The following is a 50451-nucleotide window of genomic DNA, read 5'->3' as shown; positions in this document are numbered from 1 at the left end:
TTTTCAGGAATAGAAAAAACTGCAGACCAAGGAGTAGTTCACTCACTTTGTCTACAGTCTGAGGTTGTGCTCCGCGCACAACCTTTTTGCCTTTTTGCAGTTCTGTTTCTGAGCTTCAACGAAAATCCCTGCGAAGATCCGTGCGGCCATCGCAAGAGCCGGCTCATGGAAGTCAAACTTTTCATGGTGATGCGGATAGGCAGGACGTCCGTCCACGACCTTGGCGCCGAAAAAGAACTGTCCCAAACCTGTCAGCTTGTGATGAAGTCGCCGCCATCGATGTGGATCGTCTGTCCGGTCATGTAGCTGCCGTCCTTGGAAGCGAGCAGCACATAGGCCGGTGCGAGTTCCGCGGGCTGGCCGCGGCGCTTCATCGGAGTGGTGGAACCGTGCTCCTCAACCTTGCCCGCATCGAAAGTCGCCGGGATGAGCGGGGTCCAGATCGGTCCCGGGGCCACCGCGTTTACACGGATGCCCTTACCGGCAATATTCTGGGCAAACGAGCGGGTAAACGCCGTGATGGCGCCTTTGGTGGAAGAATAGTCAAGCAGTCCGGGCGAACCGTTGTAGGCGGTGACCGAAGACGTGTTGATGATGCAGTCGCCGTCTTTCAGGTAGGCCATCGACTCACGGGTCAGGTAGAACAGTCCATAGAAGTTGGTTTCAAAGGTTTTCTTCAGCTGATCGGAAGTGATCGCTTCGATGTCCTTCTGCGGATACTGCACACCCGCGTTGTTGACGAGAATGTTCAACCCGCCCAGCTCGTCCGCAACTTGCTTCAGGAGACTGCGGCAGCTGTCTTCGTCACGGATATCGGTCTTGATCTTCATCGCGCGGCCGCCGTATTTTTCAATGTCGCGGACGGTCTGTGCCGCGTCCTCGTCCTCTGCATCGTCCAGATAAGCGATGGCGACATCTGCGCCTTCCTTGGCAAATGCGACTGCCACCGCACGGCCAATGCCGGAGTCGCCGCCCGTGATGAGAGCAACCTTGCCCTCCAGCTTTCCGGATCCTTTGTACTCCGGATCGTCATAGATCGGCTCAGGTTTCATCTCCGATTCAACGCCGGGCTGGCTTTGCTGTGACTGCGGAGTTACCTGCTGATCCGCTTTTTCGTATTCCTTTCCGTTGCTTTGATTGTTTGTCATGCTGATCGCCTCCTTGATAGATCATCGGGTTCAGATTCCGTCCATGTCGAAACGGATGCCGTTTCGGCTGCACCATTCGTTCAAAAGCTTCTGCCGGGACATTTCCCGGTAATTTTTCCAATCATGGAGCAGCTCTTCGTTTTTCAGGATCTCTTCAAATTCTTCGACCGGGCGGCTATAGGCGAAGATTTCGCCAATCTTCTCCTGCAGGCCCGGCCTGTCCTGCAGTGTATGGGTGAATGACACCCTCATCTGATGTTCGGCTGTGTCATCAAAACGGGGAAGCTCGATATAACGCGGCTGGTCATGATCGGCCTCATGCTGGATGACCTGTCCGGTTTCCCGGTCATACCAGGAAGGCTTGTCATCATGGGCCGCCTCATACAGGTCGCGGTATGCGATGCGATTGTGCTCCATCCGCCGATCCCTTCCTTTCCTGACTTCTCTTTTCGTATACCCTGCCACCGCCCTGAAATAAACCGCTGTGGCGCTATGGGTACAAAGAAGGGGGAAAGGGTGGTACAATGGGGAGATGGAATATGCAGATGAACGAAAAGGAATGATAAACATGGTTAGACGCAATGATCCGTGCCCATGCGGCAGCGGAAAGAAATATAAAAAATGCCATGGCCGTACAGATGGCGGTACCCACTTTCTCGCGGAACAGGAGCTGAAGCAGATCATGGCGGACTATATCGGCAGCACACCCGCTCCCGGTCCTGACCGTAACGAATTATCACTGCTTGTGAAGACATGGATGTCCCGGCTTGGTGGCCTGATGAAGGCTGGAGCGATCGAAGGTGCCGCATACGAACATTACGCGTTCAATCTTCACCGCGACTTGTGGCAGCGGCACTTGGAACGCTCTGCACAAGGTGCCCGTGAGGAAGTGAAGCGGGTGCTGGAGTCATGGAACCAGCCATTCGTCATGTTTGCGGAACTGGCCGGAAAAAATGAAGGACACCTGATTCTGAAGGATGTTTTTGGGGAGCACCAGTGGGCAATGAAGGAAAACGACCGGGTTGCCGCTCCTGAAGGAACCCTTCTGTTCGGCATGGTGCTATCGGATCCGCGTGTACGGGAAGATGCCATCCAGCCGGTTTCCACGCTTTATTCGGTTCCTTCCCAAAATGCTGCTGTTGCGGAAAAGATCCGCGAGTTCGCAGCATCTGTTGGAGAAAAAGCAGATGAAGCATTCCTTGAGTCTAACTTGCTTGAAATCTTTGCCATCCTACACACCTCTGCGGAAGACACTGAAGAACTGCAGGAGAACAGAGAGCCAGGCGAGCGGGCAAATGAGTCCGGAATGGCAGCGAGGGAAGCTGCTGCCGCTACAGAGGTTCAGGAAGAAGAGGAACCACTGCAAACCGCTGAAGCCGTAAACACCGATGATTTGACCGACGGCCAGCGCAATGCGATTGCCATGCTGATGGCGGAACTGGAATCCGACGGACTTGATCGCGATGGCAAAGAAAGTCTTGGGAATTCGGTCATCCGCTATTTCCGTGAGGAGAATCCGATCGTCAGGAAGCCAGGCGGCATTGTGGCCGGTCTGTATCTGGCCGCTCAGGAAGCGAATCTTCTTCCTGGCGAGCCATTCACCTCAAAAGAAGTGGCCAAGCGTTTTGGAGTATCCGAAGGCACTGCCCAAAAATACGCCACAGCCTTTTCCGTACGGCTGAAATAATCGATCCGAAAAAACGGACCTGTCGATTTCGACAGGTCCTTCTCTTTGTGTCGCGCATCAAAGAAGATTGCCTTCTGCAGGGAATTGTCATGAATATAACTTGGAATCAGGGTAAGTCTGTTATAATAGGGTCCCCACCGAGGAAGATAATGGATGAAAGGGTGTACGGCAACACGATGGCATCGAAATACATCAAGAGGAAAGTCACGAAGATCGGGAACAGCCACGGGGTGACGCTGCCCTCTAAAGTCATGGAACATCTCGATATCGGACCGGGTGACGAGGTGCGTTTCACTATCAGTAAAGAGGGGCGTATCATGCTTGACAAGCATAGGGAAACATCAGGACCCAATGACGGAAATGACGGTTTTCGGCTCCTTATGGACAATTACGAGGAGTCTTTCCGCATCATGAGGAAACGTCAGGACCCATAATGAGTAATCTGTAACCTAAAAACCGACCTTCCATATAAGAGAAGGCCGGTTTTGTTTTGCTTGGTTGAGAAATGGTTATTTTCCGCCGAGGAGGTCGAACAATCCACCTGCGACACTTCCTTCTCCTTTCGACTCGCCGGGTGTATATGGAGCCGCTGCAAATACGCGGCTCGCCAGACGCGAGAATGGAAGGGACTGGATCCAGACTTTGCCCGGTCCGCGGAGGGTGGCGAAGAACAGCCCTTCTCCGCCGAACAGAGCCGTTTTAACGCCTTTCACTGTCTCTATATTGTAGTCGACTCCCTGTGTCATCGCCACGAGGCAGCCGGTATCCACCCGGAGGACTTCACCCGGCGCAAGTGTTTTTTCATGGATGGTTCCGCCCGCATGGATAAATGCCATGCCGTCACCTTCGAGCTTTTGCATGATGAACCCTTCTCCGCCGAAGAATCCGGCGCCAAGCCGGCGCTGGAATTCCACTCCGACGGAGACGCCTTTGGCAGCTGCCAGAAAGGCATCCTTCTGACAGATGATTTTTCCGCCTTCCTGACTCAGATCGACCGGGATGATCTTGCCGGGATAAGGGGAGGCGAATGAAACATGTTTCTTGCCCGAGCCTGTGTTCGTGAATGTCGTCATGAACAGGCTTTCGCCGGTAAGCAGCCGCTTGCCGGCACCTTTAAGCTTTCCGAACAGCCCGCCGCCTCCGCCCGAACCGTCTCCGAAAATGGTCTCCATGTCAATGCCGTCTTCCATCATCATCAGGCTTCCTGCTTCTGCGATGACTGTCTCGTCAGGATCCAATTCCACTTCAACGAACTGCATGTCATCTCCGTGCAGAACATAATCGATTTCATGATTGTTCATCTCTTCATCCCCGCCTCCGGTTTGATAGTTAAGCATACGGCACGGACTGGCCAATGGTTTCACTTAAAATCAATGGATTTGAGAAGTTGCCAGAGTGCAGACATGACGGTGCGGGCTTCCGGTTCGTTCGGCCGGCCATCAAACAGTTTGCGGAATGGAACGGCAACGGTTTTCAGGAGAGAGGCGCGGGGTTTTTCCTTCTCCAGCTCCGCAGAGAGGAAACCGGCAAATTCACGGCCGTAATCCCGGGTTTCGGCCGGCAATGTGTCTGCAAGCCGCAGCACCTCCTTCGCGACCTGTCCCGATACCGGGATGGGAGGTGAGTCGGCCCTTAGGTCGAACTGCCCGGCCTCCAGCAAGTGCTCCTCATTCCCTGCCATGTCCCGGAGCAGGGCTTCCGTCCGCCTGATGACAAAGCGGATTCGCTTGGACAGTTCCTCGGGGGAAGTGATATCCGGGGCAAACTGCAGGTATTGGCCGAGCATGCCGAATTCCATGAGGGCGGCATCGGCGGCATAAGGGCGGAACTGTTCTCCGTACACTTCTATGAGCCTCCGCTCGAGCCAGGCGAGCTCGGAAAGATGCACCGACTTCATATAGCCCCTGAGCTCCGGATCGCCGGAGTGAAGGATCGCCTCGTATAGGCGGATGAGTTTCTGTTCACGGTTCATCCGGAGGCGGACGAGGATCTGTTCGATCAGGAGTTCCGGACCGTCTGGCCCGTCGGCAGCGAGTTCCTCGCGAATGACGGATGCACTTCCTGTGGATTCTTCGATGATGGATATGAGGCATTCATTTTTGGAGGTAAAGTAGTTATAGAACGTTCCTTTCGAGATTCCGGCTTCATCCAGGATGTTCTGAATGGATGTGTTGGCAAAACCGTTCTCAAGGAACAGCCGTTTGGCGGCATTCAGGACGTGCTGTTTCCGTTCGTTCAAAGCGGTCACCTTTCTGAATATCAGTGTCATTTGTAAACGTTTTTATACTGGTGGTTCAAGTTGTATTATAGTTGATATCATGCGGTTGCTCAATTTATTACGTTTCATTGAGAGTTATAAGTTGAAATGATTAGACTGCCGGTATAAAATAGTTTCCATGCGATTTTTATTCGAAACACGGAATAACCGGTCGCTCTGAACGGAGGAATGACAATTGAATGAGCAACAACTCCACGCCAACCCCCCGTACGCGATGATCGCGGTCCTCTTTTTCGGGGCGTTTGTTGCGTTTCTGAACAATACACTGCTGAACGTGGCACTTCCGGTCATCATGGTGGAATTCCAGGTGAATCCTGCCCAGGTACAGTGGCTGACGACCGGCTATATGCTTGTTAGCGGGATTCTCATTCCGGCGAGTGCGTTCTTTATCCAGCGATTTACAAACCGGAGCCTGTTCCTGACGGCGATGACCCTGTTTACAATCGGGACGCTCACAGCTGCACTGGCCCCAAGCTTCCTCATACTTGTCGCAGCGCGAATGATCCAGGCTGCCGGCTCTGCAATGATGATGCCGCTCCTGATGAATATCATGCTCGTCGCCTTCCCGATCGAAAAGCGCGGCACCGCGATGGGGTATCTGGGACTGGTAATGATCACAGCGCCTGCCATCGGACCGACGTTGTCCGGATGGATTGTCGAGCAATATTCGTGGCGTGTCCTCTTCTGGATGGTCCTCCCGTTTGCTGTGCTGGTCATCCTGGTCGCCTTCTTTAAGCTCCGCAACATCATGGATACCCGCGATGTCCGACTGGATATCCTGTCGCTCATTCTCTCGAGCTTCGGTTTCGGAGGTCTGCTGTATGGATTCAGCATGGCCGGTGACAAGGGATGGATGGACCCTCAGGTTTATCTGACCATCATCGTCGGGGCCGTATCGCTGACGGCGTTTATACGCAGGCAACTGAGCATGCCGGTTCCGATGCTGGAATTCAGGATCTACAAGTTTCCGATGTTCGCGCTTTCGTCCGCCATCGCGGTCGTGCTGGCCATCGCGATGTTTTCCGGAATGCTGCTCACGCCGATCTACGTCCAGAACGTGCGCGGCATCTCGCCGTTCCATTCCGGACTTCTGATGTTGCCGGGAGCTGTCATCATGGGGATCATGTCCCCGATCACCGGCCGTCTGTTTGACAAATACGGTCCGAGACTGCTGGCGATCTCCGGGCTTCTGATTACCACAGTCACCACGTTCATGCTGAGCCGGCTGGAACTCGATTCAGGCTATTTTTACATCATGGCTGTTTACACGATCAGGATGTTCGGGATGTCGATGGTCAACATGCCGATCATGACAAACGGGCTGAACCAGCTGCCGATGCAGATGAACCCCCATGGCACCGCCATGAACAACACGCTCCAGCAGGTCTCGGGGGCAATCGGTTCCGCGTTTCTTATGACAGTCATGAACAAGCGGGCAGAGGCCGAAGCAGCCACGCTTGCCGAAGACGCCATGAAACAGGCGGCAGGGAACATGTCGCCGGCCGAGGTGGCGGCCATGAAGGCACAAGTGGCCCAGGAAGCGCTTCTCCATGGCGTGAATTTCTCCTACTTTGTCTGTGCCGTCATCGTTGTCATCGCGCTTGTCCTGACGTTCTTCGTCAAGCGGGTGGTTCCGCCGAAGGAAAAGAAAGAGGCCATGAAGGCTGCCGGAGGGAACCCGGTCAAGGCCGGAAAGCCGGAACATACTCCCCAGCCCGAATGAATAAGATAAATCCGCAGGCAATTGCCTGCGGGTTTTTTGTTTTTTGGGGGGACAGGCCGGTGAACGATCAGCGGACCGTCAAGAAGAGTTCAAAAATCGGGAAGGAATCCCGCCGGATTTGTCGAAAAGAGACAATGAAAGCGGTTTCAATAAAGAGCGTGGAAAGGGGAGCTGGGCATGAAGCTGAACAATTACATCAACGGTTCTTGGCAGGACGCGGGCGGAGCCGATTACACGGCGGTTGTGAACCCTGCAAATGGGGAGACGCTGTGCGAGGTCAGGCTTTCAGGAATGCAGGATGTGGATGAGGCGGTAAAGGCCGCAAAGCGGGCACAGAAAGAGTGGGCACTCGTCCCCGCGCCAAAACGGGCGGATTATCTATATGAAATCGGGCGGCTGATGAAAGAGAGGAAGGAGCATCTCGCTCAGGTGCTCACAAAAGAAATGGGCAAAGTGATCGAAGAAGGGCGTGGTGAAGTGCAGGAAGGGATCGACATGGCGTTTTACATGGCCGGAGAGGGCCGGCGCCTGTTCGGGGAGACGGTCCCATCCGAACTGAAGGACAAGTTTGCCATGAGCGTACGTGCTCCGATCGGTGTCGTCGGACTGATCACACCCTGGAATTTCCCGGTCGCCATCGCAACATGGAAGTCTTTCCCAGCAATTGTCGCGGGCAACACATTCATCTGGAAGCCGGCAACCGAGACACCGATGATGGCCTATGAAATGGCGAAGATCTTCGACGAGGTCGGACTGCCGCCTGGTGTGGCGAATGTCGTGTTCGGAAGCGGCGGAGAAGTCGGCACAGCCATGATCGAGCATCCGGACATCCGCGTCATCTCGTTTACGGGATCGACGGAGACCGGCCGCCATGTGGCGGAACTCGGCGGCCGTCACCTGAAGAAAGTGTCGCTTGAGATGGGCGGAAAAAACGCAGTCATTGTCATGAATGATGCCGACCTTGATCTTGCCGCGGAAGGCATTTTGTGGAGCGCTTTTGGCACGGCGGGGCAGCGCTGCACGGCATGCAGCCGGGTCATCGTACACAGGGATGTGAAAAAAGAGCTTGAAGAGCGTCTGCTCGAGCAGATGAAAGGTCTTACCATCGGCGACGGGCTCGATGAGTCGGTGAAGGTCGGCCCGGTCATCAATGCTTCCGCTCTCGAAAAGATCCACGGCTATGTGGAAATCGGCAAAAAAGAAGGGGCGAAGCTGCTTGCCGGCGGCAACGTCCTGGAAGGCGACAGCCTGAAAGGCGGCTATTACTATGAGCCGACGCTCTTCACCGACGTGAAGTGGGACAGCCGGATCGCCCAGGAGGAAATCTTCGGGCCCGTCATCTCACTTATTGAGGTGGACAGCCTCGATGAAGCGATTGAAGTGAACAACAGTGTCGCCTATGGGCTGTCGAGTTCGATCTTCACACGGGATGTGAACCAGGCATTCCGTGCACAGCGGGATCTGGATACGGGAATCGTCTATGTGAACGCAGGCACCACCGGGGCGGAAATCCACCTGCCGTTCGGCGGCACGAAAGGGACCGGCAACGGCCACCGCGACTCGGGAGTTGCCGCTTTGGACGTCTTCACCGAATGGAAGAGCATCTACGTGGACTACAGCGGAAAGCTGCAGCGGGCACAGATCGATACGGAATAAACAGCGAAAGGGGAGATCGGCATGAAAGTAGTCGTCCTGGGAGCAGGTCTGATGGGGAAAGAAGCGGCAAGGGACCTCGCAAAAAGTGATAATGTGGAAAAAGTCTGGCTGGCCGACCTGAATGTCCGCCAGGCGGAAGAGTTTGCTTCGGCGCTGTTGTCGGACAAACTGGACATCCTCAGGCTGGATGCGACGGATGACGTCCAGCTCAGGGAAGTCATGTCTCTCGGCGATGTCGTCATTAACGCGCTGTTCTATACATTCAATGAAAAGGTCGCCCGCACTGCCGTCGAGGCCGGTGTACACTGCGTCGATCTCGGAGGCCACATCGGCGGCGCGACCGATGCCGTCCTCGGCCTGTCTGATGCAGCAGAGAAAAAGGGTGTCACGCTCATTCCTGACCTCGGCGTAGCACCGGGCATGATCAACATCCTGTCCGGCTACGGAGCGGGCAAGCTGGATCGGGCAGAGTCGATCCGTCTGTATGTCGGGGGCATTCCGGTAGAACCGGAACCGCCGCTGAATTACAATCTTGTCTTTTCACTTGAAGGCGTCTTCGACCATTACACGGACCCGTCTCTCGTCATCCGCAAAGGCAAAGTCATGGAAGTGCCTTCCTTGAGCGAAATCGAGACGATCCGCTTCGATGGTTACGGTGAGCTTGAGGCGTTCCACACGTCCGGCGGCACATCGACGCTGTCGAAGTCATTCCCCGATCTGGAAACGCTGGAATACAAGACCATCCGATATAAGGGACATGCGGAAAAGTTCCAGCTGCTCGTCGATCTTGGGCTCCTTGACCGCGACTCCGACGTGACGGTCGGCGGGCAGGCGGTGAAAGTCCGTGATGTGATGAGGGAACAGCTGACACCCAAGCTCCGACTGGGCGACAAGAAAGATGCGGTGCTCCTCCGGGTCATCGTGGAAGGGACCAAAGGCGGGGAAAAGGCGTATTACGAGTACGACATGATTACCGAGAAGGATCCGGAGACGAACGTCACCGCAATGGCCCGCGCAACGGCCAATACAATATCCATCGTCGCCCAGATGATCGGCGGCGGGACAATCACAAAGCGCGGCGTCCATCCGCCGGAAACGATTGTGCCGGGTGATGCTTATATCGCTGAAATGAAAAAGCGCGGCGTAAAAATTATCGAGACATCTTCCGAAACGGCGGCGACGGTTTAAGCAGGACGGGAAGGAGTGAGGACGATGGATTTCGGGTTCACGGATGAGCAGGATCTGCTGCGGAAGACCGCCAGGAAGTTCACAGACGATGAAATCATTCCGAACATCGCCAGGTGGGATGCTGAGGGCGGGTTTGATCCGGCTATATGGAAGCGTCTTGCTGAGCTAGGGTTCATGGGTGTCTGCATCCCGGAAAAATACGGCGGCAGCGGGATGGACTACAATGCTCTCGCGATTCTTTGTGAGGAACTGGAGCGTGGGGACACGGCCTTCCGCACCGCTGTGTCCGTCCACACCGGCCTGAATTCGATGTCGCTTTTGCAATGGGGGACAGGGGAGCAGAAGCAGAAATACCTTGTTCCGCAGGCGAAGGGCGAGAAGATCGGTGCATTCGGCCTGACTGAGCCCGGCGCCGGTTCGGACGTCGCGGCGATGGCGTCGACTGCCGTTCGGCAAGGCGACCATTATGTGCTGAACGGGCAGAAGACATGGATCTCGCTATGCGACCAGGCAGACCATTTCCTCGTTTTTGCCTATACCGACAAGGCGAAAAAGCACCACGGCATCAGTGCCTTCATTGTTGAGCGGACGATGCAAGGTTTTTCATCGAAAGCGATCAAAAATAAATACGGCATCCGCGCGGGGAACACGGGTGAACTGTTTCTTGAGAATGTGCGTGTGCCGGCGGAGAACCGGCTCGGTGAAGAGGGAGAAGGCTTCAAGATCGCCATGGCTTCACTCGACAATGGGCGCTTTACCGTCGCGGCGGGTGCCGTGGGACTAATAAAAGCCTGTCTTGAGGCGAGCATGAAGTACTGCCATGAGCGGGAAACGTTCGGCCAGCCGATCGGAAAGCATCAGCTGGTCCAGCAGATGATCGCCAACATGGAAGCGGGCTACCAGATGAGCCGGCTGCTCGTGTACCGCGCAGGAGAGCTGAAAAACCAAGGTGTGCGGAATACGCGCGAGACATCACTTGCCAAGTGGCAGGCATGCGATTTTGCCAATAAAGCGGCAGACGACGCCTTCCAGATCCACGGTGCGTACGGCTATTCGGACGACTACCCGGTCGCCCGTTATCTCCGGAACTCCAAGGCGCCCGTCATCTATGAGGGTACCCGCGAAATCCACACGATCATGCAGGCGGAATACGTTCTCGGTTACCGCCAGGACAAACCGCTTAACAACATGCTGCCGGCGTGGGAACCGGGAGAATGACAGAAAAGCCCCGCCGGGACCGGCGGGGCTTTTCTTTGTGCATGGCAAAGGTGTATACAAATGGAGAAAAGGAATTGAGTGGGCCACGGGTCCTTATACGGAAATGAAGAGTTTGCGTACGACTCCGTGGGGTCAAGGAGTTGACGGAAACATAAATGACGCCTTGCCGGACCGGCCGGCAGGCGTCAAAACATTAGAAGAAATAAAGCCCGATGGAGATGACAATCCCGGACAGGACGAGAACAAACACACAATAGCCCATGATGTCCTTTGCCTTAAGGCCGGCAATGGCAAGTGCAGGGAGTGCCCAGAACGGCTGGATCAGGTTCGTCCATGCATCTCCCCAGGCGATGCTCATGGCCGTCTTGGCATAGTCCGCGCCAAGCGTCTGCGCGGCATCGAGCATGATCGGCGCCTGCACAGCCCATTGTCCGCCGCCAGATGGTACGAAGAAGTTGACGATGCCGGCAGCATAAAACGTGAAGAGATGGAATGTGTGCTCATTCGAGATGGACACAAAGGCATCCGAGATGACGCCGGCAAGGCCGGAATCCGTCATCATACCCATAATTCCCGCGTAGAACGGAAACTGGATAATGATGCCGCCTGCAGTCTTGACCGCATTTGCGACCGCGGCGAGGAACCGGCGCGGTGTTCCGTGAAGGATGATTCCAAGGATCAGGAAGATGAGATTGACGATATTCAGGTTCAGGTCGAATCCGTTGCGGACAAAATGATGGATCAGATAAATGAGTCCGAGCGCGCCGATCAGCATCGACAAGATCGCACTGTCCTCCAACCGGGATGCAGGTGTCTTATCGGACGGCTCTTCAACCTCCAGCGGCTCTTCCAGACTGGCGGGATCAACGGTCACCGTATCTTCTGGTTTCGGCATCATCCAGCGGTTCAGGAGCGGAATGGTGATCAGCAGGACGAGGACGATGAACAGGTTATAAGTCGTGAAAATCGTGTCCGACGTCGGAATGACTCCCATGATCGGTTCAAAAGGGTGGTCAGGTGTAGCAACAGAAAGGGGAATCGACCCGCCAAGGCCCCCGTGCCAAACGACGAAGCCGGCATAGGCACTCGCGACAAGCAGCCGGTAGTCGACATTCGTCACTTTCTTCGCGATTTCCTTTGCGAACAGGGCGCCTATGACGAGGCCGAAGCCCCAGTTGATCCAGCTGGCAATGATCGAGACGACCGATACCAGTATGATGGCGGAACCCGGCGACTTGGCTGTGCCTGCAAGCGTACTGAGGATACGCTTGAACAGTGGACTGTTGGCCAGTACATGGCCCGCGACCAGGACGATCACCATCTGCATGGTGAAGGCAAGCAGTCCCCAAAAACCGTTGCCCCAGTGATCCACCATCTCGATCGGTCCTGTATCTGTCAGGCCGAGTCCGAGCAGAAACACGACCAGCGTCAGGACTGCGACGAAGATGTACGGATCCGGCAGGAAGCGCTCCATCAGCGTGTTTGAGAATCTCGTTAATGTTTTCAATGTTTTTCCCCCTTGTCGAAAGTTGTAGAACATCCCCATTCCAATGTAGACGAAGGTGAATGATATTGCCAGATTATTTTTATAGTATGTGGTACCAACTCAGTCCATGAGAATTGGTTGTAACCCTTTCCGGCAGTCCACAGACTAATCAGAAAAGGGAGGGGTCCAGATGCAGAAAGGAAAGAAGGCGGTGTGGGCAGGACTTGCTGTACTGCTGGTCATCGCCGGAATTGCGGGAATCCGCGCGGCGGACCGGCAGGGGGCGGCTGTACGGGCGGATGCAAGTGTGGTCAGCGGCGAGGCATGGCGCGCATCATTTACTTCAGAACTTGCAAGGGATGCAGCAGAAAGCGGTGCCCTGCAGATCGTGGATGAAGATGGAAATCCTGCAGATGCGGAAATGAAGCTTTCCGGAAGCCGTCTGGAAGTGGGAGGACTGAAACCTGGCCGCTATTTCCTTCATGTTTCCGGAAAAGCATTCAAATCGCAGGGCGGGGAAGAAACCATTCCGTTCACTGTTAGGGATGGCATTTCGCATGTCAGGTCTCTCGAGGAACTTGAGGAACATTTCCGGCTGATCGCCGAGCAACAGCAAAGGGAGATGGAACTCTTTAAAGGGGAGACCGCGGTCGAGGAGTCGGCATCATCGGAGGACAGTGCGGCAGGTCCTGCCGGTGGCGCCGGACATTCCGTAACCAATAATCAGGTGAAAGGGATTGACGAAGGTGACATTGTCAAGACGGACGGGGACTATCTGTATGTAACATCGGAAGGCACTCTGGTGAAAATTTACGATATCAGGAATGAAGGAAAACCTGAACATATCGCAACCGTTGAAGGGGAAGACGGTTTCCAGCCGCTTGAACTGTATCTGTCCGGGGATAACCTGGCTGTGATCGGGCATGTATACCCGGGGACTGCAGGAATAAAGGGCGGTCCGGCGGATATCATGCCGGCTGAAAGCAGCGCAGTCGGAGTCCGGCTCTACGATATCGGAAATCCGGCAGATCCCAGGCTCGTCCGGGAAGCAGGGAATGAAGGATGGCATGTATCATCAAGGTTGAGCGGAAACATCCTCTATCTGATTTCCTCGATGACGCCGATTTACCGGATCATGGAGAAAAGCGGGGATGTCCGGCCGTATCAGTATGACAGTGCCCGCTCGGATGTGGCGCGTCCGATGGATACTGGCTCGATCACAATCCTGCCGGGACCGGCAGGTGATGCCTATACGATCATCTCTGCCATCGACCTTGGGGGCGGAGCGAATACTTCCATCAAGACGGAAGGCTTTGTCGGAAGCGGGGGCGGAGTGTATATGTCACAGGAGAATCTGTATCTTGCTTCTTCGGAATACCAGGCGGAGCTTTTTGCAGAAGATGTATTGCCTGCCCCCGGAACAAATGGCTCATATACGAAAATCTTCAAGTATGCGCTGGACGGTACAGACGTTACATTCTCCGCATCCGGGGAAGTGCCGGGCACGCCACTCAATCAGTTTTCGATGGATGAATACGAGGGGCACTTCCGTATCGCCGTCACCGACGGCGATATGTGGGATGATCAGCGACCATCCGAGTCGGCAGTCTATATACTGGATGCGGAGCTGGAAAAAACCGGTTCGGTGACTGGACTGGCAAAAGGGGAAAGAATCTATTCCGCACGGTTCATGGGGGACCGCGCATATGTGGTGACATTCCGTGAAACCGATCCCCTTTTCGCAATCGACCTGTCGGACCCCGCTGCGCCGGCAGTCATGGGAGAACTCAAGATACCGGGCTTCAGCAACTATCTCCACCCGCTCGGCGACCGGCATCTGATCGGCTTCGGCCAGGAGACGGTGACCGTGAAGGGGGAGGGGCCGGAGCCGCAGGTGCTTACAGCGGGCATGAAAATCTCACTGTTCGATGTGTCCGACATGACCTCGCCGAAAGAGGTCGCGGTGGAAGTGATCGGAGGCAGAGGGACATATTCGGAGTTGCAATATGACCATAAGGCGCTGTTTGAACACAGGGAACTCGGCCTCTACGGATTTCCTGTTGATCTCTATGAAGGCTCTTCTGAGAGTGATGAAGTGCACTTCAGCGGCAGTGGCGCGATGATTTATGAAATTACCCCTGAAGACGGCATCCGCCTGGTGGGCGATCTTGTTTCCGATGAAGGGGTTGCCCAAGGATATCCGGATTACGATAATAGGATCCTCAGAATTATCTATTCGGGCAACACGGTCTACACCGTATCGCCGGGAGAAGTCGCGGCATATACGATTGACGGATTCCGGGAACTCGGCACTTCTGCCAAGTAAGTCTCCCGTTGAGTTTTCCGCCTGTTTCCGCTACGATGAAATTCAATGAATCGGACGGACGGCGGTGAGCGGATGAACGATGCAAGGGAAGAGATGGGGATCGATGCCTGCCTGCTGGCGGGCAGGCTGATGATGGAGGCGGGGGCCGAAACCTATCGTGTTGACGACACGATGACGAGGATGGCCGCTTCGCTGGATATGGACGGCGCAGACTCATTCACCACATCGACCGGAATCATTTTCTCTCCGGGCGGCCAGCGTAGAGTGAAGCTGACCAGTATCCGCAAGCGGGCAACCGACCTAGAGAAAATTGCCCGTGTCAACGCAATTTCCAGGTCACTGTCATCCGGAGACGTGACACTGGAAGAAGCATATGGGGAGCTGAAGGGCGTCGAGCGCGGCAACTTCATGTTCCCGTTCGGGCTCCAGGTGCTTGCAGCAGCCATAGCAAGTGCAAGCTTCTTTGTCCTGTTCGGCGGGGACTGGAAGAACATGCTATTCGCCTTTTTCGCGGGCGGCATCGGCTTTGTCGTATCGGAGAAGTTCCACGAGAGCACCAGAGTGAAGTTCTTTTCTGAATTCACCGGTTCCGCGGTGATCGGACTGCTCTCGCTTGTCGTGGTTCAGACCGGTCTTGGCAGTCAGCTCGACATCATCATCATCGCTTCCGTGATGCCTCTTGTGCCCGGCCTTCTGATCACCAACGCCATACGGGACCTGATGGCCGGCCATTTCATGGCGGGAATCTCCAAAGGGGCGGAAGCTTTTCTTACCGCCTTCGCAATCGGGTCAGGAATTGCATTGATCCTTTCGTTCCAGGGGGTGGGGATGTGACGTATGTGATTCATGGTTTCTTCAGCTTTCTTGCCTCCACGATGTTCGGCATTATCTTCAACTCACCGAGAAACCGGCTGCTGCACTGCGGCTTTGTCGGTGCGGTCGGATGGCTTGGATATCTTGCATCGCGTGACCTGCTTCTGGATGGGGACGCGGTGAAAGCGTCCTTTCTGGGTGCGTTTACCGTTGCGGTGGTCGCCCACCTGTTCTCAAAGTGGTATCGGACTCCGATGATCATCTTTAGCGTAGCCGGAATCATTCCCCTCGTACCGGGCGGGACCGCATACAATACGATGCGCAATGTCATGGAAAAGAATTATGATGCAGCAACTGTCCACGCAATGGAAGTGCTCATGATTTCCGGATCGATTGCAATGGGTCTCGTGTTCGCGGAAGTGATCATCCAGCTGATCTTCAAGAAGCGCAATAAGGCATAAGATGAAGACCGCCCCCGGCTGACAGGCCGGGGGCGGTCTTTAATATGTCTGTCACTGTTGAGACTGAAGGCGTTCGGTCAGCTGACCGGCAGTCATCGGCCGGCCGGTGTAGTAACCCTGGACCGCATCGCAGCCGCTTTCTTCAAGTGCCTTCCAGACTGCTTCGTCCTCTACCCCTTCCGCGACGACGGTCAGGTCGAGGGAATGCCCGAAGCGGACAATTCCATCGACAATCTTGCCGACTTTGCTGTTGGTCGGGAAGGAGGCGATAAACTCCTGGCCGATTTTGATTTTGGAGAGGGGGACGGTCTGCATGTACCTGAACGAGGCCGATCCGGTTCCGAAATCATCAAGGGCGAGTGAAACGCCTTCCTCATGCAGGGCTTTCAGCTGATGCATGATCGCTTCTTCGGCCTCGGCCTCGAAGGCGAAGCGCTCGGTAATCTCCAGCTCAAGCAGGGAGGCCGGGCAGCCGGTCCTCGTCAAAATATCGCGGACTTTCGCAGTCATTTCGCCGTTGCGGAACTCCCGCACAGATGAGTTGCAGCTTACCCGGATGCCAATCTCTTGCTCCTGCCAGGAGACGGCCTGCCTGCAGGCAGCTTCAATCATGACTTCCCCCACTGCACCGATCATGCCGCAATCTTCTGCTACAGGAATGAGCTCCGCGGGGCTGACTGTGCCGAGATCCCGGTCTTCCCATCGGACCAAAGCTTCGGCAGCGATGATTTTTCCGGTCTTCATATCGACTTGAGGCTGGAAAACGGGTTGGATGGCTCCTGACTCGAGGGCCTGGGGCAGCTTCTGTTCGATCCGGAGTTTTCGGGCAACCGCCCGCTGCTCGGACTTGGGAAGGGAAGCGATGTGGTTTCCGCCTTCCATCCGGACACGGTGCCGGGCCATGGAAGATGCGCTCAGCAGATGCTTGAACGATTGCTGATCGTCAGGGTATTTTGCGATGCCGCCGCTGACACGGATTTGGAGGCCGGTAAGCTCCGAACGGATCGGATGCTCGTCCAGAAAGCTGAGGAACCCTTCGGCAAACCAGCTGCCCAGCGGGGTGAGGACGGCGAACTCATTCATGCCGATCCGTGCGAACAGGCTGTTGCGGAAGTAGATTTTCATGCTCCGGACAAATTCCTGGAGAATCCGCTTTTCAGCGTCCTGGTCCCCGGGTTCAATGAGGGTATGGAAATTTTCGATGGAGAGGTAGACAAAGGTGAAATGGCGGTCTTCCGCTATGAGGCGCTCCGCCTCGTCCGACAGTTTATGGCGGTTCATCAGACCGGTATCCGGATCCACGTAGGCAATTTCTTCAAGCTTTCTCTGCAGTTCACGCTCTTCTGTACGGTCAGTTTCAAGCATGAGCGTATAGAGGAGGCTTCCATTTGAAATGACGGGCACTGCGGTCAGCATGACATGATACGGCTTGCCGTCCTTCGTGACCTGGTCAACATCGCCCTGCCATGGCCTGCCCGCCCGGATGCGCCGCCAGATTTTCAGGGAATGCGCCTTGCCGTCCCGTGTCTCCGGAAACATCACGCGGAACGGTTTGCCGAGTACGCGCTTCGGTGTCCAGCCGCTTTTTTCAAGAAATCTGGTGTTGGCTTCCAGAATGAGTCCTTCCGCATCGATCTTATAGATCATAAATTTCTTGTCCAGCCCGGCAAGAAGACTTTCATAGGCTGTTTCATGCTGTAACGTGGCTGCGCTCTTTTCGAGCCCTAGATTGTCCTTCAACGCACTCAGACCTCCTGGAGAAGCAGGTTATATTTATCCTAATATACAGGATACTGCAGGAAGAGGCATCCTTTTTCCGGCATTTTCCTGCAAAAGTAACGGGTATTCGAGGGTGGAATGCGACCTGAGAGGGAAGAGGATAAAAAAAGACGGCCATACAATCGGAAATTGTGTAAGATAGACAAGGCAGAAAACGAAACTTGGCAGAAAGGAGGGGGCCGGATGGCACGGATGAAAGGGATTGGCATGATTATCATCGGTGCAATGCTCTGGGGGGCTACGGGTCCGATGATGGAGTGGCTGCTCGCGGAAAAACCGATAGAGGTCGCGCCATTTATCGTATTGCGCCTGGTGATTGCCGGAGCGGTGCTCCTCCTGGTCCTGCGTTCACAGGGGAAGCGGGTTGGTCTGATCTGGAGGCAGAAGGCATGGGCACGCCAGCTGGTCCTATTCGGGATTGTCGGAATGCTGGGCGTCCAGTTCACATTCCTGAAAACCATTGAAGAAAGCAATGCCGTCATTGCAACGCTTTTGCAGTTTCTAGCGCCGATTTTTGTCATTGGCTTCGTCACGTTTAGCCATAAAAAGTGGCCGCCGGTCTATCAGCTCCTGGGCATCGCGGTGACACTTGCCGGACTTGTGCTGCTTCTGACAAACGGTTCCCTGTCCTCATTAGAAGTATCTTCATCAGCGTTGGCCTGGGGCGTTACACTCGGGTTCACGTTCGCATTTTATACGCTTTATCCTGCACGGCTCATGCATGAGTACGGAGTGATCCAAACCGTCGCCTGGGCGATGGTGATCGGCGGGGCGGCATTGTTCATCACACAGCCGCTTGCCGTATTCCGGATGATTCCGGTGCTGTTCGATCCGACGGCGCTGTTCATGCTGCTCTTGATCATCGTGTTTGCTACGGCGGGATTTATTCTGCTGCTTGGAAGCACACAGTATATCTCGCCGGTTGAGACAAGCGTCCTCTCCAGCTTCGAGCCCCTGACGGCGATGGTCGTGTCTATTTTCTGGTTTGGCCAGTTGCTCGGGCAGTGGCAGTTTGCGGGCACTGCCATCATGCTGATCGGTGTTGTCTGGCTGTCGGTTGCCGGCAGCAAGGCGTCCAAGGTCGAAGCCGAGCCGCCGAAGACGATGTAATTTCCCGGACAAAAATTGACCCTCCCTCTGCGACGGTGCAGGGGGAGGGTTTTTCAGATTTCAATAAGATCGATAGGGCCTTCCGTCTTTACTTCCGTGCCTTCGGGTACCGTAATCAGATAGATCGGCAGCCTATGGTAGCTGGAGTAGCCGTCGTTTTTGGAAAAGGGCGGCAGATCCGGTTCGCTGATCTGATTGATCGTCAATTCAAGAAACGGGGAGCCAAGTGTAAGGATCTGCCCGTCCGGGGAAATGTCCGCCTCGGGGAGGGGAAGGGCTTCCGTTAAGTCATACCCGTTCGCAATCAATTTGGGTCGGAAGATGGTGAGGGCTGCTTCGTCCCCATTGCCGGTCCGAATGACTGCCTGGACGAAGGACATCTCATCAGCCTCTTCCGCTGCACGGATTGTCAGTGTGTCACCCACAATTCCGAATGTTATCCGGGAGAATATTTGGTCCTCGGGCACGGCATCGGGGTTTTCCTCGATGATGACCTTGCTGTATATGTCATCCAGCTCGTTGGCGGCATCTTCACCGACATATGGAAAGCTGTCCGCTGACGGACGGACAAACTGCGCTGCAATCGCCAGAACGGCAAGCAGGCCAATGAGTCCGGCGAACAGCCTGAGTACCGTCCGTCCCTCCGTGACAGGATATCTCCACCGGAACGCCAAAATCAGGAACAGGAGGAGAAGCATCACGGGCAAGACGGCAAGTGCGGTCATGCTCTCACCTCCTGCCGGCTTCCGGCAACAATTGCTGCCAGAAAGAAGAAAGCGGAAAGCAGGAAACATCTCAGGAGAATCATGGATGCCGGTCCATCCCCGGAAAATCGTGCGATGGCGGCAACTAATTCATTTACTGCCGTTACTCTTAGGAAAACGAGGACCAATGCCAATAGGGCAAATGCGGCAATCCGTGAAACGCTGAATAATGTTCCTGCAAAATAGCTGGCCGCCGCAAGCAAAAGACAGTAACCGGTGAGCACTGCAAACAACGAAACATAGTGGCTGGTACTGCCTCCGGCAGGCAGTATGAGCGGATGGTCCGGGATGACAGCAAAAAGGATTGACGTCATATTGGCAAGTGTAGCGACGAGAGACCCTGCAAGTACGAGCGCTGTAAGATAGAGCGCATTTCCGGTATGCCGGGTCGTCCGGCTGCCGGGGAAGGTGAGATCTGTTTTCAGCGAGTCACGGCCGCTCAGGTAAAGAGGTGAGATGATCGCCCAAAGAAGTGTCAGTCCGATGACCGGGTTGGCCGAGTAATCGACCACGTTAATGGTGATCTGCCCGTCACTGGTCCCAAAGCCGCTTCCTCCGAAAAAGGACAGGGTAATGCCGATGACCTGCAGAGCCAGGAGAGACCCGAGAATGCCGGATCGGCCGTACAGATTGCGCAAAAACTGATTTCTGACGGCGTTACCTGCCGTCGGTTGCGTCAGCGTAGACACGGTCGATTCCTCCTTTTTTCCGGGTCATGGCAACATAGGCGTCCCCGAGAGATACGGAAGTGCTTTTAAGCCCAAGTCCTTCATTCATAAATAAAGTGGTTCCCGGCCGGACCATAATGATCGCCTCCGCCATGCCCGGCAGTGTCTCGTGAAGCTCCAGCACCTGCACCTCTGACGCGGCCCGCCGCACTTCGGACTCAGGCCCGCTGATCCGGACAAAACCTTCTTTGAATTCGTCGGCATTGCCGTGGTGAAGAAGGCGGCCGTGGTGAAGGATGACAACTTCCTCGAAAAGCTCTTCCATTCCTTCCAGCTGATGTCCCGAAAGGAGAATCATCCTTGGGTGGGCGATGTATTCTTTCAAAAGCACCTTGAGAAGGTCGCTTCTCACACCTGCATCCATCCCGTTAAGCGGTTCGTCGAACATCGTGAGCGGTGTCCTCGCAGCAATCCCGGCCACCATGTTGAACGTGTTTTTCATTCCTTTGGAAAGCTGGATGTGGAACGCATGGTCCGGAATGCCAAAATGATCAAGCAGGCTCTTTGCGAGCTTTTTATCGAAGGCAGGGTACGCACGCTCCAGTTCGGCAAGGATAGCGCGAAGCCGGAGTGCCGGAGGAAAAGCCATCCCTTCATGGACAAGAATCGTATTGGCTGAGACCAGGAGCGAGTTGAACGGGTTCTCGCCAAGCATGCTTACGTCTCCGGCGGATGGCTTTAAGTGGCCGGCCGCAATCTGCAGTGCGCTGGATTTTCCAGCTCCATTCCGTCCGAGGATGCCGATGATTTTGTCGCCGGCCAGGTTCAGCGTCAGTTCCCTTAGCGCCTCTGTTCTGCCGTATTTTTTGGTCACGTTCCGGAAATCCACTTCCATCATTTGTCTCCCCCCATTTCATCCCTGAGCATGCTGATCAGCTCCACTTCAGAAAGGCCCAGCAGTCGGGCCTCTGTGACGGCATCCCGTATCTTTTCCTGCAGGACCCCGTTGCGGCGGCGTGTAAATATAATCCGCCGGGCATCCGGGGATACGAACATGCCGAGCCCGCGTTTTTTATAAAGAATACCTTGGTCTGCCAACAGTGACAGGCCCTTTGCGGCGGTGGCCGGATTGATTCGGTACTGTTCGGCAAGCTGGTACTGGGAATAAACTTTCTCATTTTCTTCGAAGAAGCCGGTCAGGATGCCGTCTTCGATCCAGTCCGCAATCTGCAGGTAGATTGGGATGCCGCTTTCCGGATTGATCGGCATGAGCTCACCTCCAGGTGTCTAGGTGCATTACTGTTGTAATGCACTATACTATGCAATATTCATGAGGTCAATACCAATCGACTGAAAATTCTACCTCTGCCTATCCGGTCGGGAAGGAATATGGCATAATAGAAACAAGTTGATTCGATACGCGAAGGATATTTGGGGTGAAGCTTTGAAAACAGTATTCTCTTACGCAAAGACGTATAAATGGCCGATTGCCATTGCACTTCTGCTCATGCTGGTGGAACTGGCGGTCGAGCTGATCCAACCGCTTGTCATCGGGAAAATCATTGATGACGGCATCATCCCCGGGGACACCGGAACGGTCTGGATGTGGGGAGCGGTCATGATGGGGCTTGCGTTTGCCGCGTTCCTGTCGGGTGTCACGAACTCGTTTTTTGCAGCACATGCTGCCCACAGTTTCGCGTTTGATCTGCGGGCAGCCATGTTCCGGAAAATCCAGTCGTTCACGATGTCGACGTTCCTGCGCTTCCCTCAGTCCGGTCTCCTGACCCGGATGACCAGCGACATCACGATGACGTCGAACGTTCTTTATATGAGTCTCCGGATCATGCTGCGTGCTCCGCTCGCTGCGGCCGGCAGTCTGATCATGGCGTTCATCGTTAACCCGAAGCTTGCGGTGTTCCTGATGATCGGCGTGCCGTTCCTCGTCATATTCCTCGTCTTCATGGTGAGGAAGGGTGTCTCGATGTTCGGACGTGTGCAGCGACGCCTCGACCGGGTGAACCGTGTCGTGCAAGAGAACCTGCAGGCCGTGCGCCTGGTGAAGGCATATCTGCGAGGGGCTTATGAATCATCCCGTTTCACGAAGGTGGCAGGCGCACTCCGTTCAGATACGGTCACGGCCGTCCGACTGATGGAACTGATCCTGCCGGTGCTTTTGTTCGTCATGAACGTCAGCCTGCTTGCCGTTCTCTGGTTTGGTGCGCAGGAAGTCAGGGGAGGCGGTGCGGAAGTCGGTGAAGTGGTCGCGATCGTCAACTACGCGCTCAGGATGACCGGGTCGTTCTCGATGTTCTCATTCATCATCGTGGCTTATTCGAGGGCCAAGGCTTCAGCCGAGCGGATGGAAGAAGTGCTTCTTGCAGATGGCGGCACCGAAGAGGCGGAGCGGGGAGGCGGCAGGCAGCCTGCGGGAGACCTGCGCTTCGAGAATGTTTCGTTTACGTATGACGGAGCGAACAAGGGAGTCCTTCATGACATCAGTTTCCAAGTGGAGCCCGGTGAGAAACTTGCCATCATGGGTGCGACGGGTTCAGGCAAGTCAACTCTCCTGAACCTGATTCCAAGGTTTTTCGAGCCGACATCCGGCAGAGTGCTGCTGGACGGAAGGGACATTCAGGAATGGCCGCTGAAAGACCTACGGGATGCCATCGGCTATGTGCCGCAGCAGTCGATGCTCTTTACCGGATCCATCCATGAGAATCTGGGCTGGGGCGACTCGGAGGCCGGGCTGGATGAATTGGAAGAGGCCGCACGAAAGGCCCAGATCCATGATTCCGTCGAGCGTTTCCCTGACAAATATGGAACGCGGGTCGGCCAGAAGGGGGTCAACCTGTCGGGCGGACAGAAGCAGCGCCTGTCCATCGCACGTGCTCTCGTTCGCCATCCGTCCATCCTGATTCTGGACGACAGCACGTCAGCACTTGACATCAAAACCGAAAACGCCCTCTGGGAGGCGCTTGAAGGGGAACGAGCGACGATGCTCGTCGTCACGCAGAAAGTCGGGACCGCTGCGGGGGCGGACCGGATCCTCCTGCTGGATGAGGGCCGGGTGTCGGGTTACGGAACACACGAGGAACTGCTGCAGCAGTCCGAGCTGTACCGGCAGATCGTTGAATCGCAGAGTACGCATGCCGGGGAGGTGAACGGGGATGTTTGATTTCATCAGAAAGCCTTTCGGCTATGAGCCGATTCTCTCGAAAGAAGACCTGAAGAAGCCGAAGGAGAAAAAGGGGGAGCGGCCGAACAATTGGAAGGATGTGCTTCTGCGCATATGGCGGCTTGTCGATGAACAGCGCGCTCTTCTCATTGCGGTGCTTGTCCTTGTAGCTCTCAGCTCCGGACTGTCGATCCTCGGTCCGTATCTTGTCGGCCATATTGTCGACGAATACATCGTCGCCGGCCGATTCGGCGGATTCGGCCGGATGGTGATCCTTCTGATTGCGTTCTATGCCGGTCTGTCCGTTGCCATGTACCTGCAAAGCTTTTGGATGATCGGCATTTCCCAGCGCGCGGTGTATAAGATGCGCACAGGCCTGTTCAGTCACTTCCAGCAGCTTCCGGTAAAGTTTTTCGACCGCAGGCAGCACGGAGAACTGATGAGCCGGATGACGAACGATATTGAAAACGTCAGCCAGACATTGAACAACTCGTTTATCCAGGTGTTCTCGAGCGTACTGACGCTTGTGGGTACAGTCGCCGTCATGCTTTCACTGAGTCCTTTGCTTACCATACTCACGATGACGATCATCCCGCTCATGTTTGCCGCGGTCCGCTGGATCACGAAGCGGACAGGGCGGCTGTACAAGGCTCAGCAACGCGCGGTCGGAGAGCTGAACGGCATGATCGAGGAATCGATTTCCGGGCAGCGCATCGTCAAAGCGTTTTCGCAGGAAGACCGGGTGATGGAGGAATTCTCAGAGAAAAGCGAACGTCTCCGCCGGACCGGCTTCTGGGCGCTGACCTATGCCGGATTCATACCGAAAGTGATGAACTTCCTGAACAATGGGGCGTTCGCGGTCGTTGCCGGCATCGGCGGAATCCTAGCGCTGACCGGTGACGGGCTGGTCACGATCGGGACCATCGTCATCTTTACAGAGTATGCCCGCCAGTTCACCCGTCCGCTCAATGATCTGGCCAACCAGTTCAACACCGTCCTTTCCGCCATTGCAGGAGCGGAGCGCGTGTTTGCCATCATGGACGAGGAGCCGGAGCGGGACGATGCGAAAGGTCATGCGGATACGATTCTCCAAGGCGATGTGGAATTCCGGGATGTGGCTTTTGGATATGGCGGGGACGGCTATACCGTCGAAGGGGTGAGTTTCCGGGTGCGCCCGGGCGAGGCAGCTGCCTTTGTCGGTGCAACCGGCGCGGGAAAAACGACCGTCATGCAGTTGCTGGCCCGTTTCTATGACGCGAATGAGGGCCAGATCCTGATCGACGGCATCCCGATCACGGAGCTTCCGAGGAAGACACTCAGAAGCCAGACAGCGTTCGTTCTCCAGGATCCGTTTTTATTCGAGGCAAGCGTCATGGAAAACATCCGCTACGGACGCCTGGATGCGACGGATGAGGAAGTCATTGCAGCAGCGAAGGAAGCCAATGCGCATGACTTCATCATGAAGCTGGAAGACGGTTACGGGACTGTGCTGTCCGCGGACGGTGGAGAAATCAGCCAGGGCCAGAAGCAGCTGCTCTCTATTGCCCGCGCACTCGTCGCGGATCCGGTTCTCCTGTTGCTGGACGAGGCGACGTCCTCGATCGACACAGTCACCGAGATGAAGATCCAAGAAGCGCTAGAACGCCTGATGGTAGGCAGGACCAGCTTCATCATCGCCCACCGCCTGAATACGGTGAGAAAAGCTGACCTCATCTTTGTCATGCAGGACGGGCGCCTTGCCGAATCGGGAAGGCAGCAGGAACTGATCGGCAGCGGAGGCCTCTACGACCAGATGCTGAAAGGTGCTGAATTATAAAAGGTTAGGGGCTGTCGAAAACTCAAGATCTACACATGATATGGCAAACGGCACGGACGCCGGGAGACACCTGCAGGAAAAGCCGGGCTGTCGAGATCCGCTTTACGCGGAGCTCGGCGCCGGCCTGAGGTAAGCGACCAGAGTCCGTGCCGTTTGCTGTATTCACTTTAATACTACCGGAAAAGCCTTTTTCCTGTGCAGCGGGTTCCTGGTCTTTCGTTGTCGATGCCAGGACACTTATGCTTCATGCTTGGTCTTTCGTGGCTCCTCTTTGTACACTCGTGCTGCCTGCCTGGTCTTTCGTAAAGATGCATACGAAAAATCCGGAGAGGCGGACCTCTCCGGATTTTTCATTATCTGACCATCGCGGCAGAGCCGGGTTTCTTTCTCGGGCGGAATCCGCCGAGGAGGATTTTGCCGTAGGGAACGAATTTCTCGAGCGCGACCGATACCACAATCGGAAGAACAAGACCGATGGCGGTAAATCCGATCAGGCCGTAGTTGAAGAAGTCGTTCAGTACGATATCCGCGAAAATGTGAAGATACATAATCGAAATCGAATGCTTTTCGACGAACTGCAGCCATTTTAGAGGTATTCTCTTGGCGGCACGCTGGAACAGTCCGATCACAACAATCGTGCAGGAGATCGGAATGATCAGGTCCAGGAAGAAGTGGTCATACCGCAGAAACTTCATACTGAGGTGATAGTCGAACAGGCCGGTTGCGTCGAAGGCGAGACAGGCGGCAACCGTTGCGGCGGCCGTGCCGAGCCACTTGCCGCTGATCTCCATCCAGAACGTCTTAAAATAGTAGCCGATTGCAAAATACACCAGTGCCATCAGCGCGACATCGACGTTCCAGGGAAGCGGGATCTGCTGGGCGGATTCGACGACTCCGCCGTCCAGCACCCGCTGTGCGAACAGGCTCTCGGTGTGTGCAACCACGTAAGACAGGGCGACAAGGCCGATCTGGACTTTACGGCTAAAGTACTTTGTCATGAATGTGAACAGCATGAACACTGCAAACAGGGCTGTCACAAACCAGAATACGCCATAGGCGCCACGGACAAACCGGCCGCCGACGACGAGCGTCCACAGGTCATTCAGATACCATTGCAGGTCGGTATTGCCGTATCCCAGTTCCATTCCGTAGCGCATCGCGGTAATCAGGACAAGGAAGAACAGGTACGGGACGATCAGCTGCATGAACCGCTTTTTGATGGACTGGCCGGCTTCCGCACGGGTTTTCACTTCCTTGAAGAACAGTCCGCTCAGCAGGAAAAAGGCCGGCATATGGAACCAGTAAATGTATTTGGATAGTGGAAAGTCTAGTTCTCCGGGATAATGGCCAATCACGACAAGAATCATGAGAAATCCTTTCGTGACGTCGACCCAGGTCAGTCTTTGCTTTGCCATGGTGAGGACCTCCGTCAGTTCATCAGTCTTGGATTCTATCTCCGGAATTAGTTCCCCCTTTTCGGCATTTCTTAAACCTCCGGGGGGGTACGGGCATCTTACACCCTGAAGCCCCTCTTTGAAAAGGTACAAAAAATGGCGGCCGCTCCTAAAATATGGGACGGCCGCCGATGCGGATCACTTATTTTCTTCGATGTTCAGGTTTGGACCTTCGTCAAAATTCACTTCAAGCTCGAATTTCGTGTAGTCCTGAATCTCAAGTGCGTCCAGGATTTTGGTCTTGGCTTTTTCCTCGGTTACATTCTGGTCAAGAAGGATTTCCTTGAATAGGGCATCCAGCTCATTCATCGCTTCTTCCTGCTGGTTGTCATCGCCGTAATCGACGCCTTCAAGCGTATTTTTGTACTCTGCTTCAAATGTTCCGTCTTCCTTTGTTTCATAGCTGGCATCCACTGCGTCCTTGCCGTCTACATCGATCTCCAGATCAAAGTCCTTGAAGCCGTATCCCTGAGTGGTTTCTTCCATGCCGTCGTTTTTGCCGCCTGAAGGATTTTCGCCGGCTTTATCATCTTCAATGGCCGTTTCGGTTGCATCGCCGGTTTCTTCCGTAGTCGGAGCCTGATCATCGTTATCGCCTCCGGCGGCATCATCCATGGCGTCATTATTGCCTCCGCCACACGCGCCTAGTGTGAGGACAGCCGCCAACGCTGTTATTCCGAGCAGTTGATGTTTCATGGGTGCACGTCCTTTCGGGTTCTCTGTTTGTCCTTAATGTTTCCTGTTAAGGCGAATCTTAAACAGCTTCCTGCATGAAGGGCTGTTGGGGATATGCCATAATCAAAGAAAACAGGGACGGGACGGAAAGGGAGGATTGCATTGGAGATTTTTGCACATCGCGGTGCATCAGGAAGCAGGCCGGAAAATACAATGGCCGCATTCTTGGAAGCTGCGGTATTGCCGATTGACGGGGTCGAGCTGGATGTGCATCTGTCAAGTGACGGCGTGCCTGTCGTCATCCATGATGAGACGGTCGACAGGACGACAGACGGAAGCGGGTACGTCAAAGATATGACGCTGGTTGAGCTAAAACAGCTTAGTGCGGGATGCCGCTTTGCCGATGAATTCTCCGGAGAACGAATCCCGACCTTGCGGGAAGTGCTGGAACTGTTCCGGGGCAAGCCCCATCGTCTGAACATCGAGCTGAAATCAGATGTGTTTCCTTATCCCGGCATGCGGGAGAAGGTAATCGGCATGGTAAAGGAATTCGGTATCGGGGACCGCGTCATTTTATCGTCGTTCGACCATGTGACGCTGGAGGCGGCAAAGCGAGAAGCTCCGGAAATCGAGACAGGCATGCTGTTTGTTGAAATTCTGGCCGATGCCCCTGCAGATGCAGCCCGGATCGGAGCTGATGCCCTTCATCCGGCCTTGCCATTCGCGATAAGGGAACCCGGCCGGCACGCAGCGGCGGAAGGCGCTATACTCCGGGTCTTCACTGTTAATGATCCCGTACATGCGCTATTGGTCCGTGACGCTGGCGCACAGGCGATTTTTACCGATTATCCTGCGAAGATGCTCGAACTGTTCAAATAAAACACAGGAGCTGCATAGTGCAGCTCCTGTGTTTCTGATCACCAAGTGGCCCGATGCTCCTCACTGCATCCGAGCAGTTTGACGAGATGGAGATTGATGCCGGCATCTGGAAGGCGTATGCGTCCCCTGAAGTAGCCGACCATCTGATGCACATCGGATTTGACGAGCTTGGCATCTGTGGCAGCGGTCCGTTCGAAAAAGGGTGTGAATGTCAAGTCGACCGAATCCGTGAATTTGGTGCGGATATTCCATGTTTTCATGTAGTCCTGTGGATCGTAATCAAACAGGACATCCTCACTGATCTTGTACATTTTGCCGTCGATGAATATCGCGTTTTCGGTCATGCCGGTTCCGTCGGTCCACTGTCCGCCGAAATTCAGCCCGATGCGCCGGCGTCCGTAACGCTGGGAAGCCATTGCCCAGTTCCAGGTGGCCTTACGCGGCCAGACGCCCCTTCCGAAATCAAGGACGGCGAAGGATTCCTCCCTGCCGATCCGGAAGCGTCGGTCGTCGATGGTAATGAATCCTTCGACCGGAAGGAGATGGTGTTTGGCTGTGAACTGGTATTGGCTGCGGTTCCACGGAACAACCACATTCAGCGACTCTTCATCTTCAGGATGCCCGATATGCAGATCAGCGTGAAGAAGTTCCCCGTCAAAGTCCGGCACAGTGACAAGAAGTTGAGTCTCACCCTTGAAGTGGATCATCTGGATGTTCATGTCGGGATGGGTGAAAGATGCATTGCTGAGCACCTCATCGCCCATGCGGACGCTGCGGCCCATCGGAACGGTGACTGTCTTCTCGAAAAAACGCTGCGTCTCATAGTGGAAGACGTAGACGAAACAGGATGCGGCATAATCGAGGTGGGATACCGTCACGGAGAACAGGACATCTTCCGCATAGACACACCAGTAGTTCCAACGTTTTTTGCGCATATAATTTTTGGCGAGATTGCCGGTGATAATCGGAGTCCTTGCGAAGCCGATCGCTTCCGGATTCAGTGTCCCGTCCGGGTTGGACAATCGGACAGGCTCCGTCAATTCGCGTTCTTTGTGCTGCATTCGATCACCTCGAAAACGGCTATTGTCAGATTTGAGTTTTGCTGATATACTCTTCATTGTACCAGAGATACGGGGCATTAGCTCAATTGGGAGAGCGTTGCGCTGGCAGCGCAGAGGTCAGGGGTTCGAGCCCCCTATGCTCCATCATACGAAACCGCCGGGATTCCTTTATCAGGATTACGGCGGTTTTTCCTTTTTATACAGAAGAGGGTTTGATGTTATGAGAAAACACCTCTCATATATAATTCCGCAGAACTCAAACGCTCCTTCATATTCTGCTTCTTCCTGTGCATACGTTGCAGGAAAGGGGGTGCGGAAGTTGGCGGTCTATGACCGTGAGGCGGCGGTCGCGTATGCGAACCGGTGGTGGAATGACTACAATCCCGCGTATCCGAAATTCGCGGTGGACTGCACGAATTATGTATCCCAGTGCCTGAGGGCAGGCGGTGCGCCGATGTGGGGGGCACCGAATCGGGAGCGTGGCTGGTGGATCGGTGGAGGAAGCTGGAGTTTTAGCTGGAGCGTGTCCCATTCGCTCCGGTGGTACCTGGCGGGTTCACAGCGCGGACTGACGGCAAGGCGGGTCCAATCGGCGGGTGAACTTGAGCCTGGCGATATCATTTCCTATGACTTCGAAGGGGACGGCAACTTCAATCACACCACTATCGTGACGTCAAAAAGGGACGGCGTACCGTATGTGAACGCCCATACGTACAATGTCCGTGACCGTGACTGGGCATATAAAGATTCCTATGCCTGGAGGCCGGACGCCACATATATCTTCTGGAAGATCAGCGATCGGTTTGATTAAACGGAATAACGGCCCGGGAATCTGCCCCGGGCCGTTATTTGCATTAATGGGATCATAGATCCCGAATCGTATCCTGTTTATTAATCAAAATCATACCAGATGACGGCCATCGTGCCTTCTCCGGCATGGACGGCAAGAACGGAGCCGATGTCGCCCGTTTTCACTTCAAGCCCGGGCATGGCCTCCAGCATCTGACCCTTAAGCCGGGCGGCTTCCTTCGGGCTGTCCGCATGCATAAGGTGGATGGTGCGCCGGCCATCTTCATAAGCCACCTTCACTTTGTCCACCAGGTAACGGAACGCCCTCTTTTCTGAACGGACTTTGTCGATGACCTCAAGTGTGCCCTCTGGGGTGATCTGGATGATTGGCTTGATCTGCAGCATGCTGCCGAGGTAGAACTGAACACTTCCCATCCTTCCGCCTTTATGCAGCTGGTTCAGCTGTCCGATATAGATGAATGAGCGGGTCTTGCCGACATGTTCGCTGATGGCTTCGGCAATTTCGTCACGGCTTTTACCTTGCTGCTCCAGTTCCATGGCGAGCCGTACAAGTCCGGTCGTTCCGTAGGAAAGAGACTTGCCATCGATAATACGGACATCAAAGCCGCTCAGCTCCGCTCCTGAAACGGCGGAGGCATAGGTTCCGCTCAGTTCCGACGTCAGCATGACCGCAAGCCCCTGCTCATATTCTTCCTTGAGTCTATCGAACAGTTCGGCAAAACGGCCTGCAGATGGCTGCGACGTTTTCGGCAGATCGCTGGATGTCCGGATCTTTTCATACAATTCTTCCGGACGGATCCCGACACCATCCGCATATTCCTGATCTCCGAAATGGACATTGAGCGGCACGACGTAAAGATCGGGATGATTCGCGAGTTCAGTTGAAATGTGGGCGGTACTGTCCACGATATAGGCAATTGGCTTTTTCTTCATTTCTCATCCCCCTAGCGTTATCGTTTTCTGAATACTATACCATACTGTGCAATAAAGAGGGCTAGGAAATCGGAAAAGGCTTATATTATAGTGGTATAATATAAGCCTTTCTAATTTTTTGTTATAAATCGAATAATGTCTAACGACGTCGGTTTGCCTCACTGAAGTCCTGTCTGTGCCGGGCAAGCACGACTCCTGCCGCCAAAATCAGGGGCCATGAGTCGGGAAGGATACCGGAAAGCCAGAGTGCAGCGATCCAAGCCGCAAATCCTCCCGGCATGGCAAGCGTCGCTGAACGGAGCGGCAGCAGGGAAGCAACCGTTCCGACCAGGAATCCGACAAAGGCCGAGGGGGAGAAGGCCAGAGCGGCACCGACAAAGGCGGAGACGCCCTTCCCGCCTTTTCCTCCGTACAGGGGAAAAACATGGCCAAGTACCGCAAGCGCACCGCCGGCGGCAATCAGCCATTCCGGATGGCCGAGATACCGGCCGGCAAGGACAGCAGCGGCGCCTTTTAGCGCATCACCTATAAAGACCGCGGCAAAGGCGGCCGGGCCAAACAATCTCCCGGCATTTCTCGCACCGGGATTGCCGCTGCCTGTGGATATGGGGTCTGCACCAAGCTTACGGCCAAGGATCCGTGCCCATAGCAAGGATCCCGCTGCCCAGCACAAAGCAAGATAAAGGACGGCTCCAGGGCCGATGGCATCCAACGGCATCCCTCCCCGGGGTCTGCTATAATCAGGGTGACTACTGGTAGCGAAGGAGAATTCACATGCAGCAGATGAGTATCCGGCAAGCGGTGATCGAACGCCGCTCCATTAAAAACTTCAACGGAGCCCCGGTCTCCCGGGAAGATGTCATGGAAGTCCTGGCCGATTCCAGATACGCACCTAACCACGGCAAGCGCGAACCGTGGAGATTTATCGTAGGAGCAGGGGAAAACCTTCCCGATGTCCAGCGTCTGATCAGGGAATTTGCAATTCCAAACTGGCGCGAGCTGACAGAGGAAGGGCTTGAACGGCAATCCTCCAAGTTCACGAGCGCAGGGGCCATAGTCTTTGCCGTCGTTCGTGAAGATGTGCGCCAAAAGCAGCGGATTGAAGACCATATGGCGATTGCAGCCTTCCTGCAGAACGCCCAGCTCCTCGCGTGGGATAAGGGCATCGGCACATGCATCAAGACACCTGCCTGGCTGGATCAGCCCCAATTCCGCGAGGCGCTGGGCGCCGGTGACGGGGAGCGGGTAATCTGCATGCTGCACTTCGGGCATTCGGATACAATGCCGAAGGAGTGGGATCACACCCCGATTGAGGAAAAGGTTACGTTTTACTCATCTCCGGAAAGCGCGGAGGACACTTCGAAGTAATAATCGCCGATCACGCGCAGCCCCTTGTCAAAGTTCTCAAGATGGAAGTGTTCGTTCGGTGCATGGAAGTTTTCGGACGACAGACCGAAGCCCATAAGAACGACCGGCAGGCCGAGAATCTCGTCAAACGCCGCAACGATCGGGATTGAGCCGCCGCCTCGCGTATAGGCGGTCGGGACGTGGTAAACGTGCTCATACGACTTGCCCGCAGCCTGGATGGCCGGGTGATCGTAAGGGGTGAGGAACGGCTTGCCCTTGTCGAACTCGGTAATGTTAACTGTTACGCCGGCCGGCTTGTTCTTCTCGATATGGCTTCGCAGTTTTTGGACGATGTCGTCCGGGTCCTGGTCCGGTACGAGGCGGCAGGTGATTTTTGCTCCTGCTTCAGCGGGCAGGACGGTTTTGATCCCTTCACCGGAAAACCCGCCGAACACACCATTGATTTCTAGCGTCGGGCGGGTCCACGTACGCTCAAGATGCGAATAGCCCGGTTCACCAAAGAGCTCGCTGACGCCGAGCTCTTTTTTCAATGCTTCTTCGTCGAAATCGAGTTTTTCATATTCCTCGCGTTCCTCTTCGGTCGCGGGGCGGACATCATCGTAAAAGCCGTCGACCGTGATCGTTCCTTCTTGGTCCCGGAAGGAGGCTAGCAGCTCGACAAGGGCGTGGATGGCGTTTTGGACGCCGCCGCCGTACAGGCCGGAGTGGAGGTCGCCCTTGGCTCCCTCCACATCAATCTGTACTCCGGCAAGGCCTCGGAGGCCGTAGCAGACGGCCGGCTGGCCGGGTCCCTGCATGCCCGTATCCGAAATGACAATCACGTCAGCCGCAAGCTTGTCCTTGTTTTCTTCTACATAGGCCGGAAGGTTCGGGCTGCCGATCTCTTCCTCGCCCTCGATGCAGAATTTCACGTTGACGGGAAGCTTGCCGTTCGTTTTGAAAAGGGCTTCGACAGCTTTTACGTGCATGAACACCTGGCCTTTGTCATCGCTTGCACCACGCGCATACAGCTTGTTGTCCCGGACTTCGGGCGCGAACGGTTCGCTGTCCCAAAGCTCCAGCGGGTCGACCGGCTGGACGTCGTAGTGACCGTATACGAGAAGGGTCGGCTGGCCTTCCGCATGCAGCCAGTCTGCGTACACGACCGGATGTCCCTGAGTTTCATCGATTGAAATGTTTTCGAGTCCGGCAGTCTTGAGCGACCCGGCAAGCCATTCTGCAGCTTTCCGCATGTCGGCTTTGTGCTCTGAGAGAGAGCTGATGCTCGGGATGCTCAGGAAGTCATTCAGCTCGGTGAGGTGCGCTTCACGTTGTTTGGTGAAATAGCGGTCCAGTTCGTTCAGATGGTCCATTATTGATCCCTCTTTCCAGGTTGGTTTACGTGCCAAGTATACCAGAAACAGAGAAAGCGGATTCAAATCAGAGTATCGGGGGAACAGTTTATGGTATGATGGGCAATAAAGTGTTTTGAATTCCGTGTAAACTCAGGGGGAATGACTTTTGTTTATCGTCTTGGGAATCCTGCTCTTCCTGTCCTTCTTTTTCTCGGGCAGTGAAACGGCTCTTACCGCCACGAACAGGATGAAGGTGCAGCTCCGGGCTGACCAGGGAGACAGAAAATCCGAGAAACTGCTGAAACTCATCAGCAAACCCGACCGGATGATCACATCAATCCTGATCGGGAACAATATTGTGAATATCCTCATGCCGACACTTCTTACGGCGATTGCGATCGACAAAGGCTGGCAGGTGGGATTGGCAACGACCATCCTGACGATCACCCTGATCATCTTCGGGGAGGTACTTCCGAAGACGATCGCGGCGACGTTCTCCGAAAAAATCGCCTATCTGGTATTTCCGATCATCCGTTTCCTGGTGATCGTACTTTCACCGCTGACCTATCTGCTGTCGCTGTTCACGAATATCTTTATCCGGATCATTTCGCGAGGCGCGGTGACGGAGGCGACACTGACGAAGGAAGATCTCAGGTCGATGGTGGATATTGCATCTACGGAAGGGACCTTTGAAGAAGAGGAATCCATCCGCCTCAAAGGTGTGATGGACTTTCCGGAAAAAGATGTGTCCGACGTGATGTCGGCCCACCGGACGGAAATCGTCGGTGTCCCTATTGATGCCGACTATGAATATGTTCGGGATACCATCCTTGAACACTGGTACACGCGTTATCCGGTGTATGAGGACAACATGGATACCATCGTCGGTGTGTTTTATTCCAAACAGCTGATTGAATGGTCGATGGAGCCTAATTCGACGATCGAGGATTACATGGACCGTGAACCGTTGTTTGTCGTCGAGACGCTCAGTGTCGAGCGTGTGTTCAAGATGATGCTGGCGAAAAAGAAGCATATCGCGATTGTTCTTGACGAATACGGCGGCACTCTCGGCATCGTTACGCATGAAGACATCATCGAAGAAATGATCGGCCAGGACATCGAGGACGAGACCGACCAGGAAGACGAGGTACTCGTCTTTGAAATGACGGACACCCGTCTGGAGTGTTCGGGGCGTCTTGAAATGGATGATGTGATGGAATCCTTCCGCGCCGAGATGCCGGACGAGCATGAGACGGTCGGCGGCTTTGTCCTCCAGCAACTCGGTCACGTACCGGAGCCGGGCGACCAATTCACATACGGCAACCTGGATGTCATCATCGAGGAAATGGACCGCAACCGCATCACCCGAATGCTCATCACGAGGCGGGAGCCCGAAGTAGGGGAAGAAGCAGCAACGTCCGAAGAAGAATAAGAAGAAAACAGCAAAACAAAAACGCAGGCGGTTGCCTGCGTCGGGGCGCTTCCTTCCAGGGAGGCGCCTTTTTTGCGAATTCCTGACCGCTGCGGCCAGCTTCAGCGCCCAGCAACTAGCAAACTTCGCACTTCTCCACTGCGATAAGTCAACATCGGTTCGTTCCTCACCGTGTTTCCTTTATCTCATTGCGAAGTACTCCGGTTTGTACGTTGCTGAACGGGCGCTTGCGCTTTTGGATAACCTTTCCCCGTTTCTTACATCTTTGTAATGGACCTGAAAGAGAATCCGATGGAGGGCAAGGTTTCTCTATAGGACAATAAGGTCAACAAAGAACAGAACGAACGGGAGGGATCGGCCATGGCCGGTCGTAACATTGAAACCATCTACGAAGAATATGAACGCTTTATCTATCATCTCTGCCTGAAGCTCACACGGAACAAGGACGAGGCGGAAGACCTCATGCAGGACGTCTGGCTGAAAGTCGTCCGGAACGAGAAGTCGCTTGAAGGCGTGGACCATGTGAAGGCCTGGCTGACAACGATTTGCATGAACACGTTCCGCGACCGCTACCGTAAGACGGTGCGCCGGAGCCAGCATGTCATGGAGCAGCCTGAAACGCTCGACGTGCCGATTCTTGACCTTGTGCCATGTGTGGAGCCGAATGCTGATGACCTGCTGGAACGTGAGGATATCCGTGCCATCGTTCAGTCGAAGCTGGATGAACTGGACGGCATCTATCGTAAAACCGTGCTTTATTTCTATGTGAACCAGTACTCGCTAAACGAAATCGCCGAGCTCATGAAAGTCTCCATCGGAACCGTCAAATCCCGGCTTTTCCGCGCCAAGCAGCGCCTGAAGGAAATGATGCTTCTCGACGAGCAGGCGGAAGGCTACGTCACAGCCGGATAAGATAATCATTAGGACGGCGGTCCGGGCAGAAAGTTGCCCGGATCGTTTTTTCTTTTCCGCGGAGCAGGCGCGTTTCCCCGCGCATAGGAAAGGGGAATGGAAAGGGGACCAAAGGGGGGAGATCGCATGGACAAGGAGAAAGTAAAAGAATGGAGCACGAGGCGCAGGGTACTGACGATCATCGCCTGCCTATTCGTACTCATTTATATCGGTATCGTTCTTTATCATACATACAAGCCGCTCCCGGAAGGCATTTCACATGACGGGAAGCTCTACCGGACAGACAATGTGGAAATGTTCACGGACCTGACCTTTTCACAGGACCGGTCAAAGGACGGCATGGTCCATGAACTGCAGATCTTCGATGAGGTGTTTTCGATGATCGATCGGGCTGAAGAATTCGTTGTTGCGGACTTTTTCCTCTACAACGGTTATTACGATGAAAAAGAGGACTTCCCCGAGCTTGCACGTACGCTGACAGACCGGCTGGCGGAGAAGAAAAAAGAGAATCCCGATATGCCGGTCATTCTCATTACCGATCCGGTCAATAATGGGTACGGTTCGTTTGAATCCGAGGAACTCAGCCGATTGGAGCAAGCGGGCGTTGAGGTTGTGGTAACCGCCCTCGATCCACTCAGGGATTCGACACCGATCTATTCGGGTGTCTACCGGATCCTCTTCCAGTGGTGGGGAGAAGAAGGAAAGGGTTGGCTGCCGAATCCGATGGCCGAGGATGCTCCGGACATGACGGTGCGTTCCTATCTGAAACTGCTGAACGTCAAGGCGAACCACCGGAAAGTGATCGTCACGGAAGAAGGCGTGCTTGTAAATTCCGGCAATCCGCATGATGCGAGTGGCTGGCACGGCAATGTCGCTTTCAAGGCGGATGGCCCCGTGATCAATGATGTGCTCAAAGCAGAGGAAGCGGTGTCCCGCTACTCCGGCGGCCCCGAAAAGTTTCCGAGGACGGAGACGGAGGAAAACCCGGACGGGCAATACGGCGTGCAGTACGTGACGGAGCGGCGGATCCTTGACCACCTGCTTGAGGACATCGGAAAAGCGGATGAAGGGGACGAGGTATGGCTCGGCATGTTCTATCTTGCCAAGCGTGATGTTTTGTCGGCGCTTGTCGAAGCTGCCGAGCGGGGCGCAAGGGTACGCATCATCCTTGACCCGAACGAGAATGCTTTCGGAAACAAGAAGACCGGCCTGCCGAACATGCCGGTTGCGGAAGAGCTGATCGAGGACTCGGAGGGCCGGATCGAAATCCGTTTCTATAATGCGGTCATCGGGCAGTACCATACCAAGCTCGTTTATGTGAAGGATGGTGACACGGCCTACATTTCAAATGGCGCCGCCAACATGACGGAGCGAGCGCTGGATGATTACAACCTCGAGGCCGACCTGCGCATCGAGGCACCGTCGGACAGCCCGCTCGCAGATGAGCTGGACGGCTATTTCAACCGGCTCTGGAACAATGAAGATGCGCTATACACGTTGGAGGCCGGGGAAAAGCTGGACGGCTTCTCCCAGGCACAGCGGGTCGTCTACGGCCTGCAGAAACTTCTCAAGCTCACCACTTATTGATCCCGACAACAAAAGCGGCCTCCGCACAAACCGGTGCGGAGGCCGCCTTCGTATTCAGTCAAGCCCATCCAGCTGCCGGTTCAGTTCCGACAGGCGGGCTTCCATGTCCGCCAGCCTCTGTTCAGCTTTCTGGACCTGTGCCTCATGGCCGGTCGACTCGAGCTTCTCGATGTCGCCCTGCAGGCTGATATAGTCCATTTTCAGTTCCGCGATTTCCGCTTCGAGTGAACGTTTGTCCATCTTGAACGCCTCCTTGTCGCGGTCATTGTATCATAGCCGGCCGGATGGCGTATCAAGTCATGCGCACATTATCTGTTGTCAGGAAAGAGCAGATCAGTGTTTCCCGGCTTCCCTGCGCGGCGGATATTCAAGGTAGTAATGAACGGCTTCGCTTACCATGTCGAGTCCGTCCTCGACATTGAGCGCAGCCTGCCGTTCGACCGCGCGTTTTCTGCGCGGCTCATGAAGGAGAAGTTCCATCACCGCATTCAGCAGCATCGACTGCTTGACTTTGCGGCCAAGTCCGAGCGGAATAAAGCCGTTTTCCTCATTTGGGAGCGCATGTCCCAGTTCTTCTTCATCCTGTGCGAGGACGATGCACGGGATGCTCAGGAAAGCGACGTCATAGGGGATATATCCGGAAGAACAGATGACGATATCAGCGGAGGCGAGTTCTCTGCCGTAATCATAGGGCATTTTCCTGACGGTGACGTTGCGGCGTCCGAGTGCCATCATCATGAGCGGATCCTCCGGATGAGGGTAGGCTTCCCCCAGCAGGACCGTCACTTTCAGAGGAATGTGCAGCTGCGTCAGATGCCTGAGTGTCCTGTGAGAAAGGTTGGCAGGATCAGTCGGGCCGTGGGCGACGACAATATGCGGCAGGTCTCCCGGAGGCCGTTTGCCGAGCCCGACGCGTCGGTGCCGGATCAGGCTCGGGTCCGCTATAAAACCGGCCTGGCCCATGACAACATTGGACGGCACGGGACCCCGGAGTTCTCCGGCGAATGTGCGGAAGACAAGGTCTGCCAAGGATCCATCTTCACCATTGTCATCAAAATGAATAATTGCGGGAATCATGTTTCTGAGCGAATCCATCTCTCCAGGCTCTGAGCGGCCGTCCCTCAGGAGGATATCGGGCCGCAGTTCGCCGGCTGCTTTCCTGAGCCCATCCTTTCCCCGGATCCGGACGACCCGGAAGCCCGCCTCCTCGATGTGGGAGAGCGGGCGCTCCGAAAGGAAGATCACTTCAATATCGGTAAGCGACTGCGCAATGCGCAGCGCGCGCCGTGTCCGGTAGGCGGAGGGGATATCGATTGCCGTACAGTAAAACACCGCTTTCTTTTTCGGTTTTCCGGTCAAGGCCTTCACCCTTTCTGGCTGCAATATCGGTTCCTGTCCAACATATGGGACCAGCCTCCGGAATATGAGGGCCCGGACTGGAAGTATCGGCTGTTTGTGGTAAACTGGGTATTATTTTTGAGAGCGAAAAGGGGGGATTTCCCATGTTCGATTCATTCCTGTTCTCCTTCATGGCGATTGTGGCGATCGGTATCGGTTCGCAGTGGCTGGCCTGGCGGCTGAGGCTGCCGGCAATCGTCGTCATGTCCATCGCGGGCCTGCTGCTCGGTCCGCTGCTCGGCCTGCTGAATCCCGAACAGCAGATCGGGGACTTTTTCGGCCCGATCATTTCAATCGCGGTGGCGATTATCCTGTTCGAAGGGAGCCTGAATCTGGACGTGCGGGAAATCCGCGGGTTTTTCCGTCCGGTCGGCCGGATTGTGACGCTGGGTGCATTTCTTGCCTGGATTTTCGGGGCGCTGGCTGCGCACTATGTTGCAGGCCTCAGTTGGGAAGTGGCGTTCGTCATCGGGGGACTGTTTATTGTCACAGGTCCGACGGTCATCCTGCCGCTCCTGCGCCAGGCTAAGCTGAAGCCTCGTGTCGGAGCCATTCTGAAGTGGGAAGGAATCATTGTCGATCCGTTCGGCGCGCTGCTTGCACTGTTTGCATTTGAGATCATCCGTTTCCTGAAGGGGGACTTGACCGGTTCAGGCATTCTGATCTTCTTTGCAGCCTCGGCTTTTGCGGGCGTGCTCGGCTGGTTCGTCGCCTGGGTGCTCGGCAGGATGTTTGAAGCGGACAAAGTGCCGGAGTTCCTGAAGTCCCCGGTGCTGTTTGCGGCCGTTCTGCTGGTCTTTGTCGTTTCTGATGAGATCATGCATGAGACCGGGCTGCTCGCGGTCACCGTGATGGGGGTCTCGATGGCGAATATGCATCTGTCTTCGATCGAGGACATCCGGCATTTCAAGGAAAACATCACTGTTCTGCTCGTTTCCGCTATTTTCGTGATGCTGACGGCGTCACTTTCGGTGGATACGCTGCGCGCCGTCTTCGAACCGCGTATTATCGCTTTTGTCCTTGCGACGCTGTTCGTCGTCCGGCCGCTGTCGATCTGGCTGTCGACAATCGGCACAGACCTGACCAGGCAGGAGCGAACGCTCGTCGGCTGGATCGCGCCCCGCGGCATTGTCGCGCTCACGGTTTCCGGGTATTTTGCCTCGATTCTGCTTGATCAGGGCTACAAGGACGCAGAGCTTCTGACGGCGCTGACGTTCGCGCTCGTCTTCGGCACGGTTGTTGTGCATGGCTTCACGCTCGGGCCGCTCGCCAAGAAACTGAACCTTGTGGCGGCAGACAACTCCGGTGCCCTGATTGTCGGTGGCGGGCCTTTCATTGCGAAGCTTGCCGCCTCCATCAAGGAAGACGGGAAGCCGGTAGCCATCATGACCGATGCCTGGAACGATGTGTTCGAGGCCCGCAAGGCCGGCATCAAAGTGCTTTCGGGGGATATTCTGTCAGAGCAAGTCGACTACCGGTATGACCTGGCGCCTTACCAGAATCTGCTGTCGATGACACAGATGGACATGTATAACGCCCATATCTGCAGTGATTTCGTCCATGACTTCGGCCCGTCGTTCGTCCACCGGTCCGGGCTGAAAGGGGACCCGAAACGCTACGGGGTCGACAGTGTGCGGCTCGTCCGCTCACCGGGGCGGTTCCTGTTCGATCCTGCTCTCCCTGTGGGTGTGCTTGACTCCCGTGTCCGGAACGGCCATGTGATCCGGAAGACACCGATCACGGAACGGTACAAGTACACCCAATACCTCCGCGAGCGGGACGAGAGTCCGGTCCTCCTCTATATCCTGAGAAAAGACGGCAGGGTCGACTTCTTCTCACCGGGTGCCGAGCTGGCGGCAGAACCGGGCGATCTCGTGGTTTCCCTGAGCCCACCGGATAAAACGGTGGAGAAGGTGAAGGAGAAGCTGGAGGACAAGACGGACGGCAAGGTATCGGCCAGCAAGGAGCAGATCAAGAATCGTCTGAACGGCAACGATCCGGCAGGCGGGGACGGAAACGGCGGGAAACCGCCGCTCCCGGGTCGGGCACCGGAATCGGCACTTAAATAATGCATTGTGGCCGGGAGCAACTGTGCTCCCGGCTTTTCTGTTAGTCCGCTGATAATAATGCATTCTGAAACTCGGACTTAGCGATGAGGAATCGGACTTACAGAGTGAGACTCGGACTTAGCGGTCAGGAATCAGACTTACAAAGGGAAATTCGGACTTAGGAAGCAGGACTCGGATTTGCAGATTGGAATCCGGACCTGGCCCCGGAGAAACTCGGACATGCCGGATTTCCCCGGCACTTCGCCATCCGTCCTGCCGTGCTCAACGAAGTCAAGCCGGCCGGGTGCGGTGAAATCCCGCCGCCGGTCTTGTATAATCAAAAGGTATGAGAGGAGTGGACGCACATTGTCCAAATCATTGGTACTTGCAGAAAAACCGTCCGTCGCGCGGGATATTGCCCGCGTGCTCGGATGCAACGATAAGCGCAACGGCGCACTGGAAGGGAAGGACTATGTCGTGACCTGGGCGCTCGGCCACCTCGTAACACAGGCCGACCCGGAGCAGTATGACCCGAAATATAAGGAATGGAAAATGGAGGATCTTCCGATTCTTCCAGATCCGTTCAAGCTCATGCCGATCCGGCAGACGACCAAGCAGTACAATGCCGTGAAGGCGCTCCTGAAACGGGGGGACATCCGGGAAATCATTATCGCGACAGACGCGGGTCGTGAAGGTGAACTGGTCGCCCGCTGGATCCTGGAGAAAGCGAAGGCCAACAAGCCGGTCAAACGGCTCTGGATTTCGTCCGTCACCGACAAGGCGATCAAAGACGGTTTCCGCAACCTGAAGGACGGCCGGGAGTACGAGAATCTGTTCGAGGCGGCGGAAGCGCGTGCAGAAGCGGACTGGGTCGTCGGCATCAACGCCACCCGCGCCCTGACCGTGAAGCACAACGCCCAATTGTCTACGGGGCGCGTGCAGACGCCGACGCTTGCGATGATCGCAGAGCGGGAGCGGCAGATCCGTGAGTTCCGGCCGAAGTCGTTCTACGGCATCGAAGCACTCACCGATTCCGGAAGGTTCAAGTGGACTGCCAAGTCGGGTGACGGGCGCACGTTCGACAAAGGGGAAGCGGAGGCGCTCCTTAGCAAGCTGGAGATCATTCGGGAAGGCATTGTCGAAGAAGTGAAGCGCACGCCGAAAAGCCAGCCGGCACCGCCGCTCTTTGATCTGACCGAACTGCAGAAGGAAGCGCATAAACGTTTTGGCTGGTCAGCGAAGGAAACGCTGAACACCCTTCAGGGGCTTTACGAGTCACATAAGGCGGTCACTTATCCGCGGACCGACTCCAAACACCTGACGTCCGATATGGCATCTACACTAAAGGATCGGCTGGAGGCCGTGCGCCTTGCCCCTTACCGGAAGGACATCGCGGCGATCATGAAAAAAGGAAGCCCGAAGCCGCAGAAAGGGGTCATCGACGACGGAAAAGTCAGCGACCACCATGCCATCATTCCGACAGAGCAACCGGCGATCCTGGAGCGCATGTCCGACGGTGAGAGGCGGCTGTTCGACCTGATCGTGAAGCGGTTCATCGCCGTCTTCTCCGGTCCGTACAAGTATGGGGCGGTCACTGCGATACTCGGGGCCGGGGGCGAGCGCTTCCATGCAAAGGGCAGGACGATCACCGAAGAAGGCTGGCGTGCCGTGTACGGCCTGGATGCGGAAGAGGAAGAAGACAAGACACTGCCGCCATTCGAAAAAGGAGAAAAGCTCGGCATCCGTGCTTTCTCGATGACGGAGGGGCAGACAAAGCCGCCGGCACGGTTCAACGAGGGGACTCTCCTTGCAGCGATGGAGAACCCGGCACAGTTCATGGCCGGCGAATCCAAGGAGCTGATCCGGACACTCGGCGAGTCGGGCGGACTCGGAACAGTTGCAACACGGGCGGATATCATCGAAAAACTGTTCAACTCGTTTGTCATCGAAAAAAAGGGCAACGATATCTTCACGACATCCAAGGGCCGCCAACTTCTCGAGCTGGTTCCGGAAGATCTCAAGTCCCCGGCACTGACCGGCGAATGGGAACAGAAGCTGACCGAGATTGCCAAAGGCCGGCTGTCCAAAAAGGCGTTCATGAAAGAAATGACCGGGTTTGCCAAGCAGGCCGTCTCAGAAGTGAAAGCTTCCGAGAAGAAATTCAAGCATGACAATGTCACCGGCAAGATGTGCCCTGACTGCGGCAAGCCGATGCTCGAAGTGAACGGCAAGCGCGGCAAAATGCTTGTCTGCCAGGACCGGGAGTGCGGACACCGACAGAAGGTCTCCCAGCTGACGAATGCCCGCTGCCCGAACTGCCACAAAAAGCTTGAACTTAGGGGTGAGGGGGAAGGACGGATCTTCACCTGCCGCTGCGGGTACCGCGAGAAGCTGTCGGCATTCGAAAAACGCAAGGCGAAGACGAACAAAGGGAAAGTGGCCAAGCGCGATGTTCAGAAGTACATGAAAAAGCAGGACGATGAGCCGGTGAACACGGCGCTGGCAGACCAGCTGAAAAAACTGCTCGGCGACCAAGACTGACGGGGGTGTCCGGTTTGGGCAAAAAGGACAAAATTCAAAAGACCAATGCGGTCCGCATCCTGGACCGGCAGAAAGCCGATTATGAACTGATTGAATATGATACGGATGACGGACAGCTTGACGGCGTCTCGGTGGCTGAAAAGACCGGCCAGGCGGAAGAGACCGTCTACAAGACGCTTGTCGCAACGGCCGGAACAGGGAAATACTTCGTTTTTGTCATACCGGTCGCAGAGGAGCTGGATCTGAAAAAGGCTGCGAAGGCGGCAGGCGAGAAAAAGATTGAGATGCTGCACCTGCGCGACCTGACCGATGTGACGGGATACGTGCGGGGAGGGTGTTCGCCGGTCGGCATGAAAAAAGCCTTTCCGACTTTTATCGATGAATCGGCGCAGACACTGAACCGGATCATCGTCAGCGCAGGGAAAAGAGGGCTCCAGATGAAGCTTGCGCCGGATGCGCTCCTCCTAGCGGCTGATGCGGTGATTGTGCCGCTGACAAAGTGAGCCGGCAGGATCGCCGGGGAAAGGAGGTGCAGCCGTGCATCGGACTCAAATTTGGAGATGGACCTTTTTTATCGCGGGACAGCTCATCTTGTCTCTCGGGATCACACTGACGATTAAAGGCCCTCTTCTCGGCATCGCTCCCTGGGACGTCCTCCATGTGGGGCTGTACCGGATGTTCGGCCTGACGATCGGGACTTGGTCGATCATGACCGGCTTCTTTATCGTCGGATCCACGGCCATTTATCTGAGAAGGTGGCCGCAGGTCGGGACATGGATCAACATGATCCTGATCGGGCTGTTTATTGACTTCTTCAACTGGATGATCCCGGATATTCCAAATGTTATCGGACAGACGGCGGTCTTCATACTTGGAACGGTCGTTATGGCGGTGGGGCTCGGGATGTATGTCTCGCCGAATATCGGAGCAGGGCCGCGGGACACGCTTATGCTCGTCCTGATTGAGAAAACCGGCTGGAGCGTCAAGTCTGTCAGGACCGGACTTGAGGTGACAGTAGCGCTGGCCGGATGGCTGATCGGCGGGCCGATTGGCATCGGAACAGTCATCATTGCCCTGTTTTTCGGCCAGTTGCTCCAATATACGATGCCGTATTTCAGGGAACTGCTCGGACGGCTCTCAGACAGGCCGGAAACGGTCCAGATCAATTGAATGGCACGGCCGGAACCCATCCGGCCGTGCTTTTTTGTTCCTTTCCTGCATATACTGTCCCGTCAAGAGGAAAGGGTGATCGCTTGAACGGGACCATCACATCCTATATGAGTACGGCCTACACGTCAGAGGGGATCCGGCATAATTACAGGGAACTGCTTTCAGGCGCGTCCAAGGCGTTCCTCCTCAAGGCACCGCCGACAGGCGCCCTTGCCGTGCTTCTGAGGGAAATCGCACAGCATTATGTGAAACGCGGATGGGATGTGGAACTTTTCCATGATCCGCTTACACCGGACGGACTGGATGCGGTCCATGTTGTGAAGTCGCGGATCCTGTTTGTCCAGGCTTCCCATCCGGTGTCGCTCGAGCCGGTGCAACTCGGTGGGGCGCACCGGGTGGTGACTTTCTATGACGGCTATGATGAGGACCGGCTCAGGCTCCAGCATGGATTCATCCGGGAGACGGCGGATCGGGCGGAAGAGGCCCTCGGAAAAACGTTCTCCTCTCTCCGTCGGGCCAAGGAGCTGCACGACAGGTGGGAAGAAGCAAACCGGGCAAGGATGTCCTGGGCGCTTGCGGACAAACTGTCGTCCAGCCTCTCAGAATCTCTGTTCGGCGACCTGTCGCTCAATAAGGAATCGTCCGTCGCCAACCGGTACATCGGCACGCTCACCGCGGAAGGGGCACAGGACTTTTTCGACTCGGTCACGAAAGGCCTGAAGCGCAGGCTCCTCATCAAGGCGCACCCCGGCACCGGAAAATCCACGATGATGAAAAAACTCGGCAAGCAGGCGGAAGCCCGCGGCCTGGACGTGATTTACGGCTGGTGTGCACTCGATCCGGGGAGTGTGGACCTGATCGTACTCCCTGAACTGTCGGTCTGTGTGTTCGATGCCACCAAGCCGCATGAATACGGACCGGAGCGCGACGGTGATGAGATCGTCGATATGCTCGGGATGTGCCGAGACGATGAGTTGCTCGAGGAAAAGGCGGCGGAAATCGAAGCGCACTACCGGGAAGCCATGCTGGACGCACGCGCATACATGAACGCCCATGTGCGCGATATTCATGCCATCCGGGCGAGGATGGACAGCGCCATTGACCAGGAACGGTGGGAAAAGAAATTCAGGACGATCAGGGAACAACTGTGAATGACCGCCCGGGGAACTCCCCGGGCGGTTTCCCTATGTGGGGCAGGTTCCGGTCTGTTAAAGTGGAGACGATAGCAGAATGGAAAGAGGTGACGGCCGGTGGCATGGCTGTATGTATTCTTCGCTGCCGTCGTCGAGGTGTTCTGGGTGGTCGGCCTATCGTACTCTGACAGCGCCCTTGAATGGACCGGGACGGCAATTGCCATCATCTTCAGCTTTTATTTCATCATCAGGGCGTGTGAAAGACTTCCTTCAGGAACCGTCTATGCGGTTTTCACCGGTTCAGGGGCTGCCGCGATCGTGCTCGTGGACATCATCGTCTTCGGCGAACCGTTCTCACCGATGAAGCTGTTTTTCATCGCCCTCATTCTTGCCGGCGTGGTCGGCATCAAGCTGACTGACGGCGACGGCAAGCAGGAGCCGGAAAGGGGTGAGGCGTGATGGCATGGGTATTCCTGGCTCTCGCCAGTTTCGGAGAAATCTTTGGCGTCATGTTCATCAATCTCTATCTGAAAGACAAGAAATGGTGGCGTCTCATCCCGCTTGTCCTTTCTTTCGGACTCGGGTTCATCCTTTTGTCTTTGGCCATGCGGGAGATCCCGATGGGCACCGCCTATGCAATCTGGACAGGCCTGGGAGCAGCGGGGGCCGTGCTGATGGGTATCCTGTTTTTCAGGGAACCAGCCGGCTGGCGGAGGCTGCTGTTCATATCATTCATCATCGCGGGAGCGGCCGGCCTGAAGCTGTTCAGCTGAGGCCTCTGTGTTAAAATGAAGTCAATCACGTGTCGGAAAGGAAGATTCCTTTGGCTAAAATTTTGGACCAATTTCTCGAAGAAAACCTGCAGGAGCTGCGGGGAGCGGGGCTCTATAATGAAATCGACCCTGTTGAAGGGCCGAACGGACCGACGATCAAAGTCGGCGGAAAAGATCTCGTCAACCTGAGCTCGAACAACTATCTCGGCCTTGCAACCGACGAAGGCCTGAAAAAGCTGGCGAAAGAAGCCATCGACAAATACGGTGTCGGCGCGGGCGCCGTCCGCACCATCAACGGCACGCTCGATATCCACATTAAGCTTGAGGAAAAGCTTGCCAAGTTCAAGGGGACCGAAGCGGCAATCGCCTATCAGTCCGGATTCAACTGCAATATGGCAGCCATCTCCGCAGTGATGGACAAAAACGACGCCATCCTTTCAGATGAGCTGAACCACGCATCGATCATTGACGGCTGCCGGCTGTCCCGCGCGAAAATCATCCGCGTCAATCACCAGGACATGGACGACCTCCGCAAGAAAGCGAAGGAAGCGACGGAGTCCGGACAGTACAACAAAGTCATGTATATCACGGACGGCGTGTTCTCGATGGACGGCGATGTCGCCAACCTGCCGGATGCAGTCCAGATCGCCAAGGAATTCGACCTCATCACTTATGTGGATGATGCACACGGATCAGGCGTCATGGGCCACGGCAAGGGCACCGTCAAGCACTTTGGCCTGGAAAAGGAGATCGACTTCCAGATCGGCACGCTCTCCAAGGCGATCGGCGTGGTCGGCGGCTATGTGGCCGGGAAGCAGCAGCTGATCGATTGGCTGAAAGTACGTTCCCGTCCGTTTCTGTTTTCGACGGCGATGACACCCGGAGATGTTGCGGCGGTCATCGGCGCGGTGGACAAGCTTCTGGCATCCGATGAGCTCGTGGACAAGCTGTGGGAAAACGGAGACTATCTGAAAGCGGGCCTGAAAAAGCTCGGCTTCGACATCGGCCACTCCGAAACGCCGATCACACCATGCATCATCGGTGAAGAAAAGCTGACCCAGCAGTTCTCGAAGCGCCTCATGGAAGAAGGCGTCTACGCGAAATCGATCGTCTTCCCGACCGTCCCGAAAGGCACTGGCCGTGTCCGCAACATGCCAACGGCCGCACACACGAAAGAGATGCTCGACGAAGCACTCGCTGTATACGAAAAAGTCGGTAAGGAATTGGGTGTCATCGGCTGAGGAGTGATCGCTTGAAAAAACGGGACGAAGAACAGATCCAGCTGCTTCACCCGCAAGGCAAGCAAGCTGGGAAAATCCTGAAGCGACGTTACGACGCCATACGAAAGGCCATCCTTGATGAGGTGGAAGCATCCGGCGAAATCTCATTCATGGACCTGACCGAACGCGCCCCGAAACGGCTCTCCCATTTTGACGGAAAGACGACATGGTACATCACCGCCGTCAAGCTCGACCTCGAGGCGAGGGGAGAACTGGAACGCTTCGAGCGGAGCGGCAGGCAGCATATCAGACGAACATGAAAACCGCCAGGAAACCGGTATCAGCCGGTGTCCTGGCGGTTTTTTCTTGTCCGGTTCAGACCGGACGGTTCACTTCTTCGGCAAAGACGGTGACAATCTCCCCGTCTCCCATTTCGATATCATACTGGATGGATTCCCCGTTGTCCCGAACGTCCACAATCAGCCCGCGGCGGCCGTCCTTCAGTTCGACGGCTGTGTTCTCGACAAGCAGCATGGCAAATCATCCTCCTGTATGGGTTTTTAATGAGCAGCCGATTCCTCCATCTTCCTGAAATTATGGTGCAGCAGGTAATACTGAATACCTCCGGCGTCGGCTTTTGCGGCGTCCGCTTCTTTACGAAACGCATCGCGGTCCCCTTTGCGGCTGGCCATGACCGCCCGGATGGCGTGCTTCATCCATGCATAGCCTTCAGGGATGCGGGTCAGGGCTTCTTCCGACTGGTCATAATCACCGTTCAGGGCATGGCCGTATGCGTCATAATACGACTGCATCGGCTCGCTGCCGATCTTCTCCGCATGAGACAAAACACCGTCGCCGTCTTTTTCCGTTACGGCGAGCAAGGCGCCGTAAACGTGGCGGATGTCAGGCTGCTTGTACCGATTCATGATCTCCCTTAGAGATGCCCGGATTTCCTCATCAGTCCCGTGTGCCACCGAATAGGCATATTTGTAGATCGGCTTCCGGGAATTACGCAAAAGGAACCGGTCGATTGCCCGCAGATTCTTTGACTTGTACGACAGCATAAGCGTCGGCACGGTGGTCAGTGTCATGTACAGGGCGGCGAGCACGAGCACGGTCAGCCAGAACGGCGCACCGAGCCAGATCAGCAGCAGTGCTGCAAGCACCAGAATGGCCAGCAGCATGAGAAATTGTACAACAGCAATCAAAAAGGCACTTCCTCTATTTTTTCACTATTATATCAATACGGAGCTTTCGGGAAAAGTAATCCGCAGTTGTACTTACAGTGAATACAAATTATAATAGTGAACATCGAATTGCAGTGAAATCAATGTTTTGTTTATACAAAATGTCCGCGCTGTAAATACAAATGGATGAATGGGAGTGACGGAAATGAAGAAGATCATGGTGACCGGTGCGCTGGGGCAGATCGGCTCGGAACTGACGGGAAAGCTTAGGGATTTGTATGGAACGGCTCAGGTCCTCGCTACAGACGTTCGGGTGCCGGATAATGGGTTTGCCCTGGAAGGACCATTCGAGCAGCTGGACGTCACGGACGGCAAACGCATGCACGAACTCGCCAAATCATTCGGAGCCGATACGATCATCCACATGGCCGCACTCCTGTCCGCTACAGCCGAAAAAAATCCGCTTTTTGCATGGAACCTGAATATGGGCGGACTCGTCAATGCCCTTGAGACCGCGCGTGAACTTGATCTTCAGTTCTTCACACCAAGCTCAATTGGCGCATTTGGCCCGAACACACCGAAGAACAACACGCCACAGGATACAATCCAGCGCCCGACGACGATGTACGGCGTCAATAAAGTGTCCGGGGAACTGCTCTGCGACTATTATTTTGAGAAGTTTGGCGTCGATACACGAGGTGTCCGGTTCCCGGGCCTCATCTCCTATGTGACGCCTCCCGGCGGCGGCACAACCGACTATGCGGTCGACATCTACTACAAGGCAATCGAAGAAGGCAAATATGCATCATTCATCGCCGAAGGCACCCATATGGACATGATGTACATGCCCGATGCCCTGCAGGCCATCGTTGACCTGATGGAGGCAGATCCCGCGAAGCTGCTCCACCGAAATGCATTCAATGTGACTGCAATGAGCGTGGAACCGTCCGATTTTGAAAAGGCGATCCAAAAGCATATTCCGGATTTTCAGCTCAGCTACGATGTAGACCCGATACGCCAGGCAATCGCTGAAAGCTGGCCGGACTCGATTGATCCATCAGCCGCCATAGCAGAATGGGGATTTGAGGCCGAGTATGACCTTGAAACGATGACCGCGGATATGCTGGAAAAGCTGAAGGGTAAACTGAAGAAATAAGTGAGAGCCGCCGGGTATCCGGCGGTTCAGACTGTAGACAAAGTGAGTGAACTACTCCTTGGTCTGCAGTTTTTTCTATTCCTG

Annotated in this window: 48 protein-coding genes and 1 tRNA gene; 29 read left to right on the top strand and 20 right to left on the bottom strand. The window is 55.3% G+C overall.

What is annotated here, in order from left to right; all coding sequences use genetic code 11:
* Nucleotides 1-251: 251 nt before the first annotated feature.
* Both DZC51_RS02605 and DZC51_RS02600 read right to left on the bottom strand, forming a co-directional pair.
* Nucleotides 252-1148: an SDR family oxidoreductase gene (locus DZC51_RS02605; RefSeq protein ID WP_157293818.1), complete on the bottom strand. Its 897-nt coding sequence runs from the start codon at nucleotides 1146-1148 to the stop codon at nucleotides 252-254.
* 30 nt (nucleotides 1149-1178) lie between these two features.
* Nucleotides 1179-1565: a UPF0158 family protein gene (locus DZC51_RS02600; RefSeq protein WP_157293817.1), complete on the bottom strand. Its 387-nt coding sequence runs from the start codon at nucleotides 1563-1565 to the stop codon at nucleotides 1179-1181.
* Nucleotides 1566-1716: 151 nt separating this feature from the next.
* On the opposite strand from DZC51_RS02600, the gene DZC51_RS02595 reads away from it, so the two are divergent.
* Nucleotides 1717-2835, top strand: coding sequence for an SEC-C domain-containing protein (locus DZC51_RS02595; RefSeq protein WP_232524044.1), 1119 nt, complete (start codon nucleotides 1717-1719; stop codon nucleotides 2833-2835).
* Nucleotides 2836-2984: 149 nt separating this feature from the next.
* Nucleotides 2985-3269, top strand: coding sequence for an AbrB/MazE/SpoVT family DNA-binding domain-containing protein (locus DZC51_RS02590; RefSeq protein WP_157293815.1), 285 nt, complete (start codon nucleotides 2985-2987; stop codon nucleotides 3267-3269).
* Nucleotides 3270-3344: 75 nt separating this feature from the next.
* On the opposite strand, the gene DZC51_RS02585 is transcribed toward DZC51_RS02590, so the two are convergent.
* Together DZC51_RS02585 and DZC51_RS02580 are read right to left on the bottom strand one after the other, a co-directional pair.
* Entirely contained in the window at nucleotides 3345-4136 is a 792-nt protein-coding gene (locus DZC51_RS02585) for a TIGR00266 family protein (protein ID WP_157293814.1), read from the bottom strand.
* A gap of 59 nt (nucleotides 4137-4195) precedes the next feature.
* On the bottom strand, nucleotides 4196-5074 hold the full coding sequence (locus tag DZC51_RS02580; RefSeq protein WP_157293813.1) for a TetR/AcrR family transcriptional regulator: 879 nt from the start codon (nucleotides 5072-5074) through the stop codon (nucleotides 4196-4198).
* Between the two features lie 214 nt (nucleotides 5075-5288).
* Here DZC51_RS02580 and DZC51_RS02575 point away from each other — a divergent pair, with 214 nt between their 5' ends.
* The 4 genes from DZC51_RS02575 (at nucleotide 5289) to DZC51_RS02560 (ending at nucleotide 10898) form a co-directional block, all read left to right on the top strand.
* On the top strand, nucleotides 5289-6836 hold the full coding sequence (locus tag DZC51_RS02575; RefSeq protein WP_465252474.1) for a DHA2 family efflux MFS transporter permease subunit: 1548 nt from the start codon (nucleotides 5289-5291) through the stop codon (nucleotides 6834-6836).
* Between the two features lie 177 nt (nucleotides 6837-7013).
* On the top strand, nucleotides 7014-8492 hold the full coding sequence (locus DZC51_RS02570) for an aldehyde dehydrogenase family protein (RefSeq protein ID WP_157293812.1): 1479 nt from the start codon (nucleotides 7014-7016) through the stop codon (nucleotides 8490-8492).
* Between the two features lie 21 nt (nucleotides 8493-8513).
* Nucleotides 8514-9680 carry a saccharopine dehydrogenase family protein gene (locus tag DZC51_RS02565; RefSeq protein WP_157293811.1) on the top strand — a complete coding sequence of 389 codons (1167 nt, stop codon included), beginning with the start codon at nucleotides 8514-8516 and terminating at the stop codon, nucleotides 9678-9680.
* A 24-nt stretch (nucleotides 9681-9704) separates the two neighbouring features.
* Nucleotides 9705-10898, top strand: a complete 1194-nt coding sequence (locus DZC51_RS02560; RefSeq protein WP_157293810.1) for an acyl-CoA dehydrogenase family protein — start codon at nucleotides 9705-9707, stop codon at nucleotides 10896-10898.
* A gap of 193 nt (nucleotides 10899-11091) precedes the next feature.
* Here DZC51_RS02560 and DZC51_RS02555 read toward each other — a convergent pair whose 3' ends face one another.
* The gene (locus DZC51_RS02555; protein ID WP_157293809.1) at nucleotides 11092-12405 is read right to left on the bottom strand and encodes a short-chain fatty acid transporter; all 1314 of its coding nucleotides are present in this window, start codon (nucleotides 12403-12405) and stop codon (nucleotides 11092-11094) included.
* A gap of 169 nt (nucleotides 12406-12574) precedes the next feature.
* On the opposite strand from DZC51_RS02555, the gene DZC51_RS02550 reads away from it, so the two are divergent.
* The 3 genes from DZC51_RS02550 (at nucleotide 12575) to DZC51_RS02540 (ending at nucleotide 15984) form a co-directional block, all read left to right on the top strand.
* Nucleotides 12575-14710, top strand: coding sequence for a beta-propeller domain-containing protein (locus DZC51_RS02550; protein ID WP_157293808.1), 2136 nt, complete (start codon nucleotides 12575-12577; stop codon nucleotides 14708-14710).
* Between the two features lie 72 nt (nucleotides 14711-14782).
* A complete protein-coding gene (locus tag DZC51_RS02545; RefSeq protein WP_157293819.1) occupies nucleotides 14783-15544 on the top strand; it encodes a threonine/serine exporter family protein in 762 nt (253 codons plus the stop codon).
* Entirely contained in the window at nucleotides 15541-15984 is a 444-nt protein-coding gene (locus tag DZC51_RS02540) for a threonine/serine exporter family protein (RefSeq protein ID WP_157293807.1), read from the top strand. The genes DZC51_RS02545 and DZC51_RS02540 overlap by 4 nt, the downstream gene beginning before the upstream one ends.
* Before the next feature lie 51 nt (nucleotides 15985-16035).
* Here DZC51_RS02540 and DZC51_RS02535 read toward each other — a convergent pair whose 3' ends face one another.
* Nucleotides 16036-17724: a putative bifunctional diguanylate cyclase/phosphodiesterase gene (locus tag DZC51_RS02535; protein ID WP_157293806.1), complete on the bottom strand. Its 1689-nt coding sequence runs from the start codon at nucleotides 17722-17724 to the stop codon at nucleotides 16036-16038.
* Nucleotides 17725-17946: 222 nt separating this feature from the next.
* Here DZC51_RS02535 and DZC51_RS02530 point away from each other — a divergent pair, with 222 nt between their 5' ends.
* Nucleotides 17947-18873 (top strand): DMT family transporter, encoded by a 927-nt coding sequence (locus DZC51_RS02530; RefSeq protein WP_157293805.1) that lies wholly within the window; start codon nucleotides 17947-17949, stop codon nucleotides 18871-18873.
* Nucleotides 18874-18926: 53 nt separating this feature from the next.
* Here DZC51_RS02530 and DZC51_RS02525 read toward each other — a convergent pair whose 3' ends face one another.
* Genes DZC51_RS02525 through DZC51_RS02510 form a run of 4 tightly spaced genes read right to left on the bottom strand, consistent with a single transcriptional unit; the run spans nucleotide 18927 to nucleotide 21574 of the window.
* A complete protein-coding gene (locus DZC51_RS02525; protein WP_157293804.1) occupies nucleotides 18927-19598 on the bottom strand; it encodes a hypothetical protein in 672 nt (223 codons plus the stop codon).
* Complete coding sequence (locus tag DZC51_RS02520; protein ID WP_157293803.1) at nucleotides 19595-20326, bottom strand: hypothetical protein; 732 nt, start codon at nucleotides 20324-20326, stop codon at nucleotides 19595-19597. The genes DZC51_RS02525 and DZC51_RS02520 overlap by 4 nt, the downstream gene beginning before the upstream one ends.
* A complete protein-coding gene (locus DZC51_RS02515) occupies nucleotides 20295-21203 on the bottom strand; it encodes an ATP-binding cassette domain-containing protein (protein WP_157293802.1) in 909 nt (302 codons plus the stop codon). The genes DZC51_RS02520 and DZC51_RS02515 overlap by 32 nt, the downstream gene beginning before the upstream one ends.
* On the bottom strand, nucleotides 21200-21574 hold the full coding sequence (locus DZC51_RS02510) for a GntR family transcriptional regulator (protein ID WP_157293801.1): 375 nt from the start codon (nucleotides 21572-21574) through the stop codon (nucleotides 21200-21202). Before DZC51_RS02510 ends, DZC51_RS02515 begins: the two co-directional genes overlap by 4 nt.
* 175 nt (nucleotides 21575-21749) lie before the next feature.
* Here DZC51_RS02510 and DZC51_RS02505 point away from each other — a divergent pair, with 175 nt between their 5' ends.
* Together DZC51_RS02505 and DZC51_RS02500 are read left to right on the top strand one after the other, a co-directional pair.
* The gene (locus DZC51_RS02505; RefSeq protein WP_157293800.1) at nucleotides 21750-23480 is read left to right on the top strand and encodes an ABC transporter ATP-binding protein; all 1731 of its coding nucleotides are present in this window, start codon (nucleotides 21750-21752) and stop codon (nucleotides 23478-23480) included.
* A complete protein-coding gene (locus DZC51_RS02500) occupies nucleotides 23473-25296 on the top strand; it encodes an ABC transporter ATP-binding protein (protein ID WP_157293799.1) in 1824 nt (607 codons plus the stop codon). Before DZC51_RS02505 ends, DZC51_RS02500 begins: the two co-directional genes overlap by 8 nt.
* 353 nt (nucleotides 25297-25649) lie before the next feature.
* Here the strand turns inward: DZC51_RS02500 and DZC51_RS02495 are convergent, their stop codons facing one another.
* The gene (locus DZC51_RS02495) at nucleotides 25650-26711 is read right to left on the bottom strand and encodes an acyltransferase family protein (RefSeq protein ID WP_157293798.1); all 1062 of its coding nucleotides are present in this window, start codon (nucleotides 26709-26711) and stop codon (nucleotides 25650-25652) included.
* Between the two features lie 177 nt (nucleotides 26712-26888).
* On the bottom strand, nucleotides 26889-27446 hold the full coding sequence (locus DZC51_RS02490) for a YusW family protein (RefSeq protein ID WP_157293797.1): 558 nt from the start codon (nucleotides 27444-27446) through the stop codon (nucleotides 26889-26891).
* A 141-nt stretch (nucleotides 27447-27587) separates the two neighbouring features.
* Here DZC51_RS02490 and DZC51_RS02485 point away from each other — a divergent pair, with 141 nt between their 5' ends.
* Nucleotides 27588-28304, top strand: coding sequence for a glycerophosphodiester phosphodiesterase (locus DZC51_RS02485; RefSeq protein WP_157293796.1), 717 nt, complete (start codon nucleotides 27588-27590; stop codon nucleotides 28302-28304).
* Between the two features lie 38 nt (nucleotides 28305-28342).
* Here DZC51_RS02485 and DZC51_RS02480 read toward each other — a convergent pair whose 3' ends face one another.
* Nucleotides 28343-29365, bottom strand: coding sequence for a DUF2804 domain-containing protein (locus tag DZC51_RS02480; protein ID WP_157293795.1), 1023 nt, complete (start codon nucleotides 29363-29365; stop codon nucleotides 28343-28345).
* Between the two features lie 71 nt (nucleotides 29366-29436).
* On the opposite strand from DZC51_RS02480, the gene DZC51_RS02475 reads away from it, so the two are divergent.
* Both DZC51_RS02475 and DZC51_RS02470 read left to right on the top strand, forming a co-directional pair.
* Nucleotides 29437-29509: transfer RNA gene (locus DZC51_RS02475), tRNA-Ala, on the top strand.
* A gap of 175 nt (nucleotides 29510-29684) precedes the next feature.
* Nucleotides 29685-30176: an amidase domain-containing protein gene (locus DZC51_RS02470; RefSeq protein ID WP_157293794.1), complete on the top strand. Its 492-nt coding sequence runs from the start codon at nucleotides 29685-29687 to the stop codon at nucleotides 30174-30176.
* Between the two features lie 80 nt (nucleotides 30177-30256).
* Here the strand turns inward: DZC51_RS02470 and DZC51_RS02465 are convergent, their stop codons facing one another.
* Complete coding sequence (locus tag DZC51_RS02465) at nucleotides 30257-31108, bottom strand: DegV family protein (RefSeq protein ID WP_157293793.1); 852 nt, start codon at nucleotides 31106-31108, stop codon at nucleotides 30257-30259.
* 139 nt (nucleotides 31109-31247) lie between these two features.
* Entirely contained in the window at nucleotides 31248-31820 is a 573-nt protein-coding gene (locus DZC51_RS02460; RefSeq protein WP_157293792.1) for a glycerol-3-phosphate acyltransferase, read from the bottom strand.
* Nucleotides 31821-31876: 56 nt separating this feature from the next.
* Here DZC51_RS02460 and DZC51_RS02455 point away from each other — a divergent pair, with 56 nt between their 5' ends.
* On the top strand, nucleotides 31877-32476 hold the full coding sequence (locus DZC51_RS02455) for a nitroreductase family protein (protein WP_198304039.1): 600 nt from the start codon (nucleotides 31877-31879) through the stop codon (nucleotides 32474-32476).
* Here DZC51_RS02455 and DZC51_RS02450 read toward each other — a convergent pair.
* The gene (locus DZC51_RS02450) at nucleotides 32437-33828 is read right to left on the bottom strand and encodes a dipeptidase (protein WP_157293790.1); all 1392 of its coding nucleotides are present in this window, start codon (nucleotides 33826-33828) and stop codon (nucleotides 32437-32439) included. The two genes, DZC51_RS02455 and DZC51_RS02450, sit on opposite strands and share 40 nt — an antisense overlap.
* 148 nt (nucleotides 33829-33976) lie before the next feature.
* Here DZC51_RS02450 and DZC51_RS02445 point away from each other — a divergent pair, with 148 nt between their 5' ends.
* The 3 genes from DZC51_RS02445 (at nucleotide 33977) to DZC51_RS02435 (ending at nucleotide 37741) form a co-directional block, all read left to right on the top strand.
* Nucleotides 33977-35242, top strand: coding sequence for a hemolysin family protein (locus DZC51_RS02445; RefSeq protein ID WP_157293789.1), 1266 nt, complete (start codon nucleotides 33977-33979; stop codon nucleotides 35240-35242).
* A gap of 360 nt (nucleotides 35243-35602) precedes the next feature.
* Nucleotides 35603-36154 (top strand): RNA polymerase sigma factor, encoded by a 552-nt coding sequence (locus tag DZC51_RS02440; protein ID WP_157293788.1) that lies wholly within the window; start codon nucleotides 35603-35605, stop codon nucleotides 36152-36154.
* A gap of 126 nt (nucleotides 36155-36280) precedes the next feature.
* A complete protein-coding gene (locus DZC51_RS02435) occupies nucleotides 36281-37741 on the top strand; it encodes a phospholipase D family protein (RefSeq protein ID WP_157293787.1) in 1461 nt (486 codons plus the stop codon).
* Nucleotides 37742-37795: 54 nt separating this feature from the next.
* Here the strand turns inward: DZC51_RS02435 and DZC51_RS02430 are convergent, their stop codons facing one another.
* Both DZC51_RS02430 and DZC51_RS02425 read right to left on the bottom strand, forming a co-directional pair.
* Nucleotides 37796-37981, bottom strand: coding sequence for an SE1832 family protein (locus DZC51_RS02430; RefSeq protein WP_157293786.1), 186 nt, complete (start codon nucleotides 37979-37981; stop codon nucleotides 37796-37798).
* Nucleotides 37982-38074: 93 nt separating this feature from the next.
* Nucleotides 38075-39100 (bottom strand): CMP-N-acetylneuraminic acid synthetase, encoded by a 1026-nt coding sequence (locus tag DZC51_RS02425; RefSeq protein WP_157293785.1) that lies wholly within the window; start codon nucleotides 39098-39100, stop codon nucleotides 38075-38077.
* Between the two features lie 143 nt (nucleotides 39101-39243).
* Here DZC51_RS02425 and DZC51_RS02420 point away from each other — a divergent pair, with 143 nt between their 5' ends.
* The 9 genes from DZC51_RS02420 (at nucleotide 39244) to DZC51_RS02380 (ending at nucleotide 48344) form a co-directional block, all read left to right on the top strand.
* The gene (locus DZC51_RS02420) at nucleotides 39244-41208 is read left to right on the top strand and encodes a cation:proton antiporter (RefSeq protein WP_157293784.1); all 1965 of its coding nucleotides are present in this window, start codon (nucleotides 39244-39246) and stop codon (nucleotides 41206-41208) included.
* Nucleotides 41209-41553: 345 nt separating this feature from the next.
* Nucleotides 41554-43728 carry a DNA topoisomerase III gene (locus DZC51_RS02415; RefSeq protein ID WP_157293783.1) on the top strand — a complete coding sequence of 725 codons (2175 nt, stop codon included), beginning with the start codon at nucleotides 41554-41556 and terminating at the stop codon, nucleotides 43726-43728.
* A 14-nt stretch (nucleotides 43729-43742) separates the two neighbouring features.
* A complete protein-coding gene (gene ybaK / locus DZC51_RS02410; RefSeq protein WP_157293782.1) occupies nucleotides 43743-44231 on the top strand; it encodes a Cys-tRNA(Pro) deacylase in 489 nt (162 codons plus the stop codon).
* Nucleotides 44232-44265: 34 nt separating this feature from the next.
* Nucleotides 44266-44898, top strand: coding sequence for a YczE/YyaS/YitT family protein (locus DZC51_RS02405; RefSeq protein WP_157293781.1), 633 nt, complete (start codon nucleotides 44266-44268; stop codon nucleotides 44896-44898).
* A gap of 83 nt (nucleotides 44899-44981) precedes the next feature.
* Entirely contained in the window at nucleotides 44982-46049 is a 1068-nt protein-coding gene (locus DZC51_RS02400; RefSeq protein ID WP_157293780.1) for a hypothetical protein, read from the top strand.
* A 99-nt stretch (nucleotides 46050-46148) separates the two neighbouring features.
* Nucleotides 46149-46490: a DMT family transporter gene (locus DZC51_RS02395; protein ID WP_157293779.1), complete on the top strand. Its 342-nt coding sequence runs from the start codon at nucleotides 46149-46151 to the stop codon at nucleotides 46488-46490.
* Nucleotides 46490-46804 carry a DMT family transporter gene (locus DZC51_RS02390; protein ID WP_157293778.1) on the top strand — a complete coding sequence of 105 codons (315 nt, stop codon included), beginning with the start codon at nucleotides 46490-46492 and terminating at the stop codon, nucleotides 46802-46804. The genes DZC51_RS02395 and DZC51_RS02390 overlap by 1 nt, the downstream gene beginning before the upstream one ends.
* Before the next feature lie 50 nt (nucleotides 46805-46854).
* Complete coding sequence (locus tag DZC51_RS02385; RefSeq protein WP_157293777.1) at nucleotides 46855-48045, top strand: glycine C-acetyltransferase; 1191 nt, start codon at nucleotides 46855-46857, stop codon at nucleotides 48043-48045.
* 11 nt (nucleotides 48046-48056) lie between these two features.
* Nucleotides 48057-48344, top strand: a complete 288-nt coding sequence (locus tag DZC51_RS02380; RefSeq protein WP_157293776.1) for a DUF6958 family protein — start codon at nucleotides 48057-48059, stop codon at nucleotides 48342-48344.
* 55 nt (nucleotides 48345-48399) lie between these two features.
* On the opposite strand, the gene DZC51_RS02375 is transcribed toward DZC51_RS02380, so the two are convergent.
* Together DZC51_RS02375 and DZC51_RS02370 are read right to left on the bottom strand one after the other, a co-directional pair.
* Nucleotides 48400-48558: a S41 family peptidase gene (locus DZC51_RS02375; protein ID WP_157293775.1), complete on the bottom strand. Its 159-nt coding sequence runs from the start codon at nucleotides 48556-48558 to the stop codon at nucleotides 48400-48402.
* A gap of 26 nt (nucleotides 48559-48584) precedes the next feature.
* Nucleotides 48585-49232, bottom strand: a complete 648-nt coding sequence (locus DZC51_RS02370) for a hypothetical protein (protein ID WP_157293774.1) — start codon at nucleotides 49230-49232, stop codon at nucleotides 48585-48587.
* Between the two features lie 184 nt (nucleotides 49233-49416).
* Between DZC51_RS02370 and DZC51_RS02365 the strand changes: the two genes are divergently transcribed.
* Entirely contained in the window at nucleotides 49417-50367 is a 951-nt protein-coding gene (locus tag DZC51_RS02365) for an L-threonine 3-dehydrogenase (protein WP_157293773.1), read from the top strand.
* Nucleotides 50368-50451 lie beyond the last annotated feature (84 nt).

This window comes from Bhargavaea sp. CC-171006, assembly GCF_009761675.1.
In the GTDB taxonomy this organism is placed as follows: Bacteria; Bacillota; Bacilli; order Bacillales_A; family Planococcaceae; genus Bhargavaea; species Bhargavaea changchunensis.
This window is presented reverse-complemented; position numbering and strand designations above follow the sequence as displayed.

Coding starts and splice junctions, on each gene's coding strand:
- DZC51_RS02605 (WP_157293818.1), bottom strand. CDS start 1,148: ATGACAAACAATCAAAGCAACGGAAAGGAATACGAAAAAGCGGATCAG.
- DZC51_RS02600 (WP_157293817.1), bottom strand. CDS start 1,565: ATGGAGCACAATCGCATCGCATACCGCGACCTGTATGAGGCGGCCCAT.
- DZC51_RS02595 (WP_232524044.1), top strand. CDS start 1,717: ATGGTTAGACGCAATGATCCGTGCCCATGCGGCAGCGGAAAGAAATAT.
- DZC51_RS02590 (WP_157293815.1), top strand. CDS start 2,985: ATGGATGAAAGGGTGTACGGCAACACGATGGCATCGAAATACATCAAG.
- DZC51_RS02585 (WP_157293814.1), bottom strand. CDS start 4,136: ATGAACAATCATGAAATCGATTATGTTCTGCACGGAGATGACATGCAG.
- DZC51_RS02570 (WP_157293812.1), top strand. CDS start 7,014: ATGAAGCTGAACAATTACATCAACGGTTCTTGGCAGGACGCGGGCGGA.
- DZC51_RS02565 (WP_157293811.1), top strand. CDS start 8,514: ATGAAAGTAGTCGTCCTGGGAGCAGGTCTGATGGGGAAAGAAGCGGCA.
- DZC51_RS02560 (WP_157293810.1), top strand. CDS start 9,705: ATGGATTTCGGGTTCACGGATGAGCAGGATCTGCTGCGGAAGACCGCC.
- DZC51_RS02550 (WP_157293808.1), top strand. CDS start 12,575: ATGCAGAAAGGAAAGAAGGCGGTGTGGGCAGGACTTGCTGTACTGCTG.
- DZC51_RS02545 (WP_157293819.1), top strand. CDS start 14,783: ATGAACGATGCAAGGGAAGAGATGGGGATCGATGCCTGCCTGCTGGCG.
- DZC51_RS02530 (WP_157293805.1), top strand. CDS start 17,947: ATGGCACGGATGAAAGGGATTGGCATGATTATCATCGGTGCAATGCTC.
- DZC51_RS02525 (WP_157293804.1), bottom strand. CDS start 19,598: ATGACCGCACTTGCCGTCTTGCCCGTGATGCTTCTCCTCCTGTTCCTG.
- DZC51_RS02515 (WP_157293802.1), bottom strand. CDS start 21,203: ATGATGGAAGTGGATTTCCGGAACGTGACCAAAAAATACGGCAGAACA.
- DZC51_RS02510 (WP_157293801.1), bottom strand. CDS start 21,574: ATGCCGATCAATCCGGAAAGCGGCATCCCAATCTACCTGCAGATTGCG.
- DZC51_RS02500 (WP_157293799.1), top strand. CDS start 23,473: ATGTTTGATTTCATCAGAAAGCCTTTCGGCTATGAGCCGATTCTCTCG.
- DZC51_RS02495 (WP_157293798.1), bottom strand. CDS start 26,711: ATGGCAAAGCAAAGACTGACCTGGGTCGACGTCACGAAAGGATTTCTC.
- DZC51_RS02490 (WP_157293797.1), bottom strand. CDS start 27,446: ATGAAACATCAACTGCTCGGAATAACAGCGTTGGCGGCTGTCCTCACA.
- DZC51_RS02480 (WP_157293795.1), bottom strand. CDS start 29,365: ATGCAGCACAAAGAACGCGAATTGACGGAGCCTGTCCGATTGTCCAAC.
- DZC51_RS02465 (WP_157293793.1), bottom strand. CDS start 31,108: ATGAAGAAAAAGCCAATTGCCTATATCGTGGACAGTACCGCCCACATT.
- DZC51_RS02450 (WP_157293790.1), bottom strand. CDS start 33,828: ATGGACCATCTGAACGAACTGGACCGCTATTTCACCAAACAACGTGAA.
- DZC51_RS02440 (WP_157293788.1), top strand. CDS start 35,603: ATGGCCGGTCGTAACATTGAAACCATCTACGAAGAATATGAACGCTTT.
- DZC51_RS02435 (WP_157293787.1), top strand. CDS start 36,281: ATGGACAAGGAGAAAGTAAAAGAATGGAGCACGAGGCGCAGGGTACTG.
- DZC51_RS02430 (WP_157293786.1), bottom strand. CDS start 37,981: ATGGACAAACGTTCACTCGAAGCGGAAATCGCGGAACTGAAAATGGAC.
- DZC51_RS02420 (WP_157293784.1), top strand. CDS start 39,244: ATGTTCGATTCATTCCTGTTCTCCTTCATGGCGATTGTGGCGATCGGT.
- DZC51_RS02390 (WP_157293778.1), top strand. CDS start 46,490: ATGGCATGGGTATTCCTGGCTCTCGCCAGTTTCGGAGAAATCTTTGGC.
- DZC51_RS02375 (WP_157293775.1), bottom strand. CDS start 48,558: ATGCTGCTTGTCGAGAACACAGCCGTCGAACTGAAGGACGGCCGCCGC.
- DZC51_RS02365 (WP_157293773.1), top strand. CDS start 49,417: ATGAAGAAGATCATGGTGACCGGTGCGCTGGGGCAGATCGGCTCGGAA.